The organism is Microbispora hainanensis (assembly GCF_006874475.1).
Taxonomy (GTDB): Bacteria; Actinomycetota; Actinomycetes; order Streptosporangiales; family Streptosporangiaceae; genus Microbispora; species Microbispora hainanensis.
On sequence record NZ_VIRM01000014.1, the window covers coordinates 1 to 55,734 of the forward strand.

Consider the following 55,734-nt stretch of genomic DNA (forward strand, 5'->3'; position numbering starts at 1 on the left):
GGCGCTCAACCACATCGGCTACGACGGCCCGATCTCGATCGAGTGGGAGGACGCGGGCATGGACCGGCTGCACGGCGCACCCGAGGCCCTCGCCTACATCCGCTCGCTCAACGCCATCACCCCGCCCGACGCCGCCTTCGACGCCGCCTTCTCCTCCGAGAGCTGACCTCTCTCTCCCCAGCTCTCGCGAGGCCCGGGGCCGGGCGCACCCTCAGGTGCCGCCCGGCCCTCCGGCATGCTGACGGCGTCCTACACGGTGCGGCGGGGTGGGAGCAGGGCGTTGACGCGGTCGGAGCCGGGCCAGACGTAGGGGAGGTCGTCGGGGTCGCCGGGGAACTTCGGGCCGTAGAACTCCGGGTCCTTGCGCAGCAGAGCCGAGCGGTGGCTGAGGTGGAGGGCGGGGTCGCCGAGCCAGGGCGGCAACTCGCCCGCCTCTGCGAGGGCCTCTTGGACGCGGGGGGTGTCGATGCCCCGGCAGCCGAGCAGCTCGCCGGTCATCGTCGCGGCGCAGGTGTCGGCGCGGCCAAGGTCGCACCAGGCCGCCACGATCTCCAGGCCGTAGCGGACCAGCGCCTCCTCGTATCCGGCCCACATGTGCGCCACCGGGTGGTGCCGCCAGCCGTACCCCGGAATGGTGAGCGTGCGCAGCACCTGCAGGGCCTCGACCCGCTGTTTGCCGAGGCGGAGCGGGTCGAGGACGCGGGAGGTGGCCGCGAAGTCCGGGTAGGGCAGGAACGTCTGCATGTCGCCGCTCGGGTTACCCCGGTCCGCCGGAGATATCCCCCGCGCCGGGGAGATCTCCGGCGGACCGGTGGACTCAGTCGAACAGCACGATCTGCCGGAGCACCTCGCCGCCGCGCAGGGCGTCGACGGCGTCGTTCAGGTCGGCGATCCTGATGCGTGAGCTGATCATGCTGTCGAGGTCGAGCCTGCCCGCCTTGTAGAGGTTCACGAAGCGCGGGAAGTCCCTGCGGACGTCGGCGTCGCCGTACAGCGAGCTGAGGAGGTTCTTGCCCTCGAACAGCAGGCTGAAGGCGCTCAGCGGCACCATGTCGTCCATGGCGCCCGCGCCGACGACGATGACGTCGCCGCCGCGCCGCGTCGCCTGCCAGGCCGTCATGATGGCGGCCGACTTGCCGACCACCTCGAAGCCGTGGTCGAAGCCCTGCCCGCCGGTCAGCGTGCCGATGGCGTCCATGAGCTGGTCGGGTGTGCAGGCGTGGGTGGCGCCGACCTTCTTCGCGAGCGCGTGCTTGGACTCCAGCGGGTCGATCGCGAGGATCGTGGTCGCGCCGGAGATGCGGGCGCCCTGGATCACCGACAGGCCGACGCCTCCGCAGCCGACGACCGCGACCGTCGCGCCCGGGCGCACCTTCGCGGTGTTGAGCACCGCGCCGACGCCCGTGGTGATGCCGCAGCCGATCAGCGCCGCCGCCTCGTACGGCACGTCGGGGTCGACCTTGATCGCCCCCTGCCACGGGACGATGATCTCCTCGGCCCAGGTGCCGCACCCGGCCATGCCGAACGCCGGGGTGTCGCCGCCGAACAGGAAGCGCGGCTCGGTGAAGCTCTTCATCATGTACGTCATGCAGAGGTTGGGCTGGCCGCCCACGCAGCTCGGGCAGTCGCCGCAGGCGGGCGTCCAGTTGACGATGACGTGGTCGCCCGGCTGCACGGTGGTCACGGCGTCGCCCACCTCGACGACCTCGCCCGCGCCCTCGTGACCGGGGATGATCGGGAGCGGCATGGGGAGCACGCCGTTGAGGACCGAGAGGTCGGAGTGGCAGACGCCGGTGGCCTTCACCCGCACCCGGACGTCACCCGGGCCCACCGGCGTCAGCGTGATGTCGTCTCTGATGTCGAGCTTTTCGTCGCCGACCGCGTGGAGAAGCGCGCCGCGCATGGGGGACCTCCCGGTCTTTCAGGCTGGTCTTTCAGGGGTGGGCGCCGCGCGTCACTCGTCCTCGAGCGACAGCGCGGCCTTGGGACAGGACCGGACCGCGTGGCGGACCCGGTCGAGGAGTGCGGCGGGCGGCTCGGGCATCAGCACGTGGAGGTTGTCCTCGTCGTCGACCTCGAAGACCTCGGGCGCCAGGCCCATGCAGACGGCGTTGGCCTCGCACACGTCGTAGTCGACCTTGATCTTCATGGCGCGTCCTCCTCCTGTGCGTCACATCGCGCTGGAGTTCACGTTAGGGCCTGTCCCGTGGATCTTGCGCCTATCGCGGTCGTCCAGAGCGCTCGCCGCCGAGCTTGCGGTGATCCCAGGAGACGACGCGGGCCGGCTCGACCAGGTAGGCCACGCGCTTGCGTGCGGTGTGCTCGACGTAGGCCCGCACCTCCGGGCCGTCGACGGGCGCGCCGGTCATCCGCCGGGTGACGTCCAGGCCGACCTCCAGGACGGCCGCCGGGTCGTCGATCGGCCGCGCCTTGCCGTAGACGAGCACGCCGCGCAGCTGCGCGTACTCGTCCCCGGTCTCGATCAGGCAGCTCACCCGCGGGTCGCGCTCGATGTTGCGGGCCTTCTGCGACTTGGCGTACGTCCAGAACGTGACGCGGCCGTCGTCGAGTCCGTAGAACATCGTGACCAGGTGGGGCGTGCCGTCGGGGTTGATCGTGCCGAGCTGGAGTTTGCGGGCGTCCCGCAGGAGCTCCGCGACCTCTTCCTCGCTCATCGCGATGCGGGCGCGCTGGTTCACGAAGCAAAGTAGAACACGTTGCATCAGGGGCGACAAGGGGCAGTTCCGAACATCATTCGGCTCGTTGGGTAGGGTGCCGGGCATGGTGACCCCGATGCCCGACGACCTGCGCAGCGCCGCCGAGAAGGCGCGCGGTTTCATGCCGCCCGCCGAGGGCGAGGCGCTGTACGAGACCGCCTGCGCGTACGGCTCCCGCGGGCCGATCTGCGAGATCGGCACCTACTGCGGCAAGTCGGCGATCTACCTGGGCGCCGGGGCGCGGCGGGCGGGCACGGTGGTCTTCACGGTGGACCACCACCGGGGTTCTGAGGAGATCCAGCCGGGCTGGCCCCACCACGACCCCGAGCTCGTGGACCCGGAGACCGGGCGGATGGATTCGCTGCCGTTCTTCCGCGCCACGATCGCCGCCGCCGGCCTGGAGGACGAGGTGATCGCGGTCGTGGGCGCGTCGGCCACGGTCGCCCGCCACTGGTCCACTCCACTGGCCGTGCTGTTCATCGACGGCGGCCACTCGGAGGAACCGGTGACGGCCGACTACGAGGGGTGGGCGCCGCACGTGATGAAGGGCGGCGCGCTGGTCTTCCACGACATCTACCCCGACCCGGCGGACGGCGGGCAGGCGCCCTACCGGGTCTACCTGCGCGCGCTGGAGTCGGGCGACTTCCGCGAGGTGCGGGTCGTCGGGTCGCTCCGGGTGCTGGAACGCGTCTGACGGCGCGCTCGCCCGTGATGCGGGCCCTGATGTTATGCGGGCCCTGAGGTGATGCGGGGCCCTGGGCGGGGCGCCTGCGGAGGGTCAGGCGCGGGCGCGCTCGCAGCCGCACTCGCCGGTGATGCGGGCCTCCCGGCCGCCGGCGTCGCGGAAGATCCCTGAGCCGGGAGTGGCGCGGGAGAGGGCGTCGGCGGCGAGCACCACCGCGGCGGCCGTGTAGCCCGACCGCTCGTTGGGGAAGTGCCGCTGGTTCACGAACTGCCACCCGGTCCAGTAGGAGCCGTCCTCGTGGCGCAGGTGCTGCATGTCGGCGAACACCGCCAGCGCGCGCTCCCGCAGCCCGGCCGCGTCGAGCGCGAGCACCAGTTCGCACGACTCCGCGCCGGTGACCCAGGGCTGGTCGGAGACGCAGCGTGCGCCGAGGCCCGGCACGACGAAGGTGTCCCACTCCAGGTCGAACCGCTGTGCCGCCGCGGCCCCGCGTACGGCGCCGCCGAGCACCGGGTAGTACCAGTCCATCGAGAACCGGCTCTTGTCGGCGAACGCCTCCGGGTGGCCGGCGATCACGTGGCCGAGCTGGTCGGCGGCGAGCTCCCAGTCGGGCTGCGGGTCGCCCAGCCGTTCGGCGAGCAGCGCCCCGCACCGCAGGCCCTGGTGGATGGACGAGCACCCGGTGAGCAGCGCGTAGTCCGCCGGACGTCCCTCGGCGTCGCGCTGCCAGAGGATCTCGCCCCGCGCGGTCTGCAGGCCGATGACGAAGTCGAGGGCCCGCGCCACCACCGGCCACATCGACCGGGCGAAGTCCTCGTCGCCGGTCACCAGCAGGTCGTGCCAGACCCCCACCGCGATGTACGCCGCGTGGTTGGACTCCCCGGCCGCCTCGGCGGGCAGGCCGTCGCGGACCTTCATCGGCCAGGAGCCGTCCGGGCGCTGGTGCCGTACGAGCCAGTCGTAGCCCTTGCGGGCCTCCTCGCGCAGCCCGGCCACGGTCAGCGCCATCAGGCACTCGATGTGGTTCCACGCGTCGATGTGACCCTCGGGCCAGGGGACGCCGCCCAGGTCGTCCTGGACGGCGGCGATGCTCTCGGCCGTACGGACGACCTGCTCGGCGGTGATGATCCCCGGAACGTCGGGCACCCGCGTCATGCGGGCTTCCGGACGTAGACCACGACGCTCTTGCCGATCAGAGGGTTGAGCACGGCCTCGGCCAGCCGGGTCGCGAGGGGGCGCTTCATGATGTCCCAGACGAGCAGCTCGTGGTAGGCCTTGGCCAGCGGGTGCTGGTCGTCGTTGACCCCGACCGCGCACTTGATCCACCAGTACGGCGAGTGCAGGCCGTGGGCGTAGTGGTGGCCGCCGACCTCAAGCCCGGACGACTTCAGCTTCGCCTGGAGCTCCGCCAACGTATAAATCCGGATATGTCCGCCGGGGGCGGTGTGGTAGTCCTCCGACAGGGCCCAGCAGATCCGCTCGGGCAGGAAGCTCGGCACGGTGATCGCGGCCCGGCCGCCCGGCTTGAGCACGCGGACGATCTCGCGCATCGCGGCCATGTCGTCGGGGATGTGCTCCAGCACCTCGGCGGCGATGACGCGGTCGAACGACGCGTCGGGGAACGGCATGTGGAGGGCGTCGCCGACGACGGTGTCCCCGGTCGCGCCCGCCGGCACCTCGCCTTCCTTGTCCATCGCCGCGAACATGGCCGCCACGTTCTCCATCTCGGCGGCGTCCATGTCGAAGGCGACCACGTCGGCGCCCCGGCGCAGCACCTCGAAGGCGTGCCGGCCACCGCCGGCCCCGAGGTCGAGGACACGGTCGCCCGGTCCGACGGGCAGCCGGTTGAAGTCGACGGTCAGCACTCGGTGCCTGCCTTTCGTGGGGTCTGGGGAGTCACCGGGGGACGTTCATCAGGGGACGTTCATCGGGAGACGCCTATCGGGACAAGCGCCGTGCCGCGATGGCCTCGTGGTAGGCCTCGACCGTGCGCTGGGCGACGACCGGCCACGCGTAGCGCTCCATCACGCGGTCGTAGCCGCGCCGGCCGAACTCCGCGCGCTCCCCGGGGGAGTCGAGCAGGCGGCGCAGCACGGCAGCCAGCTCCTCGGGGTCGCCCGGCGTCACCTGCACGGCCGCGTCGCCGACCACCTCGGGCAGGGCGCCCGTACGCGACGCGACCAGCGGTGTGCCGCACGCCATGTGCTCGACGGCCGGCAACGAGAACCCCTCGTAGAGCGAGGGGACCACCGCGACCTCGGAGGTGGCGATCAGCTCGGCCAGCTCCTCGTCGGGGATGCCGTGCACGAACCGTACGCGGTCGTGCAGCGACAGCTCGTTGACGAGCTGTTCGGTGGGGCCTCCGGGGGTGGGCCTGCTCACCACGGTGAGGTCGACCTCGCGCTCGGTGGCGAGCTTGGCGACCGCGCGCAGCAGGGTCGCCACGCCCTTCATGGGCGAGTCGGCGCTGGCCACGGCCACGATCGAGTTCGCCCGCTTCGGCAGCTCGGGCCGGGGGTGGAAGAACCGGGTGTCCACGCCGAGCGGGATCAGCCGCATGTTGGACTGCGGCACGTTGAAGTCGCGGTGGATGTCGGCGAGCGACGACTCGCTGACGGTCAGGATCGGGCTCAGCCGGGGCGCCACGATGCTCTGCATGCGCACGAAGCCATACCAGCGGCGCATCGACAGCCGCTTCCAGCCCTTGGCGGCCTTCAGCTCGATCCGCCGGTCCACGCTGATCGGGTGATGGATGGTGCCGACCACCGGGAACAGCCGCTGGATGCCGAGCAGGCCGTAGCCCAGGGTCTGGTTGTCCTGGACGACGTCGAAGTCGCCGCGCCGCCTCTTCAGCTCCCGGTAGGCCCGCAGGCTGAACGTCAGCGGCTCGGGGAAGCCGGCCGTCCACATCGTGGCGACTTCGAGCGCGTCGATCCAGTCGCGATATTCGTCGCGCTTCGGCGTACGGAACGGGTCCTCGTCGCGGTAGAGGTCCAGGCTCGGCACCTTGTTGAGGATCACGCCCTCGTCCAGCTCCGGGTAGGGCTGGCCGGAGAAGACCTCCACGTGGTGGCCCAGGGCGACGAGCTCGCGGCTTATATGGCGCAGGTACACCCCCTGGCCGCCGCAGGTGGGCTTGCTGCGGTAGGACAGCAGCGCGACGCGCAGCCTCTCCGCCAAGAGGCACCCCTTTCCAGCCGGTTTCCCGCCGTGCCCCCGTGGGGCTGCTGCCAGGAACACTACCATTTGACCTTAGATGGGGTAGGTGAGGTGGAAAGGGTCCTCGATTGACCCTCACCCGGCCCGACCTGGGCTGTTAGCTTACCCGAACGCGATTCTGTGTAACACGTTCTAGTGGCGCATCTATAGGCATGGCCGGGCAGGGCGGTACATTCGCCTCTCATAGGCCAAGTTGGGCGCTACGAGGAGGATCCGTTGGCCAGGCGTGCGCTGATCACCGGCATCACCGGTCAGGACGGCTCCTATCTCGCAGAACACCTGCTGAGCGAGGGATACGAGGTCTGGGGCCTCGTTCGCGGGCAGGCCAACCCCCGCGTCCCGCGCGTGCGCCGGCTCCTCCAGGACGTACGGCTGGTCCGCGGCGACCTGCTCGACCAGGGGTCGCTGATCTCGGCGGTGGAGAAGGTGCAGCCCGACGAGGTCTACAACCTGGGGGCCATCTCGTTCGTGCCCATGTCGTGGGAGCAGGCCGAGCTGACCGCCGAGGTGACCGGCATGGGCGTGCTCCGCGTGCTGGAGGCCATCCGCGTCTGCTCGGGGATCACCGCCTCGCGCGGCTCGTCGGCCGGGCAGATCCGCTTCTACCAGGCGTCGTCCTCCGAGATGTTCGGCCAGGTCAGGGAGACGCCGCAGACCGAGCGCACCCCCTTCCACCCCAGGTCGCCATACGGCGTGGCCAAGGCGTACGGGCACTTCCTCACGCAGAACTACCGCGAGTCGTACGGGATGTTCGCGGTGTCCGGCATCCTGTTCAATCACGAGTCGCCCCGGCGGGGGGCCGAGTTCGTCACCCGCAAGGTCTCGCTCGGCGTCGCGCGGATCAAGCTCGGCATGGCCACGGAGCTGCGCCTGGGCAACCTGGAGGCGCGCCGCGACTGGGGATACGCCGGCGACTTCGTCCGGGCCATGCACATGATGCTGTCGGCCGCCGAGCCCGAGGACTACGTCATCGGCACCGGGCGCACCCACTCGGTGCGCGAGCTGGTCGAGGCGGCCTTCGCCGCCGCCGGCCTCGACTGGGAGCGGCACGTCGTCTGCGACGCGTCCCTGCACCGCCCGGCGGAGGTCGACCTGCTGTGCGCCGACCCGAAGAAGGCCCGCACCCAGCTCGGCTGGGAGCCGACGGTGTCGTTCGAGGAGCTCGTGGCGATGATGGTCGAGGCCGACCTGCGCCTGCTCGCCGACGGCGGCGACCCGGAGCAGGACTCCTCCTGGGCCTGACACCGGCCGGAGACGCGGTCAGGAGGGCGGCCGGGCCAGCCGGATCCCGGCGCCGAGGGGAACGGCGACGGATGGGATGCGGATCGGCACCTTGCTCTCGCCGATCTTGAATCCGTCCACTCCCCAGCTCACCGCGACCTCGCAGTCCCCGCCGGGACGGAGGGTCACCAGCCGCCCGTCGCGGATCGCCGCGCTCAGCAGCCCGATCGTGAACGTCAGGTCGACGGAGAACGTGATCGTGAGCACTTTGCGCTCGTCGGCGTAGACCTCGACGTACGGGCGGTGCTCCGAGGTGATCGAGTGCGCGGCCAGGGAGACCGGCTCGATCTTCCCGCGGCGGCCGTCCTCGTGACTGCGCACCGCGGCGGCCCGCAGCTCGCGGGACTTCTGCCATCCGGCCGCCAGGACCGCCCCGAGAGTGATCCCGTGGAGCAGGCCGGCGCCGGCCTCGGGCAGCTGAGCGACGAGTTGCCCGGCGAGGGCCGGGGCGTCGCGGCAGATCGTGCTCATCACCTGGGGGTCGCGGACGACTCTTGCCGCCGCCGCCACCGCGCCGCGCGCGCTGTCGTAGAGCGCGAGGGCGGCCGTGCCCGGATTCGGGTTGATGGTCAGGTTCATGACAGGCCTTCCCGGATCTCCTGCCGGCCCGGGTCCGGGACGACGTGAAGACGTACGGCCGGGCGGGAGCCGCGGCTCTCGTGGATCCGCACGTCCGGGGACGGATCGGCGCGGGAGACGAGACGCACCGCCCGGCGGCGGTCGTGGTCCCGGTCAGGCGCGCGCCGGCCGCCCCGGGCCTTCCATCCGGCGAGGCCGAGGAGCGCGGCGGCGACCGCGACGAGGGCGAGCCCCGGCGGCACACCCAAGTCGGAGCCCGTCTCCTCGCCGGAGGGCGGGGCCGTCGGCACCGCCTCAGGGCTCTCCGCGGGCGACTCGTCCGGCCGCGGCGACTCCGGCGGACTCGGCGAGGGGCTGTCGTCCGGGCTCGCCGCTGGACTCACAGGCGGGCTCACCGGTGGGCTCACCGGTGGGCTCACGGGGGACACGACGCTCAGGACGACGTCGATGGCGTCGCCGATGGTCAGCTCGTCTCCGCCGGGAGGGTTCTGGTCCTCGACGATCTGGTCGTCGCGCGCGTCGTCCGCTCCTCTGAGCGTCAGCCCCCGGTCCGCCGCCAGCTGCCGCGCCTCCTCGACCGTACGGCCGATGAGGTACGGCACCTCGGTCGAGCCGTCGAGGAGCAGGCTGACGGCCTGCCCGTAGGCGAGCAGCCCGCCGGGCGCGGGAGTCTGCTCGGCGACCTTCCACTCGCCGGTGGCCTCCGGCTGCCCGGTGGTCACGCCGAACCCGGCCTTCTGCGCTTCGGCGGTGGCCGCGGTCAGCGTCATCCCGGTCAGGTCGGGCACCTTCCCACCCAGGTAAACGCGGACCCCCGTGATTTTGAACTCGATGCACGACAGCGTCTCCGCGCTGCTCACGAAACTCCCGGGAGGAACGGGATCGGGCACGGTCGCGACCCCATAGCCGAAATGGTTGTGGAGCGTCTCGTACGCCTGCTCGTACGTCTGACCGATCACGTTGGGCGGGGGCGGGCATTTCGCGGCCTGCGCCGGCGTGGCCCAGAACGCGGCGACGGCCATGGCGAGGGCCACGATCAGGCGTACCGGCATCATCGTCTCCGGAACGAGTCGGGGTTGTCCGAAGGGAACGGGGGCGGGCTTCCCGAATGACGGGCTTCTCGAGGAAATGGTGCGAAGAATCGCGGCCGGCTCGCCTGAGTATCCCCCTACTCATATGCGCGGGCGCAATTCCCCGGTCCGGTGAGCGGACCGGGAGGGCGCAGGTCTGCGCCCAGCGCGAGGGCCGACGTCGGGACGTTGTGGTCACCGGGCAGGTGCCGGGCACGTGCCGGGCCAGACCCGGCCACTCCACCTCGCGCGGCGCGTCGTGAGCCGCCTGACACGCCTGTCAAGATCTCCCGCACGCTCGCCTGATCGCCCGCAAATTGACATAAAACCTACCAATTGTGCATGCTTTTCGCATGCGGCAATTCACAGAGGTCGTGCCGCCGGCGCGACGCGGGCACGAGCAGGCCGTGCTGGGGCTGCTGCGCGCGTACGGCCCGCTCAACCGGGGCGAGCTCAGCCGGCGGTGCGGCCTGTCGCGGACGACCCTGCACGACACCCTCAGCGGACTGCTGGCCGCGGGCGCGGTGGTCACCGCGACGCCGGACGAGGCGCCGCGCGGCCGGGGCCGTCCCGCCGAGCGGCTGGTCCTCAACCCCGCGGCCGGACAGGCCCTCGGCATCGACTTCAGCCGCCGCGCGGTGCACGTCGCGGCCGTCGGCGTGACGTACGAGATCGTGGGCACGGCGGGGGAGGCGCACGCCCCCGGCCTGCCGTGGCCCGACCGGGTGGCGCTCGCCGAGCGCCTCGTCCGCGGGCTGCTCGGCGGCGAGGTGTGGCGCAGGGCGCTCAAGGGCGTCGGCGTGGGCGTCGTGGGCCCCCTGGCCGGGGCATGGGACGGAGCGCCGGACGGCGTCCTCTCCGGCGTCGCGGCCCTGCTCTTGGAGCGCTTCGGCGGTCCGGTGCTGCTGGACAACAACACCAGGCTCGCGGCGCTCGCCGAGTCGACGTGGGGCGCGGCCGCCGGTGACCAGGACGCGCTCTATCTGCGGCTGTCGTACGGCGTCGGCGGCGGCGTGGTGGCCGGAGGGGTGTTGCACCGTGGCGCCGACGGAGTGTCCGGGGAGATCGGGCACGTTCCGGTGGACCCGGCCGGGAGGCCCTGCGAGTGCGGCGGCACGGGATGCCTGGAGACCGTCGCCTCGATCAGGGCGGTGCTCGACGCCTACCGGGCCAGGGGCGGCCGGGGGGACGACCTGCCCGCGCTGACGGCGGCCGTGGAGGCGCGCGACCCGATCGCCCTCGGCCTGCTGTCCGAGGTGGGCGGCCAGATCGGACGGGTGCTAGCCGCGCTGTCCAACGCGATCGGGCCCAGGGTGATCGTCATCGGCGGTGAGCTGGCCGAGCTCGGCGCCCCGCTCCTGGAGCCCGTCCGGAAGGCCCTGGACGCGGGGGCGGTGCCGATCTCGCGCCATCGGCTGACCCTGCGCCGTGCGGCGCTCGGCGACGTCGCGGGCGCGCTCGGCGGCGTCGCCCTGGCGCTCGGGGAGTCTCCGCTGTTGTCGCGCTACCCGGCCCCAGAGCCCGATCTGGCGCCCGAGCCGGAGCCAGATCCCGAGCCCGAGCCCGGCCTCGCCGATTCACCCGGCGGCGGGCGCGGTGGGCGGGGCGGACCGCCACCCCGCCCCTTCGTCGGGTGGGGCACGGCGCAGGCCCGGCCGCGCCTGCCCCTGACCCCGCTGCCGTCGTTGCCGTCGTTGCCGGTCAGCCGAGGGCGACGGGCAGCGTCTTGATGCCGTTGATGAAGTAGGACCTCAGCCGGGTGGCCTCGCCGGTCTGCCGGATGCCGGGCAGGCGCTCGGCGAGCACCTCGAACAGCACCCGAAGCTCCAGCTTGGCCAGGTGGTTGCCGAGGCAGAAGTGCGCCCCGCCGCCGCCGAAGCCGATCTGCGGGTTGGGGTCGCGGCCGATGTCGAACTCCTCGGGCCGCTCGAAGACCTCCTCGTCCCGGTTGGCCGACGCGTAGAAGACCACCACCTTGTCGCCCCCGGCGATCTTCTGGCCGCGGATCTCGGTGTCCGTCGTGGCCGTACGCCGGAACAGGTTGACGGGGGACACCCACCGGACGATCTCGTCGGCGGCCGTCCTCGCGAGAGTGGGGTCGTCCACCAGGCGCTTCCACTGGTCCGGGTGCTCGAAGAGGGTCAGCATGCCTCCGGACGCCGCGTTCCGCGTGGTCTCGTTGCCCGCCACGATGAGCAGCAGGACGAACAGGTCGAACTCGTCCTCGGTCAGCGTCTGCCCGTCCTCGTCCGGCTGCAGGAGCTTGGTGACGATGTCGTCGCGCGGGTCCTGCCTGCGCGCCGCGGCCAGCGTGTGGGCGTACGAGTAGACCTCGAAGGCGGCGGCCTGCCCCTCCTCGGGGCTGCTGGAGTAGTCGGGGTCGTCGCTGCCGATCATGCGGTTGGACCACTCGAAGATCTTGTTTCGGTCCTCGACCGGCGCGCCGAGCAGCTCGCAGATCACGTACAGCGGGAGCGGCGCGGCGATGTCCCGCACGAAGTCGACCTCGGGCTTGCTCTGCACCTCGTCGACCAGGGCGTGGCAGATGTCCCTGATGTGCTCCTCCAGCCGCCCGATCTGGCGCGGGGTGAAACCGCGGTTGACCAGCGAGCGGCGCCGGGTGTGGTCGGGCGGGTCCTGGTTGAGCATCATCAGCCGCTGGAACTCGCGCTGCTCCTCGGGCATCTCGTCGAACAGCGCCAGTTTCCGGGCTGAGGAGAAGAGGTCGGAGTGACGGGAGACGTGGACGACGTCCGCGTGCCTGGTGACCGCCCAGAAACCGGGCCAGTCGCCTTCTCCCTCGTGCCGGTAGACGGGCGCGTTGTGCCTCAGCCAGCGGAGCTGGTCGTGCGGCACTCCGCTGCGCGCGTAGCGGTCCATGTCGACGAGGTCGATTTCCATTGCATCACCTAATCGGGTTTTGGCTGCCCCTGGTAAGAGGGCCCCTGGTAAGAGGGACGGTCGCCCCTGGCCGGCCCGCTGCTCGGTGGGAGTGCGGTCGCGCGCTTGTCCGCAGTGATTCTGAAACGTGTTCTATTACGGGCCCGGCGGCACGTCAAGCGACCCTCGGGTGACGGATCGCTTGAGCCGGCTTGTCGGTGGGCTCTGGTACGACTGGGCGCATGGGTGTGAGCGTCGAGGAGTTCCTCTCCATGCTGGACCGGTTGCCCGAGGTCGGCCAGGGCGAGGGCGGTGACTGGGTCTCGTTCAAGGTGCGCGGCAAGGGCTTCGGCTACCTGTGGGAGCGCACCGAGACGGTGGGCCTCAAGGCGACGATCGAGGAGCAGACCGCGCTCGTGGCCGAGCGGCCCGAGGTGTTCGAGCCGCAGTTCACCGCCGGGCGTTTCGGCTGGGTCGTGGTCCGTCTGGCGAAGATCGACGCTGACGAGCTGTTCGAGCTGGTGACCGAGGCGTGGTGCCTGACCGCGCCGAAGACCCTCGTCGAGGCGTACGAAACCCGGTCGTAGCCCGGTCGTAGCCCGGCCCTATGCCTCCTGGCCGGGCCATTCCTGCTGGTCGTGGCCGGAGCCGGGCCGGGGTTCGGCCGGGTGCTCGCGGAGCCGCCTGATGACCTCCGCGAGCTCGGTGCGGGTGTGGATGCCGAGCTTGCGGTAGATGCGGGCGAGGTGGGTGTCCACGGTCCGCTTGCTGATGGACAGCTCGTTCGCGACCTGGAGGTTGCTCATGCCGCGCAGGACCAGGTCGGTGACCCGCATCTCCCCGGCCGTCAGGGGCGACGGGCCGTCAGACTGCCCGCCGCGGGCCCGGCTGCCGATCGTGGCGAGGTTGCGCTCGGCGAGCGCGGCGAGCCGTACGGCGCCGCAGCCGTCGGCCAGGTCGTACGCCTCGCTGAGGGTGTCGTGGGCGCGGCGCGTCTCCCCGGCGGCCCGCAGGGCGATGCCCAGGCGCACCATCGCCCGGATGCGTTCGATGCCGCCGGGCCCGTCGAGCACCGACAGCGCCTCGCTGAGCAGGTCGATCCGGCGGGTGCCCTCGGCGGTCGTGCTCGCGGTGCTCAGCGCCCGGCCGACGCAGTCGGGAGCGCCCCAGGCCCGGGCCAGTTCGAGCTCCTCCTCGGCCAGGCGGTGGGCCGGCCCGCGCTGGCCGAGCCGCAGGTAGGCGAGGGCCGCCTGGCCCCGCCAGCCCGCGCACGCCGGGTTGACCACCCCCGCCGACAGGAGCTGCCGCCCGGCCTCCAGCAGGGCCGGCAGCCCTTCGCGTACGTCGCCCCTGGCGACCGCCACCCGGCCCTGGGCCTCGAGCAGCGCCGCCTGCAGCAGGGGGTGCACCGGTTCGCGCGCGGTGACCTCGTCGAACAGCGCGTGGGCGACGTCGAGTTCGTCGCGTTCGAGGAGCACGCGGGCCATGCACGACACGGCGGCGACGTGCAGGCCGGAGGCGTGCGAGCCGCGCGCGAAATGGATGGCCTCGCGCGCGTGCGTCAGTGACGCGCGCAGCTCCCCTCTGCGGTAGGCGATGTCCGACAGCAGCGTGACGGCGAGGGCCTGCCCGGTCATCGAGGCGCGCGCTCGCGCCTCGGCGGCCACCTGTTCCGACCAGTACGCCGCCTCGTCCACGCGGCCCGCCCACACCAGCGCCATGACCAGTGCCGGCGGGATCGATCCGCCGCCGTCGAGGCAGCGCCGGGCCAGGGCCAGCGTGCGGCCGCGGTTCCTGCCCCTGGCCGCGCCGGACAGCGCGGCGGAGGCGAGGTAGTCCTGCGCCCCCGCGCTGGTGGCGGCGCCGGGCTCGGCGTTGAGCTGCCGCAGCGCGGCGCGCGAGCCGTACGACTGGCCGGTCAGCAGCGCCTGCGCGCTGAGCCGCAGCAGCACCTCGCGGTCGGGGAACCCGCCGGACGGGTCCTCGTCGAAGCCCCGGGCGATGTCGCAGAAGGCCGCGGCGGCCTCGGAGGAGTTGAGCGTGAGCAGGGCCGTGGCGAAGGGCGCCAGGGAGTCCGCCCGCTCGGCGGCGTCGCCGGCGAGGGCGGTCACGGTGCGCAGGTGCCGCAGGCAGGCGGGGATGTCGAGGTGCACCTCGACGGCGCCCAGCTCGGCCGTCACCTGGAGGACGGTGTGGTCCTTGGCGGTGGCGAGCGCGCGGTGGAGATAGCGGGTCGCGTCCTCCCAGGCGTTCTCGGAGACCGCCTCCCGCGCCGCCTCGCGCAGCACCGACACGGCCCACGGGTCGCCGGTGGGGCTGGCCGACAGCAGGTGCCGGGCCGACCGCTTGGGCGGCGAGCCGAGGCGGTGCAGCAGCGAGGCCGCCCGCCGGTGCATCTCGTCGCGCGTCCGGGGGTCCATGCGCGCGAGGATCGTCGACTGGACGAGGTCGTGCGTGAACCGCTGCGGCGGGCTGCCCTCCAGCAGGCCCGCCCCCGCGAGCGCGTGGCCCGCCTCCTCGGCCGCGACCGCGCCGTAGCCGGCCAGCATCGCCGCCGTCTCCAGCCCGGCGTACGGCGCGATGATGGCAAGGCTCTGCAGGAGGGCGAGCAGGGACGGATATCTGCCGCCGAGCCATTCCAGGACGGTCTCCGACAGGGCCGTCGCGCCGATCCGCATCACCCGGGGCAGCTCGGACCGCTGCGGCAGGACGTCGGCGGCGGCCAGCCGTCCGGCCGTCTCCAGCAGGAGCAGCGGGTTTCCCTTGGTCAGGCGGTGGCAGGCCGCGACGATCTCGTCGTCCACCCTGGCGCCGAGCGCCGACTCCATGAGCGTGGCGGCGCATCTGCGGCACAGCGCCGAGGGCCGCAGCGACCGCGCGTACGGCAGCGCCAGGATGTCGCGGACCGCGTCGCCGCCGCTGCGGTCCTCCACGTCGCAGGTCAGGATCATCGCGATGGGCAGGCCGTCGAGCCGCCTGGCGATGTAGGAGCACCACTGCGCCGACTGCGGGTCGGCGTGGTTGAGGTCGTCGACCGCGATGATCAGCGGTTGTCCCGCGGTCAGCGAGCGGGTGGCCCGATAGAGGTCGTCGAGCAGCGTGGCGGGCACGGCGGGCGCGCTCCCGTCGTACGGCACCGCCGTCAGCGCCGGCGCGCGCACACCGCCGTCGAGGACGGCGGCGGGGGCGCCGGGCTCGGCCCGCCCCGAGCCGCTCATCATCGGGTCGAACAACTGCCGGACGATGCCGAACGCGAAGGAGCGCTCGTCGGCGTGGCCCCGGGCGCTCAGCACGACCCCGCCCGGCCTGCGCGCCAGCGCCGCGTGCAGCAGTCTGGTCTTCCCGATCCCTCGCGTGCCCTGAATGACCAGTACGGCCGGTCTTCCTTCGTGAAGCCCGGCCAGCACCTCGTCGACGACCCCTAGCTCCTTGTCCCGGTGCAGTAGTACCGGCCGCCCTGAGGCCATCCCTACCCCCGGACCATGTACCGATTTTTCTCGACATACGGATCATGCCGGACAGGGCCAGCGGGTTGTCAATACGTGAAATCGCTACGAGTAAACACAATATTGCTGACACATGAAAGCAACACCTTGTCATGATTCCATGTCCAATGGATGGGGAGTTTGCCCCTCCGCGCCGGAACCCCTATGGCATAGGGGTTCCGGGCGGCCGAATCATCGCGGCAGGTCGGCGGGCACGGCCCTGAGAGGCGGTGCGCATACGTATTCCGCCGTGCCGCCGGCGATACGCATCACCGTACGCACAGGTCCGGATCGCGCTTTGTGCACGCCGATCGTACGTATGCGCCCGTGAAGCGACAAATACGTCTTTACTTTTTCCGCGAGTCAATGGAATTCTCCGCTCATCGGCTAATCACGGAGTGAATGGCGGGGGGCATGGAACGGCCACGGCTCAAGGCGCACTTCACGACCGAAGTCCTCGACGACGCGAAAGTCTTCCTTTTGGCGGAAGGCCAGCACTATCTCGTACGCGGCGCGGGCTCGGGCCGCGTCCTTCCCTATCTCGACGGCCGGCACACGGTGATGGACATCGTCCAGGCCCTCGCCGGCGAACTGTCCCCGGCCCAGGCGGTGCTCGCCGTACGGCGATACGAGGCCGCCGGACATCTGACCGAGGGCCGGCCGCCCCTGGCCGACCCGGTGCTCGCCTTCTGGGACGCGCAGGGCATCGACCCCGCGGCCGTCGTCACGGCCCTGGAGCGGACGTCCTTCCGGCTGTTCGCGGGCGCGGGCGTCGATCCCGGCCCGATCGAGGCGCTTTTGCACGAGCACGGGCTGCGCACCGCTCCGGACGGCGACGGCCCGGTCGTGGCGGTGGTCCACGACTACCTCGACCCGGGCCTGGCGGAGCTCAACGCCGAGTGCCTGGCGGCCGGGCGGCCCTGGGTGCTGGTCAGGCCCGCCGGCACCGTGGCCTGGCTGGGACCGCTGTTCCAGCCGGGGGAGACGGGCTGCTGGGCCTGCATGTCCCAGCGGATCGAGGGCAACCGGCAGGTCGAGCGCTACCTCGCGGGCAAGCGGGGCGACGGGCTGCCGCCGTACCACCCGGTGCGCGAGGCCCTGCAGGGCGGCGCGGCGGCGGTGGGCGGGCTGCTCGCGGCCGAGCTCGCGCGGACGGCCGCCACGGGCCGGCCCTCGACCCTCCAGGGCAAGATGATCACGGTCGACCTGCGCACGCTCACCAGCGCCGAGCACCAGATGATCCGGCTGCCGCAGTGCCCGTCGTGCGGCGACCCCTCGCTGATCCGCGACCGCGAGCCGAAGGTGGCGCTGGCCGCGCGGACCGCCCGGCACGCGACCGACGGCGGCTACCGGGTCGAGCAGCCCTCGGCGACGTACGCCCGGCTGGAGCGGCACATCAGCCCCTACCTGGGCGCGGTCACCGGGCTGCGCCCGTGGGCCGGCGAGGACAACGGCGTGACCTACAGCTTCACCGCCGGTCACAACTTCGCCATGCTGGGCGACAACATGGACCTGCTGCGCCGCAACCTGCGCGGGCAGAGCGGCGGCAAGGGCCGCACCGAGATCCAGGCCAAGGTCAGCGCCCTGTGCGAGGCGATCGAGCGCTACTCGGGCGTGTGGCGAGGCGAGGAGCCGGTGCTCAAGGCGGCCTACGCCGACCTCGACGAGGGTCTCGCGGTGCACCCGGCCGACCTGCTGCTGTTCTCCGACAACCAGTACGGCGACCGGGACGCCTGGAACAGCGACCCCTCCCACCGGCTGCACCTGGTGCCCGAGAGGTTCCGTACGGATCTGCCGCTCGACTGGTCGCGGGCCTGGTCGCTGACCGCAGACGAGGAGCGGCTGATCCCCGCCGGCTACGCCTGGTATGGCCATCCCGACCTCGAACGCCACTTCTACTGCGTCGGCGACTCCAACGGCAGCGCCTCCGGCAACACGCTGGAGGAGGCGATCCTCCAGGGGTTCTGCGAGGTCGTGGAGCGGGACGCGGTCGCGCTGTGGTGGTACAACCGGGCCCGGCGGCCCGCCTTCGACCTCGACTCGCTCAACGACCCGTACGTCGGCACGCTGCGCGAGTTCTACGCCGACATGGGCCGCAGCCTGTGGCTGCTCGACCTGACCAGCGACCTCGGCGTCCCGGCCTTCGCCGGCGTCTCCCACCGGCTCGGCCACCCGGTGCAGGACATCATCGTGGGGTTCGGCGCCCATCTCGATCCCCGGATCGCCGCGCTGCGGACGCTGACCGAGGTCAACCAGTTCCTCCCGTCCGTACGCCGCAGGGACGAGAACGGCGAGACGATCTATCACGACGACGACATCGCGACGCTCCGCTGGTGGAAGGAGACCACGCTCGACAGCGACCCCTGGCTGCTGCCCGACCCCGCGCAGCGGTCCCGCACGCTGGCGGACTATCGGGTGCCCGAGGGCGCCGACCTCGCGGCCGACGTCGAGACCTGCGTCGCCCGGGCCGCCGCCTGCGGTCTCGAGGTGATCGTCCTCGACCAGACGCGGCCGGATCTGGAGCTCAACGTCGCCCGGGTGCTGGTCCCCGGCATGCGGCACTTCTGGCGCCGGCTTGGCCCGGGCCGCCTGTACGACGTGCCGGTGGCCCTCGGCTGGCGGACGGAACCGGCTCTGGAGGAGGAGCTCAACCCCACCAGCGTCTTCTTCTGACCCGATAGGGGGAGCAATGCACACCGTTCAGGTGCGGCTGCGCCGCGACGCCGGCCTGTCCGAACCGGAGGAGACGCCGGGGGCGGTCATCCTGGCCACGCCGTTCGGCCCTGCCACGCTGCGGGGCCTGCCGCCCGGCGCGGTCGCCGCGCTGCGCGCGCTGGCCCGCGGCGGCACGAGCGAGGACGAGCTGGCCAGGACCGTCACCGAGCACGACGGCGAGGGCGGGCTGCTGCGCTGGCACCTGCTGCTGCGCAAGCTGTCGGCCGGGGCCCTGCTGGAGCGGGCCCTGGTGGTGCCGTCCGGCGGAGAGATGGCGACAGCCGGGGCCGAGCCGGTGGCCGTGCTGCGCCCCTTCGGAGGCGGCCCGCTGCGCCCGGCCGCGCCGCTCGCCGCGGACGCCCGCGTGCGCCTGTCGAGGTTCGCCATAGCGGTGCCGGAGGACGGCAGGCTCGTGGTGCGCGTGCCCCGCAGCCCCCTCGGGGTCGAGCTCGCCCCGGCCGCCGCGCCGCTGCTCGGCCTGCTCGCGGACTGGACGACCCCGGCCGGCCTCGCCTGCCCGGGGCTGCCGGCCGGGACGACGGCGGCGGTGCTCGGCCTGTTCGCCGACGCCGGGCTGCTGGTGCGGCCGACACCCGAGGGAGAGGACCCCGAGCGCGGAGCCGTCCCGCTCGCCCAGTGGTCGCCGGCCGACCTGTGGCTGCACACCCGCACCCGGGAACCCCGTACGACCGGGCGCTACGGCGGCACCTATCCGCTGCGGGGCGTGCAGGATCCGCTGCCGGTGGCGCCGCCCGCCTTCGACGGCCCCCGGATCGCCCTGGAGCCGCCGGACCTGGACGCGATCGCGAAGACCGAGGCGAGCCTGACCGATGTGCTGGAGGCCCGCCGCTCGATCCGCGAGCACGACGCCGCCGCCCCGATCACCCTCGACCGCCTGGGCGAGCTGCTCTACCGCACGATGCGCCAGCGGCGCACCTTCACAGGGGAGGACGGCCAGGAGCTGGCCGACCGGCCCTACCCGTCCGGCGGCGCGGTCCACGAGCTGGAGGTCTATCCCCTCGTCGTCTCCTGCGAGGGCCTGGAGCCCGGCCTGTGGCACTACGCCGCCCACGCGCACGCGCTTGAACGGGTGGCCGATCCCGGCCCGGCGACCCGCACGCTGCTCGACCGGGCCAGGTCGGCGGCCATGATGACCGGGGACCCGCAGGTCCTGCTGATCGTGACGGCCCGCTTCGGGCGGGTGATGTGGAAGTACGAGACCATCGCCTACTCGCTGATCCTCAAGCACGTGGGCGTGCTCTACCAGACCTTCTACCTGGTGGCCACGGCCATGGGCCTGGCGGTCTGCGGGCTCGGCGGCGGTGACGCGGCGGAGTTCGCCGCGGCCAGCGGGCTCGACCCGCACGCGGAGGGCAGCGTGGGCGAGCTGCTGCTCGGCAGCAGGCGGGGCGGCGCGGCGGGGACGCCGCCGGGATGGTCCCCGGAGGTGCCGTCATGAAGTTCCGGTTGAAGGCCCTGCAGCGGATGCGGGAGCCCGACGAACTCGACTCCCCGACCCTGCTCGCCTCCCCGCGCGGCTGGATCGCCACGTTCGTCGTGCTCATCGTGGTCGTCGCCGCGGGGGTGTGGTCGTTCGTCGGCAGACTGCCGGTCACCGTGACCGCCAAAGGGCTGCTGACCCATCCGGCGGGCACCGCCCAGCTGCAGAGCCCGTACACCGGGACCGTGCGGACGATGATGGTGAGCCCCGGCCTGCGGGTGGTGCGCGGACAGGCGGTGGCGGAGGTGCTGCGGGCCGACGGCACCGTGCGCACCGTGAGCAGCCCCTTCACCGGCGAGGTCGTCACCACCTCGGCGAGCGAGGGCGCGATGGTCCGCGAGGGCGACGGGCTGCTCGCGATGGAGCGGACCGACGCTCCCCGCGACCGCCTGGTCGCGATGCTGTTCGTGCCGGGCGACCACGCGCTCGGCATCGCCCCCGGCCGTACGGTCGACCTCGCGGTCTCCAACGCCCCGCCCGGCGTGTTCGGGCTGCTGCGCGGCAGGGTGACCTCGATCAGCCCCTATCCGCTGATGGCGGAGGGCGTCGCCGCCCTGGTCGGCGGCGACCTCTCGGCCCGCGGCTACCTCACCGCGGAGCCGCCCCGCCTGGTGGTCGTCGACCTCCTGCCCGACCCCCGCACCATGTCCGGATACTCCTGGACGACCGAGACCGGTCCCCCGATGGAGCTGCAGTCGCAGGTCACGGTGACGGGCACCGTCACGCTCAGCAGCCAGACGCCTTTCAACCTGCTCCTCGGACGCTGAGAAGGAGACGGATGAGCCAGGTCACGGCCTCTCGCGCCGACGCCCCACCGTCCGGCGCCCCGCCCCGGCGCGAACGCCGCAAGCGGGGGCGCGTGAGCACGCCGACCGTCATCCAGATGGAGGCCGTCGAGTGCGGGGCCGCCGCCCTCGCCATGGTCCTCGGCCACTACGGCAGGTTCGTGCCCCTTGAGGAGCTGCGGGCCGCCTGCGCGGTGTCCCGGGACGGCGCGAAGGCGTCCAGCGTGATCGCCGCCGCCCGCAAGTACGGCCTGGAGGCCAAGGGCTTCCAGATGGAGCTGGAGGACCTGCGCGACGTCGTCAAACCGGCGATCATCTTCTGGGCGTTCCAGCACTTCATGGTCGTCGAGGGCATCCGCAGCCGCTTCGGCAGGCCGGTGGTGGCGGTCAACGACCCCGCGAGCGGCCCCCGCCTGGTCGACTGGGACGAGTTCGACTCGGGCTTCACCGGCATCGTGCTGACCTTCGAGCCCGGGCCCGGATTCCGGCCCGGCGGCCGGCCCACCCGGGTGGCCGAGGCGCTGCTGTCGCGCCGCATGCCCTCCGGCCGGGCGCTGCCGCTGGTGCTGCTGGCCAGCCTGCTGCTGGTCGTGCCCGGGATCATCGCGCCGGCGTTCAGCCGGGTGTTCATCGACCACATCCTCACCGGCCGCGACCCCGGCTTCATCCTGCCGCTGCTGGTGGCGATGTCGGTGACCGCCCTGGCGATGTTCGTGCTGACCTCGGTGCAGCGGCACTACCTGCTGCGGATGGAAATACGGATGGGGCTGGTCAGCTCCGCCCGTTTCTTCCGACATCTGCTGCGCCTGCCGGTGGAGTTCTTCCTGCAACGCAGGCCCGCCGAGGTCGCCAGGCGGGTGTCGGCCAACGACATGGTCGCCGAGATCCTGTCCAGGGACCTCGCGGTCACCGTCGTCAACCTCGTGCTGGTGCTCTTCTACGCGGTCGTCCTGATCCGCTACGACGTGCTGCTCGGCCTCATCGGCGTGGGCATGGCGCTGCTCAACATCCTCGTGCTGCGGCAGGTGTCCAGGGCCAGGACCGACGCCGTGGCCGCGCTGCGGGCCGACCTCGGCAACCTCACGTCGGCCACCTTCAACACCCTGCAGCTCGTGGAGACCGTCAAGGCCACCGGCGCCGAGCCCAGCGCGTTCCAGCGGTGGGCGGGCTTCCTGGCCAAGGCCGTGACCGCCCGGCAGCGGCTGGGCGTGCCCAGCGCGGTCATCACGGTCGTGCCCCCGCTGCTCGCCGGGGTCAACAGCGGGCTCATCCTGCTCGTCGGCGGCCTGCGGGTCGTGGACGGCGCGGTCAGCGTCGGCCTGCTGGTGGCCTTCCAGAGCCTGCTCGGCGCGCTGTCGCGGCCGGTGACCCAGCTCACCAACCTCGGCGGGCGGCTGCAGGACATCTCCGCCGACATCACCCGGCTGTACGACGTGGAACGTCACCCCCGCTCGCCCGTCTTCGACCGCCCGGACCGGCCGTCCGGAAGCCGGCTCGACGGGTCGATCACCTTCGAGGAGGTGACGTTCGGCTACAACCCGCTGGCCAAGCCGGTCGTCAAGAACGTGTCGTTCTCGGTGGTGCCGGGCCGGCGGGTGGCGATCGTCGGGGGCTCGGGGAGTGGGAAGTCGACCATCGGCCGCCTCGTGGCGGGGCTCTACCGGCCGGCGTCGGGCCGGGTGCTGCTCGACGGGCGCGACCGCGAGGAGATCTCCAGGACCGAGCTCGCGGCCTCGGTCGCGTACGTGGACCAGGACATCTCGCTGTTCGAGGGCACGGTGCGCGACAACCTCACGCTGTGGAGCGACGACATCTCCGACGAGGTCGTCACCGCCGCGCTGCACGACGCGGCCATCTTCGACGTCATCTCCGCCCGCCCCGGCGGGCTCAACAGCCGGGTGCGCGAGGGCGGGCGCAACTTCAGCGGCGGGCAGCGCCAGCGGCTGGAGCTGGCCAGGGCGCTGGCCGGGCAGCCGACGCTGCTCGTGCTCGACGAGGCGACCAGCGCGCTCGACCCGGAGACCGAGCGGGTGATCGCCGACAACCTGCGCCGCCGGGGATGCGCCTGCCTGATCATCGCCCACCGGCTGTCGACCGTACGCGACGCCGACGAGATCCTCGTGCTGCACCAGGGCGAGGTGGTGGAACGCGGCACGCACGACGACCTCATGCGCCTCGGCGGCCACTACGCACGCTTGATCGAGAACGCCCGGCCGGGCGGTGAAGGGATGGACCGATGAGCGTCCCGACCGCGACGCCGCCCTCGACGTTCTCGCCGTTCTTCACCGACGCGGCCACGCCCATCGACTATTCGGCCGACCGGCTGCTCGTGCTGGCCGACCTGCGCGAGGTGCTGCTGGTCGAGCGCGGCGCGGTCGACCTGTTCGCCGTACGCCTGGAGAACGGCAGGCCGGTCGGCCGGTGGAACTACCTGTGCCGGGTGCGGCAGGGCGCGCTGGTGCTCGGCTCGCCGCGCGGCCCCAGGCACAGCATCGTCGGGCGGCCGGTGCTCGGCGCCCGCGTGTCGAGCCTGCCGCTGGCCCGGCTGGAGGGCCTGTCGGCCCGTCGCGTCGACGGCCCGTCCGCGTCGGGCAAGGCGGTCCGCGCCCTGCCCACCCGTGAGTACGGCATGGCCGTGCGCGAGTTCGTGCAGGGCCTGGAGGCCGGCGTGGTGGCGCTCGCCGCGTCGATGCGCGACACGCTGCCCCCGCGCGACTTCGTCCCGCTGTCGCCGGACGAGCCCACCGTCGTCCGCGAGGGCGAGGCCGTCCGGTCGGTCGACGGACTGCGGTGGATCACCGTCGAGGACGGCGTGGTCGAGATGCCGGAGGGCGTCGCCGGTCAGCTCAGCGCGGGCGCCGAGGTGTGCGTCACCGAGCGGGACTGGCTGGTGGCCCGCGGCCCGGCCCGGCTGCGCGCCCGCTCGACCCTCGACCTGCTGGGCGCGGGCGAGCTGTGGCACCGGTGGGTCGAATACACCACCCGCTTCCTCTACATGATCGACCGGCGGATCGAACGCCGGAACTCGACCGAGCTGAGGGCGCTGACGAGCCGGGCCGAGCGGGGCGGCGACGTGCTGCGCACCACCGCCCGCGGGTTCGACACGCTGGTGCGCGACACCGAGGCGCGGGTGCGCCTCACCGACGTGGCCGGGGACCCTCCCGCGCTGGCCGCCGCGCGCCTGGTGGCCTCGCACGCCGGATTCTCGGTGGTCGCGCCCCCGCCGGGAGCCGTGAACGGCGGCCGGATCGACCCGCTGCAGGCCATCGCGCTCGCCTCGGGCGTACGCACCCGCCGGATCAGGCTCGACGACCGCTGGTGGCGGCGGGACATCGGGCCGATGGTGGGCTACCGCTCCTCCGACGGTGAGCCGGTGGCGCTGCTGCCCATCGGGTCGCACTACGTCATGGCCGCGCCGGGGGAGGAGCGCGTCACCCCGGTCACCGCGGCGGTCGCCGGCACGCTGACCCGGCACGCCGACGTGCTGTACGAGCCGCTGCCGCCGGCCGTCACCGGAGTGGGCGGGCTGCTGCGGTTCGGCCTGGCCAAGAACCGCAAGGACCTGTGGACCCTGCTCAGCCTCGGGACGCTGGTGGCCTGCATCGGCCTGCTGGTGCCCGCCATGACCGGCCTCGTGCTCGGCACGTACGTGGCCAGGGCCGAGCGCGAGATGATCGTGCAGGGCGCGCTGCTGGTGATCGCGGGCTCGCTCGTGGCGGCCGCGCTGTCCGTGGTGCAGAACTTCGCCGCGCTGCGCATCGAGGGCAGATCGTCGGCCCGCCTGCAGGCGGGCGCCTGGATGCGGCTGCTGTCGCTGCCCGCGACGTTCTTCACCAACTACTCCACGGCCGAGCTGGGCACCACGGTCCTCGGCGTCAGCGTGGTGCAGGAGACGCTGTCCGGCGTGATGACGACGGCGGCACTCGGCCTGTTCGCCGGCCTGGCCAACCTCGTGCTCGTCTTCTTCTACGACGTACGGCTCGCGCTGATCGCGACGGCGCTCGTGCTGGCCGGGGTGCTGGTGTGCGCGGTCGCGGGCTACTTCGAGGTGCGGCTGCAACGCCGGCTCTACGCCCAAGAGCAGCGGCTGTCGTCGCGGGTCTTCCAGCTTCTGACGGCCGTCCCGAAGCTGCGGGTGGCGGCGGCCGAGGAGCGGGGCTTCGGGGTCTGGGCGGCGGAGTTCCTCAAGGCACGCAGCATCGGAGTGTCCGCCCGCCGGGTGCAGAACCTCGTCACGACCTTCAACGCCGGCTTCCCGCTGGTCGCGTCGGTCATCGTCTTCGCCGTGGTGGCCGGGCCGATGCTCGGAGACGTGTCCGTCTCCGCGTTCCTGGCGTTCTTCGCCGCGTTCAACCTGCTGCTGGCCTCGGTGCTGCAGTTCACCGGCGCGGCGATCACCGCGATGAGCGTGGTGCCCATGCTGGAGCGGCTGCGGCCGATCCTGGCGGCCGATCCGGAGGAGCACGCCGGCAAGGCCGACCCGGGCGAGCTGTCGGGCCGGATCGAGCTGTCGCGGGTGTCGTTCCGCTATGGCGAGGACGGGCCGCTCGTGCTGGACGGGGTGGACCTGTCGGTCGAGCCCGGCGAGTTCGTCGCGATCGTCGGCCCGACCGGCAGCGGCAAGTCGACGATCCTGCGGCTGCTGCTCGGCTTCGAGTCGCCGAGCTCGGGAACCGTGCTGTACGACGGCCAGGACCTGGGCGAGCTCGACATCGGCGCGGTGCGCCGCCAGTGCGGGGTGGTCCTGCAGAACAGCTCGCTGCTCGCCGGCGACATCAAGGCCAACATCATCGGCAGCACCGACCACACGATCGACGACGCCTGGGACGCCGCGGGCATGGCGGGCATCGCCGACGACATCGCCAACATGCCGATGGGCATGCACACCGTGCTGTCGGAGGGCACCAACACGCTGTCGGGCGGGCAGCGGCAGCGCATCATGATCGCCCGCGCCCTCGTCTCGCATCCCCGCATCGTGCTGTTCGACGAGGCGACCAGCGCATTGGACAACCCCACCCAGAAGATCGTCACGGAGAGCACCCGCCAGCTCAACGCCACCCGGATCGTGATCGCCCACCGGCTCTCGACGATCACGGACGCCGACAAGATCGTGGTGCTCGATCGCGGGCGCATCGTCCAGCAGGGCCGATATCAGGAGCTGCTCGAGGACGCCGACGGCCTGTTCGCCCGCCTCGCCCGCCGCCAGATCTGAGCCCACGGGCGGTTTCGCGGGCATGGATGCGCAAACCGCCGGCGGACCGGGAACGATCCGCCGGCGGTTCTCGTGTGGTCAGTAGCGGGGCCTGCGGCTCAGCACGATTCCGGCGATGAGGAACACCACGCCGAGCCCGCCGTACACGAAGGCGTGGGTGGTGGCGGGCGGCTTCACGCTGGCGTTGGCGACGGCCAGCCCGAGGCCCACGATGCCGCTGATGTAACAGAAGATCGCGACGAAGATCTTCCAGAAGGGGCTCATGACGTACTCCGTTCGGATGCGGCGGGACCGCCCGGTGCGGTCCCGGCGACGACGAGGCCGAGCAGCATGACCCAGGCGTCGGGGTCGGCGCGGAAACGCCGCCACCGGTCGGCCGCCAGGGCGAGCTCGGGCAGGGTCAGGGCCCCGGAGGCGACCAGCGGCGCCAGCCGCTCCGGGCCCAGGTGAGGGGCGAACGCCTCGGTGGGGCGGTCGTCGTTGGTGGTGGCGAACGGCCGCAGCACCACGTCGCCGAAGCCCGCACGGCGAAGGAGCCGGGTGAGCTTGCGCCCGATCAGCCGGTCGCCGCCGGCCTGCCGCTGCGCGCCGGTCATGCGGTTGTGCACGCCGGCCATCTCGGGGTACATCGGGTCGGCCAGGCCCCACAGCATCGCGTCCACCTCGATCACGACCAGCCGCCCGCCCGGCCGCAGCACCCGCAGCGCCTCCGCCACCACGGCGGCCGGGTCGGCCACGTGCTGCAGTACGTATCGGAGCAGGACCGTGCCCACGGACGCGTCCGCCAGCGGCAGCCGTACGGCGTCGCAGCCGAGCAGGGGGGCCCGGGCGTCCGCCGCGTGCGCCAGCAGCGCGGTGTCGATGTCGGCGGCCACGATGGGCAGGTCCGGCAGGGCGGCCCGCAGCCGCCGGGTGACCGCGCCCGAGCCCGCCCCGAGCTCCAGCAGGGGCGCCGGGACGCCCACGTCGAGCAGGATCCGCAGCTCCTCGTCGAAGGAGAGCTCGGCCTGGGCCTCCAGGCGCGCCAGCTCGCCGTGCAGGCCCCCGGCTGTCGTCGCGGCCGGGTCGTACGACCCGGCGCCCGTCACGGCGGTCACGGCCGCCTCCGCGCGTCCCTGAGTTCCGTCTCCCGGGGCTCCGTCTCCCGGGGCTCCGTCTCCCGGGGGCGGGGGACCATGAGCATGCCGTGCCGCGGGCGCAGCGTGACCAGGGCCTCGGGCTCGACCGGGAAGCCGGGGACGAGCTCGGGGCGCACGGCGCGCAGCAGCACGGCCAGCACGAGCGTGGCCTCGACCAGCGCGAAGTGGCGGCCGACGCACACCCGCGGGCCGCCGCCGAAGGGGAGGTACTGGTGCCCGGCGTGGGTGTGCTCGGCCGCGAACCGGTCCGGTGCGTACGTCTCCGGGTCGGGCCAGTAGCGCGGATCCCGGTGGAGTACGTACGGGCTGACGCACACCAGCGTGCCCGGAGGTATGGCGTATCCGCCGACCACGTCGGCCTCGACGGAGCGCCGGGAGATGAGCCACACGGGCGGATACAGCCGCATGGCCTCCTTGATCGCCCGCTGGCAGGCGGTCAGCCGGGGCAGGTCGGCGGCGGTGGGGGTCCGGTCGCCGCCCAGCACCTCGTCCACCTCCGCGCGTACGGCCCGCGCCGCGTCGGGGTGACGGTCGAGGAGGTAGAGCGTCCAGGTCAGGGCCTTGGCGGTGGTCTCGTGCCCGGCCATGACGATCGTCAGCACCTGGTCGCGCAGGTCGGTCGCGGTCATCGCGTGCCCGGAGGCCAGCATCGCGCCGAGCAGGTCGTCGTTCTCCTGGCCGGTGGCCCGGCGGGCGGCCACGATCGTCCGGGTGACGGCGTCGAGGAACGCCTTCGCCCGGCGGAACCCCTCCCGCCCGCCGCCCTCGGAGGCGGGGTCGAAGTGCCCGATGAAGCGGTTGACCTCGTCCACCGCCCGCCCGAAGCCGTCGCCGACGCCCGCGATGTCCGCGCCGAGCATGGCGCGCGCGATGACGGTGAGCGTGAGCGCGGTCAGGTCGTGGTCGACGCGTACGGCCTCGCCGTTCTCGCCGGCCCGCCGCCACCGGTCGGCCAGGTGGGCCGCGGCGTCGGTCATGATCTGGTCGAACCGCTCGACCTCCGTCGGGCGGAAGGCCGGGGCGATCATCTTGCGCTGCCTGGCCCACTCCTCGCCGCCGCTGGTCAGCAGGCCGTTGCCGAGCAGGGGGCGCAGCATGTCGTCGTCGGGCGTGCGGTCCTTGGTGTAGTTGGCGCCGTTGTCCTTCAGCACGTGCCGGGCCAGGTCGGGCCGGTGCAGCATGTAGACGGGCGCGCCCTCGGCCTCGTGTCTCGTCACGTCGCCCCAGGCGGCCATCTCGGTGACGAAGCGCAGCGGGTCCTCCCGCATGCTGCGCAGACTTTGGGCGCCGTCCGGACCCGGCGGCAGGGATACGTAACCGCTGTGCGTATCGGCCATGCCCACCCTCACTTTTTCTGAATACGTATTCGCTTATGAATTGCGCACGCGATCGACTGCGAATACGTACTCGGTGATATTTCCTGATCGGAGCATAGTCCGCGCCGTTCGAGGCCTCAATACTTATGCCGGCGGCGGGAAAATTAAGTCTGTGCCGTTCCCGCACCGCCGTGTAAGACTTCATTTCGAAAGCGGCGGACATCGCCGTAAAGAAAGCCGGGAGGCAGGCAATGTCTTTGGACCCCAGACAGCGCGCCGAATTCGTGAACGCGTACACCCGCGTTCTCATCACCGCGTGGTCGAGTGAGGAATACTCGGCGCGGCTGGACTCCGACCCCCGCGCGGCTCTCGCCGAGTCCGGGCTGGAGCTGCCGGCTGGAGCCGAGGTCGTCCTCGTCCGCAACATTCCCGAAGGCCACCACGACAGCAACATCGAGGTGCAGGTCGCGCTCTGGGAGAGGGGCCTCGAAACGGGCCGCTTCGAGCTGCACATCCCCGAGACGCCTCAGGTCGACATGGCCGAGCTGAGCGAGGGCGACCTCGACTCCATCGCCGCCGGCGCCTCCGGGGCCGAGGCGATCGACATCAACTGCTGCTGCTGCCCCTGCTGCTGCTGCACCTGACCGTCATCCGACCATCACCTGACCATCACCACCACTCGGAGGGCTAGGCCATGTCCATGGTCGCCGAGCAGGCGAACCCCGTCCACGTGCGCTCCCTGCGCAAGCGGTACGGCCCGGTGAACGCGGTCGAGGAGGTGGACCTCGACGTGCGGAGCGGCGAGGTCTTCGCGCTCCTCGGGCCGAACGGCGCCGGCAAGACCACCACGGTGGAGATCCTGGTGGGGGTTCGCCGGCGGACATCCGGCGACGTGCGTGTCCTCGGCCGGGATCCGGCCGAGGACGCGCCCGAGTGGCGCGCCAGGATCGGCGTCGTCCCCCAGACGACGGGGGCGTACACCGACCTGACCGTGCGCGAGGTGGTCGAGCACTTCGCGGCGTTCTACCCCGCGCCGCTGCCGGTGGCCGAGGTGATCGACATGGTCGGCCTCGGCAAACAGGCGCGCAAGCAGACGCAGGCGCTCTCCGGCGGGCAGGCGCGGCGGCTCGACGTCGCGGTCGGCGTCGTCGGGGACCCCGATCTCATCTTCCTGGACGAGCCGACGACGGGACTCGACCCCGTCGCCCGCAGGGAGGCGTGGGATCTCGTCCGCTATTTCGCCGGCCGGGGCAAGACCACCGTGCTCACCACCCATTACCTGGACGAGGTCGAGGCGCTCGCGCAGCGGGCGGCCGTCATCGTCGGGGGACGGGTCGTCGAGTCGGGCCCGGTCGCCGAGCTGGGCGGCAGGCGCGAGACACCCGCCGCCGTGAGCTTCACCAGGACGGACGGGCTCGGCGCGGGCCTGCCCGCGCTGCCGGACGACGCCGTGGTGGAGGAGGCGGAGGGCCTGGTGGTCGTACGCACCCACCACCCCACCGAGGCCATGGCCGCGCTGCTGCCCTGGGCGGCCGCCTCCGGCGTACGCGAGCTGCCCGACCTGCGCATCCACCGGCCGTCGCTGGAGGAGATCTATCTGGACCTCATCCGGAGCAACCAGGAAGGCGGTGTCGTGTGATGAACGCTCCCGACGCGGTCCTCGCGCAGGAGAGCGGGGTGGTGCTCGATCCCGCCCGCTCGATCCTGTGGCGGGCGGCCGTCTCGCGTTCGTCGGTCGAGCTCAAGTCGTTCTTCCGCAACCGGCAGTCGCTGGTCTTCACGCTGCTGCTGCCCATCGTGCTGCTGGTCGTGCTCGGCTCCATCTTCTCGGGGACCGTGCCCGGCACCCACACCGACTTCAAGCAGATGTTCATCGCGGGCATCATCGCCTGCGGCGTGATGAGCGTCAGCTTCAACGGGCTGGCCATCAGCGTCGCCATCGAGCGCGACACCGGGATGATCCGCCGGCTGGCCTCCAGCCCCATGCCGAAGTCGGCCTACTTCATCGGCAAGGTGGTCAGGGTGGCCGTGACCGGCACCCTGGAGACGGTGCTGCTGCTCGCGGTGGCCGTGCTGGCGTTCGGGCTGCCGCTGCCCTCGACCGCCGCCCGGTGGGAGACGCTCGTGTGGGTGCTGCTGCTCGGCGGGGTGTCCTGCACGCTGCTGGCCGTGGCGTTCAGCTCGGTCATCCCCAACGCCCGGTCGGCCTCGGCCATCGTCACGCTGCCGTTCCTGGTGCTGCAGTTCATCTCGGGGGTGTTCTTCCCCTACAGCCAGCTGCCGGCGTGGATGCAGACGGTCGCGGCCCTGTTCCCGCTCAAGTGGATGACCCAGGGGCTGCGCTCGGTGTTCCTGCCGAACGACTTCGCCCACGTCGAGCCCGCGGGTGTCTGGGAGCTCGACCGCGTGGCGCTCGTGCTGGCCGCGTGGTGCCTCGCCGGGCTGGCGCTGAGCTTTTTGACCTTCCGCTGGCGTGGGCCCAACGTCCGCTGACGCTCAGGTGAGCCGGATCCGGAACTCGCCCAGCCGGCGCGGCACGAGCACGGGCGCCCAGGCGGGCGGGGCGCCGTCCGTGCGGATCGCGGGGAAGCGTCCGGCCAGGCCGCGCAGCAGCAGTGCGCCGGCCTGCCGGACGAGGGGCGCGCCCAGGCAGAAGTGGGTGCCGGCGCCGAAGGCGAGGTGGGGATTGGGAGACCGGGTCAGCACCAGGTCGTGGGGGTGGTCGAAGACGGCCGGGTCCCTGTTGGCCGCCGCGACCACGGCGAGCACCCGCGCGCCGGCGGGAATGACCGCGTCGCCGAAGGACACCTCGGCGGTCGTCACCCTCGCGGTGAAGGGGATCGGCGCCTCCAGCCGCAGCAGCTCGTCGACCGCCGTACGAGCGACGTCGTCGCCGCCCTCGCGCAGCGCCGCCAGGGCCTCGGGGCGCGGCAGCAGCCAGAACAGCGCGTTGCCCACCATCTCGGCCAGCGGGCGCCAGCCGCCGACGACGGCCAGCGAGAGGATGCCCAGCATCTCGGGCCGCGTCAGCCGCTCGTCCGCGGCGAGCCGCGCGATCGACCCGCCGGGCCCGCGCGCCACGTGCGCGTCGAGGAACCGGGTCAGCTCGCCCATCGCGACGCGGCCCTCCCGCGCGGCCTGGGGCCCCGCCAGCGGGTCGAGGTTGACCGAGGCACGCCGCGCCAGGTCGGCGAAGGCCGCCTCGTCCTCGCGCGGCACGAGCAGCGTCCGCGCGAGCACGCCGGTCGCGAACGGCTCGCCCAGATCCCGGGTGACCTCGGCCGCCTCCGTCAGCCCGTCGAGCAGGCCGTCCACGACGGCGGTGATGCCGGCGGCGAGCTCGCGCACCGCGGCGGGACCGAGCAGGGCCATGCCGGGGGCGCGCAGCCGGTTGTGGTCGGGCGGGTCGGTGGTCAGCATCGAGGCCGGCAGGTCGTCGTCGCGCACCCGCTCGCGCTGCCCCAGCTCGGCCGAGAACCGGGCGTCCTTGAGCGCGCTCGCGACGTGCTCGTGCGCCGTGAGCAGCCACATCCGGGACGTGACGTCGAAGTGGACCGGATCGTTGGCCCGCAGCCAGTCGTACGCCGGATACGGGTCGGACCTGCCGGCCGGCGAGAACGGATGGGCCAGACCGGCCGGAAGCCGGCGGAGAGCGGTCATCGGCGATCCCCTGGGGCTGAGGTCACAAGATCACGAGTCGCAAGATCACAAGTCACAAGATCACGGCACGGCCACGCTACTACACAGCCGCCGCCGCCGGGATGAATGCGAACAACTGCGGACCGGACGGGCGCTTGGGAGGCAGCGATGCGGGTCGATGTAGTGGTTGTGGGCGCGGGCGTCAGCGGCCTGACCGCCGCACGGCGGCTGCGCGCCGCCGGTCTGACCGTCACGGTGCTGGAAGCCAGGGACCGCGTCGGCGGGCGGGTGCGCACCCACCGGCCCGGCGACGGCGGTCCGGAGATGGAGCTGGGCGCCCAGGTCGTCCACGGCGACCGCAACCCCGTCTGGGACGTGCTCGAACCGGACGCGGCCGAGCCGGTGCGGCCCGGCAAGGCCCTCGTCGCCGCGGAGGGCAGGGTGCTGCCGCTGGGCGTGCTCGCCCGGCAGGGACAGCCGCCGTGGGCCGTCGAGCAGAGCCTGCTGCGCGACCCGGGCGAGGATGTGCCCGTCGCGGGGCGGCTCACCTCGGGCGACCAGGTCGAATGGCTGCGGCAGAACTGGGCGGCCGACCCCGGGTCGCTCAGCGCGGCGGGGATGGCCGCAGGACGCCGCGCCGATGACGTCGGCGAGGGCCGCTACGCCATACGCGGCGGATTCGACCGACTGGCCGGCACGCTCGCTCGCGGCCTCGACGTACGGCCCGGCAGCCCGGCCAGGAGCATCGCCTGGTCGCCGGGCCGGGTGGAGGCCCGTCTCGACGACGGCGCGGTGACGGCCGCGGCGGCGGTGGTGACCGTGCCCCCGCCCGTGGTCGCCGGCGGGGCGCTCACGATCGCGGACCTGCCGGACCGCAAGCGGGCGGCCGCCGAGTCGCTGCGCCTCGGCGACGCCTGGTGCGGGGTGGTGACGCTGTCGCGGCCCGCCCCCGAGTCGGCCGTCGTGTTCGACGCCGAGGGCGGCCTGGGCTTCGTCACCTGCACCGCCGGCAGCAGGCGCGTCCTGGTGGTGGCCAAGGCCGGGGCCGCGGCGCGGGCGCGCGAGGCGGCCCGCGAAGGGCCGCCCCCGCTGGGCCGGGTGCTGCCCTGGGCCGGGGACGCCCGGCCCGAGCACGTCGAGGCGGCCGACTGGGGAGCGGACGCCTGGGCGACCGGCGCGTTCACCTATCCCCGCGTCGGCGCCCTGTGGGCGCGGGCGGCGTGGGCGGAGCCGATGGGCGCGACGGTGTTCTTCGCCGGCGAGGCCACGGCCGCCGGCGTCCCGATGGTGCAGGCGGCCATGGCCAGCGGTGACCGCGCGGCCGGAGAGGTGCTGGAGGCGGTAGGGCGATGAAGGTGCACACGGGCTGGTATCTGCTGGCGTTCGAGGAGGAGCTCGCCGAGGGGCTGAACCCCCTGATGCTCGGCGGGCGCAGGCTGCTGGCCGTACGCGAGGGGCCGCGCGTCCGCGTGTTCGACGGGCTGTGCCCGCATCGGGGCGCCGCCCTGGGCCACGGCGGCACCCTGGACGGCGACTGCGTCATCTGCCCCTTCCACGGCAAGCGGGTGTCCCTCGGGGACACGGCGCGGCGCTGGTCGGTCGCCGAATACGCGGTCGAGCGGGCGGGCGCGGCGGTGTTCGTACGGCTGTCCGCGGACGACGACCGGGGCTTCCAGCGGGCCGTCAAGGAGGTGGCCGACGGCAACATCGTCGTGAGCGCGGTGATCCAGCCGGTGGCGGTCCCTTCGGAATACGTGGTGGAGAACGCCTTCGACGCCGAGCACTTCCACCAGGTGCACCTCGTGCCCCGCGTGGTCGGCATGCGGGTCTCGCCCGGTCCGGACGGCGAGATGGCCATCGAGGGGGAGTTCCGCACCAAGGCCCCGCCGTGGGAGCGGGAGCGCCGGCTCGACTTCGCCTCCCGGTTCTACGCCCGGGCCTTCAGCCCCAGCCTCGTCGTGACCGAGCTGGGCACCGGGGACGCGCCGTACACGATCATCACCGGCGCCGTGCCAACCCCGGACGGCTGCGTGGGGCGGGTCGCCATCGCGCTGCGGCCGGAGCGCGCGGAGGCGCTCGACGCGCTGGTCCACGGCGCGAAGTACGCCTTCGAGCAGGACCGCGTCGTCTGGGACCACCTCGATCCGGACGCGCCGCAGCGCTACGACGCCGGAGACCGGCCCGTGCTGGCCTTCCGCCGGTTCTGCGCCACCTTCGGCACCGTGCCGCCGGCCGGAACCGCCTCGGTGACCGGGGAGCTTGCGTGATGCGGGTGCACACGAGCGGGAGCGGCCCGGCCGTGCTGTGGATCCACGGCTACACGATGGACTCCACCACCTGGCGCGACCTGTGGGCGCTGCTGCCGGGCCGCCGGCACGTCGGAATCGACCTGCCGGGCCACGGAGGGTCGGGCCCGATGCGGCCCGGCACGACGCTGCCGGGCCTGGCGGCCCAGATCGCGGACGTCGCGCGGGCCGAGGGGGCTCGCGACGTCGTCGCCCTGTCGTTCGGGTCGCTGGCGGGGATCCAGCTCGCCGTGGACGCGCCCGACGTCGTACGGCGTCTCGTCGTGGCGGCCCCCACCATCGCGGGCGCCCCCAGCGAGCCGGGGACGGCCCCGCGCTACCGCGCGCTGATGGCGCTGCGGCGGGCCGGCGCGGACGGCGCCGCGCTGGCGGACGTCTGGATGTCCTCCCCGCCCGACATCTTCCGGGGCACCGAGGCGCACCCCCGGCTGCGGGCGAGCCTGCGGACGGTCATCGCCCGGCACGGCTGGGACGAGCTGCGCACCGGTTCGATGGCGGCGTTCCACCGGCACACGCACACCGACGAGGCGCTCGCCGCGATCGGGGCCGACACCCTGGTGCTCGTCGGGGACGCCGAGATGGCGACGTTCGCGGCCAACGCCGCGCGGCTGGGCGCGCTCGTGCCCCGCTGCCGGGTGGCCGAGATGGCGGACGCCGGTCACCTGTGCCTGATCGAACGCCCGGGGGCCGCCGCGCGGCTCATCCGGTCGCATCTGGAGAGGAGCCCGGTGGATGCCCAGGCGTGAGACGTACGCGCAGGGCTCGCCCTGCTGGGTGGACTACATGGCGGCCGACCCGGAGGGGGCGCGGGACTTCTACGCGGCCCTGTTCGGCTGGACCTTCGACGAGCCCGAGGAGTACGGCTACCGCCTGGCGCGGCGGGCCGGGGAGGTCGTCGGAGGGTTCGGCCAGGTGCCGCCGGGCCGAGGGCTGTCGGCCACCTGGAACACCTACCTGGCGGCGAAGGACGCCGACGCGGTGGCCGCGCGAGTGAAGGAGCTCGGCGGCGCGGTGGTGCTCGGGCCGCTCCCGGCCGGGGAGAACGGGCGGTTCCTGTTCGCGATCGACACGACGGGCGCGTCGGTCGGCTTCTGGCAGGGGCACTGGGCGGAGGGCATCGTCCTGGTCGACGAGTTCGGCGCGATCTGCGGTCACGAGCTGAGGGTGGCCGATCCCGGCGGCGCCCGCGCCTTCTACGCCGGGCTCTTCGGGGAGGAGACGGCGCCCGGACGGGAGGCGCGCGGTGTGCCGGCCGGCGCGTCCCCTCAGTGGGTGTCCTACTTCCTGGTGGACGACGTGCACTCGGCGGCCCTGGCCGCGCGACGAGCGGGCGGCGGGGTCGCCGAGGCGGGGGACGACGGGCGGGAGGCGGTGCTGCGCGACCCGTGGGGCGCGCTGTTCGGCGTCAGGGACGGCCGGTGCCGCTCCGGGGACGGAACCAGATGAAGAACGCGGCCACGAGGAGCGCGCCGACGATCACGACGACCGTGCCCACGGTCGTGTCGATCATCAGTGACACGACGACCGCGACCGCGTAGACCAGCGGCACGATGAGGCGGATGTTGGTCAGTCCCATGACGGCTCCCCGGAAGAAAAAGAATGCGCCGAACGCATCATCGGCCATCTTTCCGGGGGCCGTCCAGCGTGGTTCCGGTTATTACGTATCCCGATTCGGAAGCGTACGTATACGTATTGCGGGGGTCAGATATTCAGGCCGGGCCGCAGCACGAGCAGATAGAACGCCACCACGGCGGCGTAGCCGGCGAACGCCCAAAGAGGAAGCCGCCAGCCCGCGTCCGTCCGTTCCTCGCGTTCGTACGGCCGGCCCGCGTTGAGCGTCATGAATCCGACCAGCGCCATTCCCGGCCCCCAGCAGCCGAGAATGCCGTAGAAAACCACCTCGGGGTCGCCGCCGAGCCCGGCGGGCACCAGCAGCGCCAGGCCGATCAGGTAGGGGATCCACAGGCGGGTCACGGACGCCTTGCGGTCGCGCGGCGTGTCCAGCGGCACGCTCGCGGGCAGCGAGTCGAGATACATGCGGCTGAGCGGCCGGGTGACCAGATAGAGGAGCCCCATCCCGGCGGCGGTGACGAGGAACTGCACGGCGACGGGCACGTTGTAGAGCCGCGCCACGACGCCGGTGTCGCCCACCGTGAGCAGCGGCATGACCACCAGATAGCCCAGGAACGCCGTGATGCCGGTCATCGCCAGCCACATGAGCAGCAGGCGGGCATAGGAGGGTCCGCGCCGGCGATACAGCGCCCAGCAGACGAGGCCCGTGACGAGGCTGCCGATCGGGCCGCTTGCGGCCACGAGGGCCTCCTGCGCCCGTTCGGGCGAGGGCACGTGCAACTCGACGAACTGGCCGATGGCAGGATGGAAGCCCAGCGCGCGGGCGGCCAGGGCGTGCGACCCCTCGTGCAGGAACACCTCGACGAGTTGTGCCGTCGCGTACGACAGGGCAAGCGGTCCCCATGCCGCGCGGACGGAGGGGGTGGGGGGAGCGGCGGCGTCCTGCCGGGCCGCCGGAATGTCGGGGGGCTCGTCATCCTGTCATGGAACCAGAACCCGCAGACGCGGTCCAAGCGCTTTCCCGCGATTGGAATTTAATTCCAATAGGAGTGGAACTCGTTCTAGCGGAAGACGGCGGCTCACCCATCGTGCATATCCGCCTTACCCGAGGGTGTGGACGGTGTGTCGCCGGATTTTCGTAGCCGGCGGAAGGAAATTCTAGAAACCCGCCAGCAGCCGGTCGGCCGCGATCTCGATCCGGTGCTGGATCTGCTCGTAGGTGCGCCGGCCGCGCAGCATCTCCAGCAACTCCTGCACCCAGACACCCGCCAGGGAGCCGGTGAGGGCGAGCTGGTCCTCCGGAGGAAGGCTCACCGTGCGGCCGTCGGCCGCGACGCGCAGCAACAGGCTCGCCATCCGGTCGCCGAACGGCGCCTCCACCTCCGCCATGATCAGGGAGCGGATGAGCGCGTCGGCGAGCTCCGGCTCGCGCATCAGGCCCCGCGTGGCCCGCATCAGCACGTCGACCGCGCGGCCGGCGGGGTTGGCGGCCTGCGGCGGACGCCGCTCGATGCTGGACTCCAGCAGGTCGATCTCCTCGCCGACCACCGCGACGACCAGGTCCATCTTTGACGGGAAGTAGCGATAGAGCGTTCCCAGGGCGACGCCCGCGCGCTCGGCGACCGTGCGCATCTGCATCGCCTCGACGCCTCCGCGGGAGGCGAGGGCGGCCGCCGCCTGGACGATGCGCCGGCGCCGTTGGTGCTGGCTCCGGGTGCGGACCCCGGGGGGTGGCCGGGGCCGGATGGCTGCCCGCGGAGGAGGGGCCTTCGGGAAGCGGTGGCGGAGCGTCGGCGACTGCATGCGAAGTGCGCATAGGAACACGTTATCTGATTTCCGTCCCTTCCGGATGGTTACCCGTCGGTCACAAAGGCGCTGGCGGCTTTATGACTTTCTTGTTTCGGCCGTGCGTCGCCGCCGGTTCGTGAGCCGCCCTCTGGACAGGGATTAGAATCCGTTCTAGTTTGCGGTTCTGGGCGGGGTTCCCGCCCCGCAGGCAGGTCCGTGGAACACGCGGGAGGTCCGGTGGACTTCGATCTCGACGAGACCCATGCCGAGGTGCGCGCGCTTGCCGCGTCGGTGCTGGAGCGGGAGGCGGACCAGGCCAGGATCGAGGCGCACGAGCGCGGCGGCCGGCCGTACGACGCGGGGGCGTGGAAGGCACTGGCCCAGGCGGGCCTGCTCGGCGTGTGCCTGCCGCCCGAAGCGGGCGGCGCCGGGCTCGGCCCGCTCGCGATGGCGGTGATCCTGCGCGAGGTGGGGGCGCGTGTCGCGCCGGTTCCCGCGCTGCCCGGCCTCGTCGCCGCGCTGACCGTCGCCGGGCACGGCACGGACGCCCAGCGCCGGGCGCTCGCGCCGTTCGCCGAAGGAGACGAGGTGCTCACCGTCGCCTTCCGCGAGGCCGGGGCGGGCCCGGGCGACCCGCCCGCCGCGATCGCCGAGGACGGAAGGATCACCGGGCGGCCCGGCGTCGTCCCGTACGCCGCCGAGGCGTCGGCCGTCCTCGTGCCCGCGCGGTCGGGGGACGGGGACGCGCTGTTCCTCGTGCGGCCCGCGGACGCGCGGCTGCTGCCGGTCCCGACGGCGACCGGGGAGCCCGCGGCCGCGGTCGTCCTGGAGGACGCGCCGGGCGAGATGGTGGGGGAGCACGACGGCGCGGCCGTCGCCGCGTTGAGGCTGAACACCCTGGCCGCGGTGACCGCGGCCGCCTCCGGGGTCCTCGCGGGCGCGCTCGCGCTGACCAAGGGACACATCGCCGCGCGCCGGCAGTTCGACCGGGTGCTCGCCGAGTTTCAGGCCGTGACCATGCAGATCGCCGACGTCTACATCGCCGCACGCGCGCTCGACGTCGCCATGTGGACGGGAGCGTGGCGGCTGGGCGAGGGGCTGCCGGCGGAGCGGGATCTGGCCGTCGCCGCCCACACCGCGGCCGGGGACGCCGTACGCGCGCTCTACACCTGCCAGCACCTGCACGGCGGCATCGGTCTCGACCTGACCTATCCGCTGCATCGCTACTTCGGCATGGGCAAGCACCTCGCCCATCTGCTGGGCGGCGAGCAGGCCCAGCTCGACCTGATCGGAGCGCTGATCTGATGTTCATCGAGCTGACGGCGGAGCAGCGGCGGCTCCGCGACGACCTGCGCGACTACTTCGCGTCGTGCCTGACCCCCGAGCAGCGCGCCGAGATCGCCCGCGACCCGTTCGGCGAGGCGTACACGGCGCACTGCCGCAGGCTGGGCCGCGACGGCAAGCTCGGCCTCGGCTGGCCGAAGGAGTACGGCGGGGGCGGATACGGCCCGGTGGAGCAGCAGATCTTCGCCAACGAGGTCGCCAGGGCCGAGGTGCCCTACCCGCTGATCACGCTGCAGACGGTCGGCCCGACGCTGATGCGCTATGGCACGGACGCGCAGAAGGAGTTCTTCCTGCCGCGCATCCTCGCCGGGGAGTGTCACTTCGCGATCGGCTACACCGAGCCCGAGGCGGGCACCGACCTGGCCTCGCTGCGGACGACGGCGCTGCGCGACGGCGACCACTACGTGGTCAACGGCCAGAAGGTGTTCACCTCGGGCGCGCACCACGCCGACTACGTCTGGCTGGCGGCGCGCACCGATGCGGCGGCGAAGAAACACCGCGGGATCACCATGATGATCGTCGACTGTACGGACCCCGGGTTCTCCTGGACGCCGATCGTCACGATGGACGGCCGCCACCACACCAACGCGACGTACTACTCGGACGTGCGGGTCCCGCTCGACATGGTCGTCGGCGAGGTGGACAAGGGCTGGGACCTGATCGTCAGCCAGCTCAACCACGAACGCGTCACGCTCGGGCCCGCCGGCGCCATCGGGCACACCCTCGACCGCTTCGCCCGCTGGGCGAAGACCAGCCGGGGACGCGACGGCGTGCCGCTGTGGGACCACCCCGGCGTACGGCGGGCCGTCGCCGAGGTGTACGCGTACTTCCGCACCAACGAGCTGCTCAACTGGCAGGTCGCGGCGTCGATGGACCTCGGCTGGCTGGGCGCGCCCGACGCGTCGGCCACCAAGATCTACGCCTCCGAGCGGGTGCAGGAGGTCGGCCGGATCGTCGGCGACACGCTGGCCCGCTTCGGCGACCCCTACGACGAGGAGACGCGCGACCTGATCGAGCGGGTGGACCGGGGCGTCAAGGGCGGCCTCGTGCTCACCTTCGGCGGCGGCGTCAACGAGGTCCAGCGGGAGTTGATCGCCATGCTCGGGCTCGGGCTGCCCAAACCGCCACGGTGAGCGCCCGCCCGGCGGCGCTTTGCGGGGCTCCAGGCGTTCCGGGCGTTCCGGGCGTTCCGGGCGTTCCGGGCGTTGCGGGGATCAGGGCGTGAAGACCGTCGGCACGTTGAAGAAGACGACCAGCGCGATGATCAGGCAGATCAGGATGCCGACGGCCTCCCACAGCCAGTCGTAGTGCCGGTCGCCCTTGCCCCGCCGGCCCTTGCGGATGGCGTTGCCCGTGCCCTTGCTCGTGCCCTTGCTCGTGCCCTTGCGCGTCGCGCTGCCCGCGCTCTTGCCGGTGCTCTTGCTCTTGCTCTTGTTCGCGCCGCTGCCGCCGGACGCCCGGCCGGCGTGCCTTCGGGCCGGACGGCTCGGGGCGGCGGGCCGGGGCACGGAGAGCGCCGCGACGACCGGGTGGACCAGGACGTCGTTCTCCGCCGCGGACGCCTCGACGGCCCGCGCGCCGTACGTCTCCGCCGGCTTCACCGGCTCCACCGTCGGCTCCTCGGCCGGTCGCGCGGCCTCCCGCGGCGCGGGAGCGAACGCACCCGCAGGGGAGGACGCAGGGGAGGCGGCAGGGGAGGCGGCAGGGGAGGGGGCGGGGAAAAGCGCTTCGGAGGGCGGCGTCAGCGGAGGTTCGTCGGCCGGCTCCTCGATCCGAGGGAAGCCGGACGCCGCCTCGGTCTTCGGGAAGGCGCCGGTGAACTCGCCGGTGAACTCGGTGGTGGACGCGGTGGTGGACTCGGCCGGTCGCGACGTGTCCGAGGGATCGGCCGTACGGAACGCGTCGAAGGGCACGGCGAAGCGGAGCGTGTCGAACAACGCGTCCAGCGGCTCCGCCGGGTGGGACGTGCCGGCGGCCTCGGAGGCGTCAAGGGGCTCCGCCGGGCGTGGTGCGGTGCCGAAGGCGTCGAGGGGCTCGGCGGGGCCGGACGTGTGCGAGGCGGCTCCGAAAGCGTCGAACGACTCAGTGGGCCGTGCCGTGCCGAATGCGTCGAAGGGCGGCTCCGCAGGGCGGTGCGCCGTGCCGAAGGCATCGAACGGTTCGGTGGGCTGCGCGGTGCCGAAGGGGTCGAACGGTTCCGCGGGACGGGGCGTGCCGGACGTCCCGAAGGCGTCGAAGGGGCGTGCGGCCGTGCCGAAGGCCTCGAACGGATCCGTACGGGGAGGGGCGGCGGTGCCGAAGGCGTCGAACGGCTCGGGAGCGGGGGCGACGTCCGGAGCGGATGGCGGCGCGGCGGGCGCGGCGGGCGTGGCCTGCGTAATCTGCGCGGCGGGCGTAATCTGCGCGGCCTGCGCGGCTTCCTGAGGGGACGCCTGCGGCTCCACCGGGGCGGTCAGGGCCGCCGGCCGCTCCGCCGGCCGCTCCGCCGGCCGCTCCGCGGGCGCGGACCGCCCGGCGCGCTTCCTGCGCAGCCGGCCCTCGCCGAGCGAGTTGAGCAGCGCCCCGCGCAGCCGCGGCATGGGCTCGGTCGTCGCCTCGTGCTTCGCCTTGCGCCGGGAGCCCTGCGGCTGCCCGATGGAGTCGGCCTTGACGACGCACGTGTTGGTGACCTGGTCGGGGTCGCTGAGCGGCAGCGGCCAGGTCGGGGTGGTCGGCCACAGCCTCTTGGTGACCAGCCCCGACGACTTCTCGCCCCCCGTCGTGGCGCTCCCCGGCTCGTCGTACGGCAGCGCCGTCAGCACCCGGTCGCGTACGGACGCGGCCGGGCGGCGCCAGGGCAGCCGGGCCAGCACGTCGCCGAGCGGGGAGACGCCGATGGCGTCGTAGACCTCCGCGACGCCGGCGGGCACGAACGGCGCCGACCTCGCGGCGGTCACCGCAGTCTCCAGCGTCTGGGCGAAGCGGCGCGTCGCTCCCGCGATCAGCTCCTCGGCGGTGTCGGCCGCGACGTCGAGGACGACCGACAGCTCGTGCGCCGTCAGGCCGCACACCTCCGCCAGGAGCAGGACCTCGCGCTGGTGTGGCCGGATGTCACGGAACACCCGCTCGATCAAGGAGGTGGCGGGGTCGGCGACCGAGTCGACGGCCGGCATCGCGTAGCTGACGTCGCGGCGGTAGATCTCCCGCCGGCCCAGCGCGTACAGCGCGGCGCGCGAGGGCGGCTCGGCGGTCGGCACGGTGGTGAAGACGGCCACCACGGCGTCGGAGGCGGACGCCGTCTCGCCGAGCTGGTCATGGCAGTACGCGAACAACCCCGCCGCGTGACGCTCGTAGAGCTCGGCGATGAGCTCGCTCCTGGAGCGCAGACCGGTGAGCGGTGCAGTCACGACCGGCTCCTCTGAGTTTCTTGGCTGGTCCGTTCTGAGGGACGCGGCGGAGGGACGGGAGAGGCGTGAGAGTAATCATGCCAACACATCACCGCGTCACGCATCATGAGATGCCCTATTGATAGATATCTAGGCCCGGATTTCGGGTGTTCCCGCCGTAGGCTGACCGGCGGGTGTTGTGTCCGAATCGGGGCGCGTTGGATATCCGAGGGGTTCAGAGGGAAGAGCGAGGGGGCCTCCCGGTGTTGGGTTGATCGCACACTCTTTCGAAGGGCGAGATGGCGTGATCACGTTCGAAGACGTCACCAAGCGCTACCGGGACGGGACGGTGGCCGTGGACGAGCTCAGCTTGGAGGTGCCCAACGGTGCGATCACCGTGTTCGTGGGCCCATCCGGCTGCGGCAAGACCACGTCGCTGCGGATGATCAATCGCATGATCGACGCCACCTCCGGCCGCATCACCCTGGACGGTCAGGACGTGCGCGAGATCGACCCGCCCACGCTCCGGCGCGGCATCGGGTATGTGATCCAGCAGGCGGGCCTGTTCCCGCACCGCAAGATCGTGGACAACGTCGCGACGGTGCCCTACCTGCTGGGCTGGAACAAGAAGAAGGCACGCGCCCGCGCGATGGAGCTGCTCGACCTGGTCGGGCTCGACCCTGGCCTGGCCGATCGCTATCCCTTTCAGCTTTCGGGCGGGCAGCAGCAGCGCGTCGGCGTGGCCCGGGCGCTCGCGGCCGACCCTCCGGTGCTGCTCATGGACGAGCCGTTCAGCGCCGTCGACCCGATCGTGCGGGCCAGTCTCCAGGACGAGCTGCTGCGGCTGCAGTCGGAGCTGCGCAAGACGATCGTGTTCGTCACCCACGACATCGACGAGGCGGTCAAGCTCGGCGACACGGTGGCCGTCATGCGTGTCGGCGGGCGGCTGGCCCAGATGGCCGGCCCGGCCACGCTGCTCACCGAGCCCGCCGACGACTTCGTCCGCGAGTTCCTCGGCCGCGACCGCGGCATCCGGCGGCTCTCGTTCATCTCGGCCAAAGAGGTACGCCTGCGCCCGGCGCCGTCCGATCTGGTGACCGACGAGGACGGCAGGCCGCTCGGCTGGCGCACCGCGGAGGGGCTCGCGGCCCACGGCACCTTCAATCCGGAGACCGACTCGCTGCGCGCGGCACTCGACGCGGCGCTGCTGTCGGCCAACGGCACCGCGGTGGCCGTGGACGAGGAGGGCCGCGTGCGCGGCGTGGCCGGCCGGGACGCGATCGACGAACTACTCGCCGAGTACGCGCCGCCCGCCGCAGGCCCCGCACCCGGAGCTTCAAGGGGCGGCACCTCCGAGGGGGCGCCCACGTGACCGACGAGCCCCTCGTCCGCTGGGACTGGATCGCGCGCAACTGGGCCAACGGCGGCCCCACCGCGATCAGCGCCCTGCTGGAGAACCACGTCGTGATGGCCTTCCTGCCCGTGCTGTTCGGGCTGGTCGTGGCCCTGCCGCTGGGCCTGGCCTGCGTGCGCTGGCGCTGGCTCTACCAGCCGACCGCCGCGCTGATGAACGTCACCTACTCACTGCCGTCCCTCGTGCTGTTCTCGATCTTCCTGTCGATCACCGGGCTCACCCGGTCGACCGTCGTCATCCCGCTGACGTTCTTCGCGCTCGCGGTGCTGATCCCCGCCGTGGTGGACGGCCTGGCCTCGGTGCCCGACTCCGTGAGGCAGTCGGCGGTGGCGATGGGGTTCCGGCCCGCGCGCCGGCTGCTGCGGGTCGAGCTGCCGGTCGCGGTGCCGGTGGTGCTGGCCGGGCTGCGGGTCGCGACCGTGTCGAGCATCAGCCTGGTCAGCGTGGGCGCGCTCATCGGCCAGGGCGGGCTGGGCAACCTGTTCATCGACGGCTGGCAGCGGCAGTTCTACACGCCGATCGTGGTCGGGATCGCGCTCATCGTCCTGCTCGCCGTGCTCGCCGACGGGCTGCTCGTGCTCGCCCAGCGGCTGCTGACCCCCTGGTCCCGGGCGAGGAGGACGGCGTGAACTGGCTGGCCGGCTTCTTCGGCGACGCGGCGCACTGGTCGGGCCCGGACGGCATCCCGGTCCGGCTGCTCGAACACCTGGAGTTCTCGGCCGCGGCCTTCCTCGTCGCGGCGCTGATCGCCGTGCCGCTCGGCATGCTCATCGGCCACACGGGCCGCGGCGCGCTGCTCGTCGTGGTCGCGGCGAACGCCGCCCGGGCGCTGCCGACGCTCGGCCTGCTCGTGCTCGTGGTGCTGCTGGCGGGCGTGGGGACCGTCCTGCCGGTGCTGATCCCGCTGATCGTGCTCGCGGTGCCGCCCATCCTGGTGAACACGTACGAGGGCGTGCGGGGGGTGGACGCCGACCTGCGCGACGCGGCGTACGGCATGGGCCTGCGCGGGCGTCAGGTGCTGTTCCGCACGCTGACCCCGGTCGCGCTGCCGCTGATCCTGCTGGGCCTGCGCCTCGCCGCCATCCAGGTCGTCTCGACCGCCACCGTGGCGGCGTTCGTGGGGCTGGGCGGCCTCGGCCGGTTCATCATCGACGGCCTGGCGACCAAGACCTATGCGGATGTGGTCGGGGGAGCGGTCCTGGTGGCCGCGCTCGCCCTGGCCGTCCAGTTCGCCTTCGTCCTGCTCGACCGGGCGGTCGTCTCGCCCGGTGTCCGCCAGGTCCGCTAATCTCGATTTTATCCCCCTATAATGAAGGGATTTTTTTGGTATGAGGCGTATCTTCGGCGTCGCGGCGGTCGCACTGACCGCGGCGCTCACGTTATCGGCCTGCGGGAGCTCCGACCCGCTCTCCACGACCGCGTCCGCCGCCCCGTCGGCGTCGGGCTCGGGCGACGCCGCCGCCGCGAAGGTCGTCGTCGGCTCCTTCAACTTCCCCGAGAGCGTCCTGCTCGCCTCGATGTACGCCCAGGCCCTCCAGGCCAAGGGGGTCACGGTCGAGGAGAAGCCCAACATCGGCAGCCGCGAGGTCGTCTACGACCAGGTCAAGGGCGGCGGCCTGACCGTGCTGCCCGAATATGCCGGGTCGCTGCTGGCGTTCATCGACAAGTCGAGCACCGCCAGGACCAAGGACGAGATCCTCGCGGGCCTGAAGGCCAAGCTGCCCCCGGAGCTGGAGATCCTGGAACCGGCGGCGGCCGAGGACAACAACTCGCTCACGGTCACCAAGGCCACGGCCGACAAATACCAGCTCAGCACCATTGAAGACCTCGTCAAGGTGGCGAAGGACTTCGTGGTCGGCGGCCCGCCGGAGTTCAAGCAGCGCCAGGAGGAGAACTTCAAGAGCGTCTACGGCCTGGAGTTCAAGCAGTGGAAGCCCACCGGCGACACCACCGCTGACGCGATCAAGAGCGGCACGGTCCAGGTGGGCAACGTGTTCACCACCGACCCCAAGATCGTGCTGAACGACCTCGTGCCGCTGCAGGACAACAAGAACGCCTTCGGCTCCGAGAACGTGACGCCCCTCGTCTACAAGGCCGGGGTGAACGACACCGTCACCTCCACGCTGAACGCGGTCTCCGCCAAGCTGGACACCCAGACGCTGGTCACCCTGATGAAGCGCATCGCCGTCGACAAGGACGACCCGCCCGTGGTGGCCAAGGACTGGCTCACCCAGAACGGCCTGGTCTGACAGCGACCACGTAGCCGAACGCCTCCCGGCCGGAGCATTACTCGTGTTCCCCACCGGGAGGCGTTCGTCTGTCCGGACCGGACGGCGCTCGACCCGGCGCGGTTTCCGCTCGCCGGTGCCAGTGCCAGTGCCAGTGCCAGTGCCAGTGCCAGTGCCAGTGCCAGTGCCGGTGCCGGTGCCGGTGTCGGCCGGTCGGGCATCCCCGGCGCCCTGCCTTCGCCCCGGCCACTCGGGGTCGGAGACCTCCGTCACCTGCACCCCGTCCAGGTCGAGCCCTGCCCACCGGCCTGCGTCCAGCGTGAGGATGCCGGCCCCCCGCCAGCCGAGCGAGCATCGCCGTGTGCGCGTCCTCCCACAGCGGCCTGCCGTCGCCGGTCAGCCGCGCCGCGGCCTGCCCGAGTTCGAGCGCGTCGCCGAAGTCGCCCAGCGGACCGTACGCGGCGGGTTCCGCCGCGTGGCCCCGGTCAGGCGATGGCGGTCAGAGCGGTGGAGCGGGCCGTGACGAGGGCGCGCAGGGCGTTCTCGGTGGCCTGGTCGGCCGGGGTGAGGACGAACAGGCGCGAACGCCACCCCCGCCCTGGCCTCCTTCGCCCTGTCCTCCCACGTCATCGGCTACGCCCGCATCACCGCGACCGCCAAGCGCTGAGAACGCTCCGTACGCGGGATCCGGGATCGGTCCTCAGAGGTAGGGCCGCTGGTCGCGCTTGGCCTCCTCGTAGCGTTCGCGCGCGGCGCGCGCCTCGGGGAGCCCGGACACCTCGGCCACCGGCACGTCCCACCACGCCTCGGCGGCCGGTGCGGGGCCGGGGACCGTCTCGACGTAGACCACGGTCGTACGGGGGGAGGCGACCGCCTTGGCGAGCGCGGCCCGCAGGGTCTGCGGGTCGGTGGCCGTCAGCACGTCGGCGCCGAGGCTGGCCGCGTTGGCGGCGAGGTCCACCGGCAGCCGCTCCCCGTCGAGCCGGCCGCCGGGGCCGCGCCTGCGATAGGCGGTGCCGAGCCGGAGCGCGCCGACCGACTCGCTCAGCGCGCCGATCGAGGCGAAGCCCTGGTTGTCGACCAGGACGATGACGAGCTTGACGCCCTCCTGCACGGCGGTGGCGATCTCCTGGGCCATCATCAGATAGGACCCGTCGCCGACGAGCACGAACACCTCGCGCTCGGGCGCGGCGAGCTTCACCCCCAGGCCCCCGGCGATCTCGTAGCCCATGCAGGAGTAGCCGTACTCGACGTGATACTGCCCGGGGTCGGAGGCCCGCCAGAGCCGGTGCAGGTCGCCCGGCATCGACCCGGCGGCGTTGACCACCACCCCGCCCGCGGCGACCTCGTTCAGCACGCCGAGCACGACCGGCTGGGTCAGCTCGGTGCCGCCGCAGAACCGGTCGATCTCCGCCTGCCAGGCGGCGGCCAGCTCGGCCGCGCGGGCCGTCCATGCGGGGTCGGCCCGCCAGTCCACGTCGCCGAAGGCCGCGTCGAGCGTCTTCAGGGCCTCCCGGGCGTCGGCGACGAGCATCTCGGCCGCGTGCTTGGCGGCGTCGAACGCCGCCACGTTGACGTTGAGGAACCGGGCCCGCCGGAACAGCGTCCGCGACGCGGTGGTGAAGTCGCTGTAGCGGGTGCCGATCCCGATGACCAGGTCGGCCTCGCGGGCCAGGGTGTCGGCCGCGCGCGTCCCGGTGTGCCCGATCGCGCCCACCGCGCACGGATGGTCGTACGGCAGCGCGCCCTTGCCGGCCTGGGTCTCGGCCACCGGCACGCCGTGGCGTGCGGCGAAGCGGCCCAGCTCGGCGCAGGCGTCGCTGTACCTGACCCCGCCCCCGGCGACGATCAGCGGGTGGCGCGAGCCGCGCAGCAGCGCGACGGCCCTGGCCAGGGCGGCGGGCTCGGGGACCGGCCGGGCCACGTGCCACACCCGGCGGGCGAACAGCTCCTCGGGCCAGTCGTACGCCTCGGCCTGCACGTCCTGCGGCAGCGCCAGCGTCACCGCGCCGGTCTCGGCGGGGTCGGTGAGCACCCGCATGGCCCCCAGCAGCGCCGCAGGAAGCTGCTCGGGCCGGTTGACCCGGTCCCAGAAGCGGCTGACGGGCCTGAGGCAGTCGTTGACGCCGACGTCGTACGACCGGGGGTCCTCCAGCTCCTGCAGCACCGGCGAGGCGGCCCGGGTGGCGAACAGGTCGCCGGGCAGCAGCAGCACTGGCAGCCGGTTGATCGTGGCCAGCGCGGCCCCGGTCACCATGTTGGTCGCGCCCGGCCCGATCGAGCTGGTGCAGGCGAGCGTGGACAGCCGGCCGGACTGCCGGGCGTAGCCGGCGGCCGTGTGCACCATCGCCTGCTCGTTGCGGGCCAGATAGTAGGGCAGCGGGTCGCGCGTGCCCGCGCCCTGCTCCGCCAGGGCCTGGCCGACGCCCGCGACGTTGCCGTGCCCGAAGATGCCGAAGCACCCGGCGATGAGCCGGTGCTCGACGCCGTCGCGTTCGGTCCACTGCCGCGCGAGGAACCGCACCAGCGCCTGCGCGACCGTGAGCCTCGTCGTGTTCGTCATGAGACACCTCCCAGCCGGGGATCGACGGGCTGATCTGCCCACGTGTCGCGGATCCACGCGTGCCTCGGGTCGTCGGTGAAGGCCATCGACCGCGTGCCCGCCGGGCCGGCCAGGACGTTCAGGTAGTAGAGGTCGTAGCCGGGCGCGGCCATCGACGGGCCGTGATAGCCGTGCGGGACGAGCACGACATCGCCCGCCGACACCTCGGCCAGCGTCTCGTGGGTGCCGTACACCCGCTGGTAGCCGGGGCCGCCCTCGAAGTAGTAGATCTCCTCGAGCACCGCCTCGTGCTCGGAGGGCGTGTCGTGCTTGTGGGGCGGATAGGACGACCAGTTGCCGCCCGGAGTGATCACCTCGACCGCCACGAGTTTGTCGCAGTCGAACGCCTCCGGGGAGCAGAAGTTGTTCACCTGCCGGGTCGCCTGCCCCGCCCCCCGGATCTCGACCGGCACGGCATCGGCCGGGCCGTACCTCACGGGGAGGCGGCGGGTGGCCCGGGCGGCCGGGAACGCGATCCTGCCCCTGCCGCTGACGGTGACCCAAGCGTCCACCGGCAGGTACGCGAAGTCGGTCGGCCCGGAGAACACCGAGGGGCGTCCGGTGAGCGACAGCCGCAGGCCGTCGGCGACGACGTCGCACGCGCCCGCCAGCGGCAGGACGAGCATCTCCTCCTCGCCCGTCGACAGCTCCACCGGCCGGTCCGCCAGGTCCACGACCCGCAGCCCGGCGTACGTCCAGCCCGCGGCCTCCGGGGTGATCTCGACGCCCCAGGGGCCGGAGGTCGCCATGCCGTACGGAATGTGGGTCATGTGCTCTCCAGCAGGGTGACCGCGGCGTCCACGGCCACGCCGAGCACGCCCCGGGCCGGTCGGTCGGCCGCGATGATCAGCAGCGGGCCGCGCCCGCTCACCGGCGGACGGCGCCTGCGGACCGCGGCCGCGTGGGCCACCCGCTCCGGGTGCCAGGCCCGGTCGTCCCGCAGGCGGCGGCGGTCCTCCTCACGCATGCCCGGCGCCCCCCCTTCCTGCCCCTCCATCAGGAACGTTCCCCGTGACTGGGGGCAGTCCCCGCGCGGACCCGCGGGTCACGACGGTCTCGACCGCGTGACTCAGCGCTCGACGAGGGTGACCTCAAGGGAATAATGCGAGGCCCGGTACACGTGCGAGCCGTGCTCGACCGCCCGTCCCTGGTCGTCGTAGGTGGTGCGGACCATCGTGAGCAGCGGGCAGCCGCGCCGCTCCTCCAGCAGCCGCGCCTCCGCCGGGGTGGCGGCGCGAGCGCCGATGCGCTGGTGCGCCACCCGCATCCGGATGCCGGTCTGGCGCAGCATCTCGTAGAGCCCGCGCTCCTGCAGCGACTCGGCGGACAGCGGGGCCAGCCCGACCGGCAGCCAGTTGTGCAGCAGGGCGAGCGGCTCTCCCATGGCGAACCTGATCCGCTCCAGTCGCAGCACCTCGGCGCCCGGTTCGACGCCGAGCGCCGCCGCGGCCTCCTCCCCGGCCGGGACGGTGTCCAGCGACAGCACCCGGGTCTCCGGCTTCTGCCCGGCCCTGCGCAGGTCGTCGTACAGGCTGGTCAGCTCGACCGAGCGCTTCACCTGGCCGTGCACGACCTGGGTGCCGACGCCGCGCTTGCGGACGACCAGGCCCTTGTCGACGAGGAACTGGATCGCCTGGCGGATGGTGGGGCGGGACAGGCCGAGTCGCTCGGCGAGCTGGATCTCGTTGTCCAGCCGGGAGCCGGGGGGCAGCGTGCCGGCCTGGATGGCCTCCGAGATCCGCTCGGCCACCTGGAAATAGAGGGGCACGGGGCTCGACCTGTCGAGGTCGATGTCCAATCGAGTGACGGTCACGACCCGACGGTAGCTGACATCAGAATGTCCGGACCAATGCCCGCGTGTCCGGCAACGAGGGGAGACACCCCCTTCCGCAGGACGTGCCATCGAAGGGATCCCCGCGCATCCTGGGGAGCTCGGTTGCGCGTCCCGGTCCCCGGTGGCACAGTCGCACGCCGGAGGGGAAGGAGCCGGGGCGTGGGACCTGCACAGGGACTGTTCACCGAGGCCATGGCGCAGGTGGCCGCGGGCGTGGCCGTCGTGACGGTCAAGGACGACCGCGACGACCTGGGCACGACGGTCGCGACCCTGATGTCGGTGTCGCTCGACCCGCCGCTCGTGCTGATCAGCCTCGACTCGGCCGGATATCTCGCCGAGGTGCTGCTGCGCAGGGACCGCTGGGCGGCGAGCGTCCTCGCGGACGGCCAGCAGACGATCGCCTCCAGGTTCGCCACGGCCGGACGGCCGGGCGCCCGGCTCCTGCTGGCCGGGGTCGCCCACCATCGCGGCGCGCACAGCGAGGCGCTCGTCGTGGAGGGCGGGGTGGCGGCGATCGAGGCCGAGACGGTCCAGGTCGTCCCGGCCGGCGATCACACGCTGTTCATCGGCGAGGTCCTCGGCGTCGACTACGTCGACGCGTCCAAGGCCCCGCTCGTACGGCTGCGCTCCCGCTACCGCCCGGTCCAGTGATCACCTGATCGTCCACCAGCCCGGCAGCACCAGCGGGCCGTACGCCGGGAGGCCGAGCTGCCCGGCCATCCGCGCCAGCGGCCCCCACGCCTCCAGGCGCACCCGGGCGAGCGCGGCCGACTTGTCCTCGCTCGACTCCGGCGGGCGCAGCCGCTCCAGAGGGTGCATGCGGGGATAGGTCCGTACGGGGGCGTCACCGGGCAGCCCGGCCCGGCGGCGGGCCAGGGCGAGCGCGTCCTCCAGGCCGCCGAGCTCGTCGGCGAGACCGGCCGCCCTGGCGTCGTCGCCGGTCCACACCCGGCCCCTGGCCAGCTCGTGCGCCCGCTCCCTGGTCAGGCCGCGGCCCTGCGCCACCTTGCCCACGAAGTCGTCGTAGATGCGGTCGAGCCAGGCGTTCACCCGCTGCCACTGCTCATCCGAGAACGCGGTGGACGGCGAGAACATCCCGGCGTTGGCGCCCTCGGCGACCGACTCCGTCACCACGCCGAGCTTGCCGAGCAGCTCACCGACCACGGGCTTGCCGCCGAACACCCCGATCGAGCCGGTCAGCGTGCCCGGCTGGGCCACGATCACGTCGGCGGCCATCGACACGAAGTAGCCGCCGGAGGCCGCGAGGTCGCCCATCGACACGATGACCGGCTTGCCCGCCTGGCGCGCCAGCACGACCTCCCGCCAGATCGCGTCGGAGGCGACGTACGATCCGCCGGGGCTGTCCACGCGGAACACGATGGCCTTGACCTTCTCGTCGCGCCGGGCCGAGCGCAGGGCGGCGCAGATGGTGTCGGAGCCCATGGCGCCCCCGCCGCCCAGCGGCGAGCGGCCGCTGCGCCCGAGACGGATCATGCCGGTGCCGTGGACCAGGGCGACCGTGGCCGCCCCGGGGTGGGGGAGCCTGCCGGACAGCGTGCTCTTGGCGTACCGCGACACGTAGAGCAGGTGCGCGCCCTCGTCGACGGTCTCGGCGTAGACCTCGTCGCGATACTTCAGCTCGTCCACGAGCCCGGCCTCGACGGCCTCCGACCCGATGAACGGGCCCTGGTCGATCAGCTCGCGCACTCGCTTGGGGTCGAGGCCGCGTCCTTCGGCGACGCCCGCGACGATCTGCTCGGTGACCGACTCGGCGATGCGCCCCGTCGACTCGCGGTGGGCGTCGGTCATGTGGTTCTGGGTGAAGGTGTTGGCCGCGGTCTTGTACTCGTGCCGCTGGCCGAGCTGATATTCCACCCCGGCCTTGGCGAGCGCGTCGCGCAGGAACCGCTGCTCCAGCGCCACGCCGGTGAGGCCCACGTCGCCGGAGGGCTGGAGGTAGACCCGTTCGAAGGCGCTGGCCAGGTAGTAGGGGACGGTGCCCGCGCCGAACTCGCCGAACGTCTCGGCGAACGCGACGGTGCGCTTGCCCGCGGCGCGCAGCTTCACCACGGCCGTACGCAGCTCCTGCACCATGCCGAGGCCGAGGGGGTTGCCGCCGATCTTGACGATCAGCGCGGTCACGCGGGGGTCCTTGCGGGCGCGGCGCAGGCCCGACAGCACGTCGGTGAGGCGCGCCTTGCGCATGGACAGCAGGGCGGTGACGGGGTCGGAGGGCGGGCCTTCCGACAGCCCCTCGGTCAGGTCCAGTTCCAGCACGAGCGGCGCGGTGCGGCGCTGCCGCAGCTTGCCCACCGTTTCTACGATCGTCCTCGTCGCGTCCATAAATGCCACCATAAGCGAAGGTTTCGCCAGGGCGGCCGGACGATCAGGGCCCCCGCGCGAGACGCGCGAGGGCCCATGTCGGTGCGAGGCGGTTACCCCGGTTACTTCAGCCCGTTGGACATCGCGGTGATCAGCTCACCGTTGGCGGTGTCGCCGCTGAACTCCCAGAAGAACGCTCCGCCGAGACCCTGGTTCTTGGCGTAGGTCATCTTGCCGCCGATCGTGGCGGGGGTGTCGTAGCTCCACCAGTTCGAGCCGCACTTGGCGTAGGCGGTGCCGGCGACCGTGCCGGTGGCCGGGCAGCTGTTCTTGAGGACCTTGTAGTCCTCGATGCCCGCCTCGTACGTGCCGGGCGCGGCGCCGGTGGCGCTGCCGCCGGGCGCGGCCTGCGTGACGCCGGTCCAGCCGCGGCCGTAGAAGCCGATGCCCAGCAGGAGCTTGCTCGCCGGCACGCCCTTGCTCTTGAGCTTCTGGACGGCCGCGTCGGAGTAGAACCCGGCGGTGGGGATGCCGGAGTAGGAGGTGAGCGGCGAGTGCGGCGCCGTCGGGCCCTGCGCGGCGAAGGCGCCGAAGTAGTCGTAGGTCATCACGTTGTACCAGTCGAGGTACTGCGCCGCGCCGCCGTAGTCGGCCGCGTCGATCTTGCCGCCGTTCGTGCCGTCCGCGGTGATCGCGGCGGTGACGAGGTAGCTGGGACCGAACTTGGCCCGCAGGGCCGCCATCAGGTTCCTGAACGCCGCCGCACCGCTGGAGTCACAGCTCAGGCCGCAGGCGTTCGGGTATTCCCAGTCGATGTCGATGCCGTCGAACACGTCGGCCCAGCGCGGGTCCTTCAGCAGGTTGTAGCAGGAGTTCGCGAACGCGGTGGGGTTGGCCGCCGCCTGCCCGAAGCCGCCGGACCAGCTCCACCCGCCGAAGGAGTAGAGGACCTTGATGTGCGGGTACATCGCCTTGAGCTTGCGCAGCTGGTTGAACGCGCCGCGCAGCGCGTTGGGGTTGTCCCAGGTGTCGGCCTTGCCGTCCACGCTGTTGGCCGCGGTGTAGGCCATGTCGTAGTCGGCGTAGGAGTCGCCGATCGCGCACTGGCCGTTGGTCACGTTGCCGAAGGCGTAGTTGATGTGGGTGAGCTTGGCGGCCGAGCCGCTGCTCACGATGTTCTTCACGAAGTATTGCCGGGCGTAGACGCCCCAGTCGGCGAAGTAGCCCAGCACCTTCCTGCCGCCGGGCGGCGGGGGCGTCGGGCTCGCCGAGGGCGACGCGGAGGGAGACGCCGAAGGGGAGGCGGACGGCGAAACCGAGGGCGAGGCGGACGGGCTGGCGCTCGGGCTCGTGCTCGGGCTGGCCGAGGGGGAGCTGGTGGGCCCGCCGGTGCAGGGCGCGCCGTTCAGCGTGCAGTTCAGCGGGGTCGAGCCGCCGGGCGCTCCGATGAAGCCGAAGGTCGCCGACGCGCCCGCCGCGAGGCCGCCGCTCCAGGAGGGGTTCTTGAACGTGTAGTGGTTGCCGCTCCTGGTCATGGTGGTGTCCCAGGCCGAGCTGATCGACGCGCCCGAGGGCATGTCGATCTCGACGGTCCAGCTCGGCAGGGCGTCCGACCCGGCCTTCACGGTGAACTTGCCCTGGAAGCCGGTGCCCAGTCGGAGTCGACGGAGTACGTGGCGGTGGCGGGGGTGGCGGCGGTCGCGGTCCCGAGCGCGAGCGGCGCGAGTAACGCCGCGCCCGCGATCAGGGAGCCGAGGAGGATCTTTCGCACCGGAGCTCCTGCTCTTGGGGGGTAAAGGACAGGAAAGTTTCCTATTAGTTAGGAGAGTAAGCACAGACAGCGAGGGGGTCAACGCCCTCGTTTCCCGCTAAGGGTCGTTTAAGCCTCCGCTAAGGTCGGCCCCCCGGGCGGAGGCGACAGGAGAGTGCCTGCTTGGGAGCGGCGCGGCGGGCGCCCGGTCTCGTACGATGATCCGGTGCACGGCTTTGTCCGCTCCGTGTGGTACGAGCCCCGTCCCCCCGATCCACCCGTACGCGTGTGGCGGGACTGGGCGCTCGTCGGGGTGCTCGTGCCGCTCGCGGTGCTCGAAGGGGTGCTGCGGCCGGACCTTCCGTGGCGGCTCTTCGAGGTCGCCGTCACCGCCGGGCTGGTCCCCATCTTGCTGTGGCGGCGGACCCGGCCGCTGGCGATGCTCGCGATCTGCTTCGTCGCGACGGATGTGATCCCGGTCCTCGTGACCGGCGCGACCCTCGACATGTACACGCTGGGATACATGCTGATCCTGCCGTACGCCATGTTCCGGTGGGGGTCGGGCAGGGAGATCGTGGCCGGCCTGGGGATCATGCTGGCCGCCGCCGGTCTGTCCGTGCTCGTCGACCACGCCGCTCTGCCCGACGTGATCGGGCCGTTCGCCGTCATGCTCGCGACCACCAGCCTGGGCGGCGTGTTCCGCTATCGGGCCGGGGCGCGGATGCGCGAGCTCGACCAGGTCAAGCTGCTGATGCGTGAGCAGCTCGCCCGCGACCTGCACGACACCGTCGCGCACCACGTCTCCGCCATGGCCATCCGCGCACAGGCCGGGCTCGCCACGGCGGCGTCGCGTCCGGACGCCGCGGCCGATGCGCTCCGCGTGATCGAGGCCGAGGCGGCACGGGCCCTCGACGAGATGCGCGCCATCGTCCGCGTCCTGCGCCGGGACCGGCCGGCGGAGCTGACGCCCGGCCGGCGCGTCGCCG

At 72.6% G+C, this 55,734-nt stretch carries 51 protein-coding genes and 1 pseudogene (1 of these 52 only partly in view); 26 read left to right on the forward strand and 26 right to left on the reverse strand.

The features are described 5' to 3' along the window. Positions 1–166 (forward strand): annotated as a pseudogene (locus tag FLX08_RS13670) (sugar phosphate isomerase/epimerase); the annotation flags it as partial. A gap of 83 nt (positions 167–249) precedes the next feature. On the opposite strand, the gene FLX08_RS13675 reads toward FLX08_RS13670, so the two are convergent. From FLX08_RS13675 to FLX08_RS13690, 4 genes are all read right to left on the reverse strand, one after another. Continuing rightward, positions 250–744 (reverse strand): MSMEG_6728 family protein, encoded by a 495-nt coding sequence (locus FLX08_RS13675; protein WP_142619213.1) that lies wholly within the window; start codon positions 742–744, stop codon positions 250–252. 73 nt (positions 745–817) lie between these two features. Next, positions 818–1,903, reverse strand: a complete 1,086-nt coding sequence (locus tag FLX08_RS13680; protein ID WP_142619214.1) for an alcohol dehydrogenase catalytic domain-containing protein — start codon at positions 1,901–1,903, stop codon at positions 818–820. 51 nt (positions 1,904–1,954) lie between these two features. Then, positions 1,955–2,149 (reverse strand): ferredoxin, encoded by a 195-nt coding sequence (locus tag FLX08_RS13685; RefSeq protein ID WP_142619215.1) that lies wholly within the window; start codon positions 2,147–2,149, stop codon positions 1,955–1,957. A 70-nt stretch (positions 2,150–2,219) separates the two neighbouring features. Continuing rightward, entirely contained in the window at positions 2,220–2,699 is a 480-nt protein-coding gene (locus tag FLX08_RS13690; protein ID WP_142619216.1) for a pyridoxamine 5'-phosphate oxidase family protein, read from the reverse strand. Positions 2,700–2,781: 82 nt separating this feature from the next. Between FLX08_RS13690 and FLX08_RS13695 the strand changes: the two genes are divergently transcribed. Then, on the forward strand, positions 2,782–3,411 hold the full coding sequence (locus FLX08_RS13695; RefSeq protein ID WP_244312618.1) for a class I SAM-dependent methyltransferase: 630 nt from the start codon (positions 2,782–2,784) through the stop codon (positions 3,409–3,411). Positions 3,412–3,495: 84 nt separating this feature from the next. On the opposite strand, the gene FLX08_RS13700 is transcribed toward FLX08_RS13695, so the two are convergent. The 3 genes from FLX08_RS13700 to FLX08_RS13710 all read right to left on the reverse strand — a co-directional run bounded on the left by FLX08_RS13700 (position 3,496) and on the right by FLX08_RS13710 (position 6,582). Then, complete coding sequence (locus tag FLX08_RS13700; protein ID WP_142619217.1) at positions 3,496–4,557, reverse strand: prenyltransferase; 1,062 nt, start codon at positions 4,555–4,557, stop codon at positions 3,496–3,498. After that, positions 4,554–5,267: a class I SAM-dependent methyltransferase gene (locus FLX08_RS13705; protein WP_142619218.1), complete on the reverse strand. Its 714-nt coding sequence runs from the start codon at positions 5,265–5,267 to the stop codon at positions 4,554–4,556. Before FLX08_RS13705 ends, FLX08_RS13700 begins: the two co-directional genes overlap by 4 nt. 73 nt (positions 5,268–5,340) lie before the next feature. Continuing rightward, positions 5,341–6,582: a glycosyltransferase family 4 protein gene (locus tag FLX08_RS13710; protein ID WP_244312619.1), complete on the reverse strand. Its 1,242-nt coding sequence runs from the start codon at positions 6,580–6,582 to the stop codon at positions 5,341–5,343. Between the two features lie 255 nt (positions 6,583–6,837). Here FLX08_RS13710 and FLX08_RS13715 point away from each other — a divergent pair, with 255 nt between their 5' ends. Further along, positions 6,838–7,863: a GDP-mannose 4,6-dehydratase gene (locus tag FLX08_RS13715; RefSeq protein ID WP_142619220.1), complete on the forward strand. Its 1,026-nt coding sequence runs from the start codon at positions 6,838–6,840 to the stop codon at positions 7,861–7,863. Between the two features lie 18 nt (positions 7,864–7,881). On the opposite strand, the gene FLX08_RS13720 is transcribed toward FLX08_RS13715, so the two are convergent. Together FLX08_RS13720 and FLX08_RS13725 are read right to left on the reverse strand one after the other, a co-directional pair. After that, complete coding sequence (locus FLX08_RS13720) at positions 7,882–8,481, reverse strand: hypothetical protein (protein ID WP_142619221.1); 600 nt, start codon at positions 8,479–8,481, stop codon at positions 7,882–7,884. Further along, complete coding sequence (locus FLX08_RS13725) at positions 8,478–9,536, reverse strand: PASTA domain-containing protein (RefSeq protein ID WP_142619222.1); 1,059 nt, start codon at positions 9,534–9,536, stop codon at positions 8,478–8,480. The genes FLX08_RS13720 and FLX08_RS13725 overlap by 4 nt, the downstream gene beginning before the upstream one ends. A gap of 368 nt (positions 9,537–9,904) precedes the next feature. Between FLX08_RS13725 and FLX08_RS13730 the strand changes: the two genes are divergently transcribed. Further along, entirely contained in the window at positions 9,905–11,281 is a 1,377-nt protein-coding gene (locus FLX08_RS13730; protein ID WP_142619223.1) for an ROK family transcriptional regulator, read from the forward strand. Here FLX08_RS13730 and FLX08_RS13735 read toward each other — a convergent pair. Beyond that, positions 11,253–12,452 (reverse strand): cytochrome P450, encoded by a 1,200-nt coding sequence (locus FLX08_RS13735; RefSeq protein ID WP_142619224.1) that lies wholly within the window; start codon positions 12,450–12,452, stop codon positions 11,253–11,255. The genes FLX08_RS13730 and FLX08_RS13735 overlap by 29 nt on opposite strands. A gap of 221 nt (positions 12,453–12,673) precedes the next feature. Between FLX08_RS13735 and FLX08_RS13740 the strand changes: the two genes are divergently transcribed. Beyond that, positions 12,674–13,018: an MmcQ/YjbR family DNA-binding protein gene (locus tag FLX08_RS13740; RefSeq protein WP_142619225.1), complete on the forward strand. Its 345-nt coding sequence runs from the start codon at positions 12,674–12,676 to the stop codon at positions 13,016–13,018. Between the two features lie 18 nt (positions 13,019–13,036). On the opposite strand, the gene FLX08_RS13745 is transcribed toward FLX08_RS13740, so the two are convergent. Further along, a complete protein-coding gene (locus FLX08_RS13745; protein WP_142619226.1) occupies positions 13,037–15,898 on the reverse strand; it encodes an ATP-binding protein in 2,862 nt (953 codons plus the stop codon). A gap of 432 nt (positions 15,899–16,330) precedes the next feature. Here FLX08_RS13745 and FLX08_RS13750 point away from each other — a divergent pair, with 432 nt between their 5' ends. From FLX08_RS13750 to FLX08_RS13770, 5 genes are read left to right on the forward strand one after another with little or no spacing between them, the layout of a single operon-like run. Next, positions 16,331–18,589: a TOMM precursor leader peptide-binding protein gene (locus tag FLX08_RS13750; RefSeq protein WP_167530401.1), complete on the forward strand. Its 2,259-nt coding sequence runs from the start codon at positions 16,331–16,333 to the stop codon at positions 18,587–18,589. 16 nt (positions 18,590–18,605) lie between these two features. Then, positions 18,606–20,090, forward strand: a complete 1,485-nt coding sequence (locus tag FLX08_RS13755; protein WP_142619228.1) for a SagB/ThcOx family dehydrogenase — start codon at positions 18,606–18,608, stop codon at positions 20,088–20,090. Next, the gene (locus tag FLX08_RS13760) at positions 20,087–20,899 is read left to right on the forward strand and encodes a biotin/lipoyl-containing protein (protein ID WP_167530402.1); all 813 of its coding nucleotides are present in this window, start codon (positions 20,087–20,089) and stop codon (positions 20,897–20,899) included. The genes FLX08_RS13755 and FLX08_RS13760 overlap by 4 nt, the downstream gene beginning before the upstream one ends. 11 nt (positions 20,900–20,910) lie before the next feature. Further along, a complete protein-coding gene (locus FLX08_RS13765) occupies positions 20,911–23,157 on the forward strand; it encodes an NHLP family bacteriocin export ABC transporter peptidase/permease/ATPase subunit (protein ID WP_142619230.1) in 2,247 nt (748 codons plus the stop codon). Next, on the forward strand, positions 23,154–26,129 hold the full coding sequence (locus FLX08_RS13770; protein WP_142619231.1) for an NHLP bacteriocin export ABC transporter permease/ATPase subunit: 2,976 nt from the start codon (positions 23,154–23,156) through the stop codon (positions 26,127–26,129). The genes FLX08_RS13765 and FLX08_RS13770 overlap by 4 nt, the downstream gene beginning before the upstream one ends. 78 nt (positions 26,130–26,207) lie before the next feature. Here FLX08_RS13770 and FLX08_RS13775 read toward each other — a convergent pair whose 3' ends face one another. The 3 genes from FLX08_RS13775 to FLX08_RS13785 are packed head-to-tail and all read right to left on the reverse strand — an operon-like array spanning position 26,208 to position 28,605. After that, positions 26,208–26,393: a hypothetical protein gene (locus tag FLX08_RS13775; RefSeq protein WP_079320568.1), complete on the reverse strand. Its 186-nt coding sequence runs from the start codon at positions 26,391–26,393 to the stop codon at positions 26,208–26,210. Continuing rightward, positions 26,390–27,226, reverse strand: a complete 837-nt coding sequence (locus FLX08_RS13780) for a methyltransferase domain-containing protein (protein ID WP_167530403.1) — start codon at positions 27,224–27,226, stop codon at positions 26,390–26,392. The genes FLX08_RS13775 and FLX08_RS13780 overlap by 4 nt, the downstream gene beginning before the upstream one ends. Then, complete coding sequence (locus FLX08_RS13785) at positions 27,223–28,605, reverse strand: cytochrome P450 (RefSeq protein WP_142619233.1); 1,383 nt, start codon at positions 28,603–28,605, stop codon at positions 27,223–27,225. The genes FLX08_RS13780 and FLX08_RS13785 overlap by 4 nt, the downstream gene beginning before the upstream one ends. 230 nt (positions 28,606–28,835) lie before the next feature. On the opposite strand from FLX08_RS13785, the gene FLX08_RS13790 reads away from it, so the two are divergent. From FLX08_RS13790 to FLX08_RS13800, 3 genes are read left to right on the forward strand one after another with little or no spacing between them, the layout of a single operon-like run. Next, positions 28,836–29,228 carry a hypothetical protein gene (locus tag FLX08_RS13790; RefSeq protein WP_208761434.1) on the forward strand — a complete coding sequence of 131 codons (393 nt, stop codon included), beginning with the start codon at positions 28,836–28,838 and terminating at the stop codon, positions 29,226–29,228. Between the two features lie 50 nt (positions 29,229–29,278). Next, positions 29,279–30,223 (forward strand): ABC transporter ATP-binding protein, encoded by a 945-nt coding sequence (locus FLX08_RS13795; protein ID WP_244312620.1) that lies wholly within the window; start codon positions 29,279–29,281, stop codon positions 30,221–30,223. Beyond that, positions 30,223–31,077 (forward strand): ABC transporter permease, encoded by an 855-nt coding sequence (locus FLX08_RS13800; protein ID WP_142619234.1) that lies wholly within the window; start codon positions 30,223–30,225, stop codon positions 31,075–31,077. Before FLX08_RS13795 ends, FLX08_RS13800 begins: the two co-directional genes overlap by 1 nt. A gap of 3 nt (positions 31,078–31,080) precedes the next feature. Here the strand turns inward: FLX08_RS13800 and FLX08_RS13805 are convergent, their stop codons facing one another. Beyond that, positions 31,081–32,244, reverse strand: a complete 1,164-nt coding sequence (locus tag FLX08_RS13805) for a cytochrome P450 (protein WP_142619235.1) — start codon at positions 32,242–32,244, stop codon at positions 31,081–31,083. 105 nt (positions 32,245–32,349) lie between these two features. On the opposite strand from FLX08_RS13805, the gene FLX08_RS13810 reads away from it, so the two are divergent. The 4 genes from FLX08_RS13810 to FLX08_RS13825 are packed head-to-tail and all read left to right on the forward strand — an operon-like array spanning position 32,350 to position 35,975. After that, positions 32,350–33,576 (forward strand): flavin monoamine oxidase family protein, encoded by a 1,227-nt coding sequence (locus FLX08_RS13810; RefSeq protein ID WP_142619236.1) that lies wholly within the window; start codon positions 32,350–32,352, stop codon positions 33,574–33,576. After that, on the forward strand, positions 33,573–34,490 hold the full coding sequence (locus FLX08_RS13815) for a Rieske 2Fe-2S domain-containing protein (protein WP_142619237.1): 918 nt from the start codon (positions 33,573–33,575) through the stop codon (positions 34,488–34,490). The genes FLX08_RS13810 and FLX08_RS13815 overlap by 4 nt, the downstream gene beginning before the upstream one ends. Then, on the forward strand, positions 34,490–35,275 hold the full coding sequence (locus tag FLX08_RS13820) for an alpha/beta fold hydrolase (protein ID WP_244312631.1): 786 nt from the start codon (positions 34,490–34,492) through the stop codon (positions 35,273–35,275). The genes FLX08_RS13815 and FLX08_RS13820 overlap by 1 nt, the downstream gene beginning before the upstream one ends. Beyond that, entirely contained in the window at positions 35,262–35,975 is a 714-nt protein-coding gene (locus tag FLX08_RS13825; protein WP_142619239.1) for a VOC family protein, read from the forward strand. The genes FLX08_RS13820 and FLX08_RS13825 overlap by 14 nt, the downstream gene beginning before the upstream one ends. Here FLX08_RS13825 and FLX08_RS40575 read toward each other — a convergent pair. The 3 genes from FLX08_RS40575 to FLX08_RS13835 all read right to left on the reverse strand — a co-directional run bounded on the left by FLX08_RS40575 (position 35,935) and on the right by FLX08_RS13835 (position 37,904). After that, positions 35,935–36,105 (reverse strand): hypothetical protein, encoded by a 171-nt coding sequence (locus tag FLX08_RS40575; protein WP_167530404.1) that lies wholly within the window; start codon positions 36,103–36,105, stop codon positions 35,935–35,937. The two genes, FLX08_RS13825 and FLX08_RS40575, sit on opposite strands and share 41 nt — an antisense overlap. Positions 36,106–36,230: 125 nt before the next feature. Beyond that, entirely contained in the window at positions 36,231–36,959 is a 729-nt protein-coding gene (locus FLX08_RS13830) for a zinc metalloprotease (RefSeq protein ID WP_142619240.1), read from the reverse strand. Between the two features lie 300 nt (positions 36,960–37,259). Next, positions 37,260–37,904 carry a TetR family transcriptional regulator gene (locus FLX08_RS13835; protein ID WP_142619241.1) on the reverse strand — a complete coding sequence of 215 codons (645 nt, stop codon included), beginning with the start codon at positions 37,902–37,904 and terminating at the stop codon, positions 37,260–37,262. 222 nt (positions 37,905–38,126) lie between these two features. Here FLX08_RS13835 and FLX08_RS13840 point away from each other — a divergent pair, with 222 nt between their 5' ends. Beyond that, on the forward strand, positions 38,127–39,194 hold the full coding sequence (locus FLX08_RS13840; RefSeq protein ID WP_142619242.1) for an acyl-CoA dehydrogenase family protein: 1,068 nt from the start codon (positions 38,127–38,129) through the stop codon (positions 39,192–39,194). After that, positions 39,194–40,366 carry an acyl-CoA dehydrogenase family protein gene (locus FLX08_RS13845; RefSeq protein ID WP_142619243.1) on the forward strand — a complete coding sequence of 391 codons (1,173 nt, stop codon included), beginning with the start codon at positions 39,194–39,196 and terminating at the stop codon, positions 40,364–40,366. The genes FLX08_RS13840 and FLX08_RS13845 overlap by 1 nt, the downstream gene beginning before the upstream one ends. An 81-nt stretch (positions 40,367–40,447) precedes the next feature. On the opposite strand, the gene FLX08_RS42925 is transcribed toward FLX08_RS13845, so the two are convergent. Then, positions 40,448–42,619 carry an RNA polymerase sigma factor gene (locus FLX08_RS42925; RefSeq protein WP_142619244.1) on the reverse strand — a complete coding sequence of 724 codons (2,172 nt, stop codon included), beginning with the start codon at positions 42,617–42,619 and terminating at the stop codon, positions 40,448–40,450. 283 nt (positions 42,620–42,902) lie between these two features. Between FLX08_RS42925 and FLX08_RS13855 the strand changes: the two genes are divergently transcribed. The 5 genes from FLX08_RS13855 to FLX08_RS40580 all read left to right on the forward strand — a co-directional run bounded on the left by FLX08_RS13855 (position 42,903) and on the right by FLX08_RS40580 (position 46,763). After that, a complete protein-coding gene (locus FLX08_RS13855; protein ID WP_142619245.1) occupies positions 42,903–43,970 on the forward strand; it encodes an ABC transporter ATP-binding protein in 1,068 nt (355 codons plus the stop codon). Beyond that, complete coding sequence (locus FLX08_RS13860) at positions 43,967–44,641, forward strand: ABC transporter permease (protein WP_142619246.1); 675 nt, start codon at positions 43,967–43,969, stop codon at positions 44,639–44,641. Before FLX08_RS13855 ends, FLX08_RS13860 begins: the two co-directional genes overlap by 4 nt. Then, a complete protein-coding gene (locus tag FLX08_RS13865; RefSeq protein WP_142619247.1) occupies positions 44,638–45,300 on the forward strand; it encodes an ABC transporter permease in 663 nt (220 codons plus the stop codon). Before FLX08_RS13860 ends, FLX08_RS13865 begins: the two co-directional genes overlap by 4 nt. Before the next feature lie 40 nt (positions 45,301–45,340). Continuing rightward, positions 45,341–46,261 carry an ABC transporter substrate-binding protein gene (locus FLX08_RS13870; RefSeq protein ID WP_142619248.1) on the forward strand — a complete coding sequence of 307 codons (921 nt, stop codon included), beginning with the start codon at positions 45,341–45,343 and terminating at the stop codon, positions 46,259–46,261. Positions 46,262–46,601: 340 nt separating this feature from the next. Next, the gene (locus tag FLX08_RS40580) at positions 46,602–46,763 is read left to right on the forward strand and encodes a hypothetical protein (protein WP_167530405.1); all 162 of its coding nucleotides are present in this window, start codon (positions 46,602–46,604) and stop codon (positions 46,761–46,763) included. A gap of 177 nt (positions 46,764–46,940) precedes the next feature. Here the strand turns inward: FLX08_RS40580 and iolD are convergent, their stop codons facing one another. The 4 genes from iolD to FLX08_RS13890 all read right to left on the reverse strand — a co-directional run bounded on the left by iolD (position 46,941) and on the right by FLX08_RS13890 (position 50,655). Beyond that, a complete protein-coding gene (iolD, locus tag FLX08_RS13875) occupies positions 46,941–48,803 on the reverse strand; it encodes a 3D-(3,5/4)-trihydroxycyclohexane-1,2-dione acylhydrolase (decyclizing) (RefSeq protein ID WP_142619249.1) in 1,863 nt (620 codons plus the stop codon). Further along, positions 48,800–49,612, reverse strand: a complete 813-nt coding sequence (gene iolB, locus FLX08_RS13880; protein WP_142619250.1) for a 5-deoxy-glucuronate isomerase — start codon at positions 49,610–49,612, stop codon at positions 48,800–48,802. The genes iolD and iolB overlap by 4 nt, the downstream gene beginning before the upstream one ends. After that, on the reverse strand, positions 49,609–49,809 hold the full coding sequence (locus tag FLX08_RS13885; RefSeq protein ID WP_208761435.1) for a hypothetical protein: 201 nt from the start codon (positions 49,807–49,809) through the stop codon (positions 49,609–49,611). Before FLX08_RS13885 ends, iolB begins: the two co-directional genes overlap by 4 nt. Before the next feature lie 102 nt (positions 49,810–49,911). Beyond that, positions 49,912–50,655: a GntR family transcriptional regulator gene (locus FLX08_RS13890; RefSeq protein WP_244312621.1), complete on the reverse strand. Its 744-nt coding sequence runs from the start codon at positions 50,653–50,655 to the stop codon at positions 49,912–49,914. Between the two features lie 213 nt (positions 50,656–50,868). Between FLX08_RS13890 and FLX08_RS13895 the strand changes: the two genes are divergently transcribed. Then, positions 50,869–51,327 (forward strand): flavin reductase family protein, encoded by a 459-nt coding sequence (locus tag FLX08_RS13895; RefSeq protein WP_142619318.1) that lies wholly within the window; start codon positions 50,869–50,871, stop codon positions 51,325–51,327. Here the strand turns inward: FLX08_RS13895 and sppA are convergent, their stop codons facing one another. The 3 genes from sppA to FLX08_RS42060 form a co-directional block, all read right to left on the reverse strand. Further along, positions 51,328–53,019, reverse strand: coding sequence for a signal peptide peptidase SppA (gene sppA, locus FLX08_RS13900; RefSeq protein WP_142619252.1), 1,692 nt, complete (start codon positions 53,017–53,019; stop codon positions 51,328–51,330). Between the two features lie 101 nt (positions 53,020–53,120). Continuing rightward, positions 53,121–54,623 (reverse strand): glycosyl hydrolase family 18 protein, encoded by a 1,503-nt coding sequence (locus tag FLX08_RS13905; protein WP_244312623.1) that lies wholly within the window; start codon positions 54,621–54,623, stop codon positions 53,121–53,123. Continuing rightward, the gene (locus FLX08_RS42060) at positions 54,620–54,769 is read right to left on the reverse strand and encodes a hypothetical protein (RefSeq protein WP_244312624.1); all 150 of its coding nucleotides are present in this window, start codon (positions 54,767–54,769) and stop codon (positions 54,620–54,622) included. Before FLX08_RS42060 ends, FLX08_RS13905 begins: the two co-directional genes overlap by 4 nt. A gap of 205 nt (positions 54,770–54,974) precedes the next feature. Between FLX08_RS42060 and FLX08_RS13910 the strand changes: the two genes are divergently transcribed. Continuing rightward, a protein-coding gene (locus FLX08_RS13910; protein WP_142619253.1) for a sensor histidine kinase crosses the window boundary here: on the forward strand, positions 54,975–55,734 show its 5' portion. It continues 383 nt past the right edge of the window; the window shows 760 of its 1,143 coding nt (coding positions 1–760); the start codon lies at positions 54,975–54,977; the stop codon falls past the right edge of the window.

Coding starts and splice junctions, on each gene's coding strand:
- sppA (WP_142619252.1), bottom strand. CDS start 53,019: ATGGACGCGACGAGGACGATCGTAGAAACGGTGGGCAAGCTGCGGCAG.
- FLX08_RS13755 (WP_142619228.1), top strand. CDS start 18,606: ATGCACACCGTTCAGGTGCGGCTGCGCCGCGACGCCGGCCTGTCCGAA.
- iolB (WP_142619250.1), bottom strand. CDS start 49,612: ATGACCCACATTCCGTACGGCATGGCGACCTCCGGCCCCTGGGGCGTC.
- FLX08_RS13685 (WP_142619215.1), bottom strand. CDS start 2,149: ATGAAGATCAAGGTCGACTACGACGTGTGCGAGGCCAACGCCGTCTGC.
- FLX08_RS13810 (WP_142619236.1), top strand. CDS start 32,350: ATGCGAACAACTGCGGACCGGACGGGCGCTTGGGAGGCAGCGATGCGG.
- FLX08_RS13675 (WP_142619213.1), bottom strand. CDS start 744: ATGCAGACGTTCCTGCCCTACCCGGACTTCGCGGCCACCTCCCGCGTC.
- FLX08_RS40575 (WP_167530404.1), bottom strand. CDS start 36,105: ATGGGACTGACCAACATCCGCCTCATCGTGCCGCTGGTCTACGCGGTC.
- FLX08_RS13730 (WP_142619223.1), top strand. CDS start 9,905: ATGCGGCAATTCACAGAGGTCGTGCCGCCGGCGCGACGCGGGCACGAG.
- FLX08_RS13700 (WP_142619217.1), bottom strand. CDS start 4,557: ATGACGCGGGTGCCCGACGTTCCGGGGATCATCACCGCCGAGCAGGTC.
- FLX08_RS13805 (WP_142619235.1), bottom strand. CDS start 32,244: ATGACCGCTCTCCGCCGGCTTCCGGCCGGTCTGGCCCATCCGTTCTCG.
- FLX08_RS13885 (WP_208761435.1), bottom strand. CDS start 49,809: ATGCGTGAGGAGGACCGCCGCCGCCTGCGGGACGACCGGGCCTGGCAC.
- FLX08_RS13775 (WP_079320568.1), bottom strand. CDS start 26,393: ATGAGCCCCTTCTGGAAGATCTTCGTCGCGATCTTCTGTTACATCAGC.
- FLX08_RS13785 (WP_142619233.1), bottom strand. CDS start 28,605: ATGGCCGATACGCACAGCGGTTACGTATCCCTGCCGCCGGGTCCGGAC.
- FLX08_RS13825 (WP_142619239.1), top strand. CDS start 35,262: ATGCCCAGGCGTGAGACGTACGCGCAGGGCTCGCCCTGCTGGGTGGAC.
- FLX08_RS13740 (WP_142619225.1), top strand. CDS start 12,674: ATGGGTGTGAGCGTCGAGGAGTTCCTCTCCATGCTGGACCGGTTGCCC.
- FLX08_RS13750 (WP_167530401.1), top strand. CDS start 16,331: ATGGAACGGCCACGGCTCAAGGCGCACTTCACGACCGAAGTCCTCGAC.
- FLX08_RS13790 (WP_208761434.1), top strand. CDS start 28,836: ATGTCTTTGGACCCCAGACAGCGCGCCGAATTCGTGAACGCGTACACC.
- FLX08_RS13695 (WP_244312618.1), top strand. CDS start 2,782: ATGGTGACCCCGATGCCCGACGACCTGCGCAGCGCCGCCGAGAAGGCG.
- FLX08_RS13725 (WP_142619222.1), bottom strand. CDS start 9,536: ATGATGCCGGTACGCCTGATCGTGGCCCTCGCCATGGCCGTCGCCGCG.
- FLX08_RS13770 (WP_142619231.1), top strand. CDS start 23,154: ATGAGCGTCCCGACCGCGACGCCGCCCTCGACGTTCTCGCCGTTCTTC.
- FLX08_RS13800 (WP_142619234.1), top strand. CDS start 30,223: ATGAACGCTCCCGACGCGGTCCTCGCGCAGGAGAGCGGGGTGGTGCTC.
- FLX08_RS13735 (WP_142619224.1), bottom strand. CDS start 12,452: ATGGAAATCGACCTCGTCGACATGGACCGCTACGCGCGCAGCGGAGTG.
- FLX08_RS13760 (WP_167530402.1), top strand. CDS start 20,087: ATGAAGTTCCGGTTGAAGGCCCTGCAGCGGATGCGGGAGCCCGACGAA.
- FLX08_RS13765 (WP_142619230.1), top strand. CDS start 20,911: ATGAGCCAGGTCACGGCCTCTCGCGCCGACGCCCCACCGTCCGGCGCC.
- FLX08_RS13895 (WP_142619318.1), top strand. CDS start 50,869: ATGGCGCAGGTGGCCGCGGGCGTGGCCGTCGTGACGGTCAAGGACGAC.
- FLX08_RS13680 (WP_142619214.1), bottom strand. CDS start 1,903: ATGCGCGGCGCGCTTCTCCACGCGGTCGGCGACGAAAAGCTCGACATC.
- FLX08_RS13795 (WP_244312620.1), top strand. CDS start 29,279: ATGTCCATGGTCGCCGAGCAGGCGAACCCCGTCCACGTGCGCTCCCTG.
- FLX08_RS13815 (WP_142619237.1), top strand. CDS start 33,573: ATGAAGGTGCACACGGGCTGGTATCTGCTGGCGTTCGAGGAGGAGCTC.
- FLX08_RS13870 (WP_142619248.1), top strand. CDS start 45,341: ATGAGGCGTATCTTCGGCGTCGCGGCGGTCGCACTGACCGCGGCGCTC.
- FLX08_RS13845 (WP_142619243.1), top strand. CDS start 39,194: ATGTTCATCGAGCTGACGGCGGAGCAGCGGCGGCTCCGCGACGACCTG.
- FLX08_RS13820 (WP_244312631.1), top strand. CDS start 34,490: ATGCGGGTGCACACGAGCGGGAGCGGCCCGGCCGTGCTGTGGATCCAC.
- FLX08_RS13720 (WP_142619221.1), bottom strand. CDS start 8,481: ATGAACCTGACCATCAACCCGAATCCGGGCACGGCCGCCCTCGCGCTC.
- FLX08_RS13745 (WP_142619226.1), bottom strand. CDS start 15,898: ATGGCCTCAGGGCGGCCGGTACTACTGCACCGGGACAAGGAGCTAGGG.
- FLX08_RS13835 (WP_142619241.1), bottom strand. CDS start 37,904: ATGCAGTCGCCGACGCTCCGCCACCGCTTCCCGAAGGCCCCTCCTCCG.
- iolD (WP_142619249.1), bottom strand. CDS start 48,803: ATGACGAACACGACGAGGCTCACGGTCGCGCAGGCGCTGGTGCGGTTC.